At 40.1% G+C, this 57671-nt stretch carries 51 protein-coding genes and 1 tRNA gene (1 of these 52 only partly in view); 28 read left to right on the plus strand and 24 right to left on the minus strand.

The genetic code is table 11. The features are described 5' to 3' along the window. The 6 genes from mrdA to leuS form a co-directional block, all read right to left on the minus strand. Window positions 1-345 carry the beginning of a penicillin-binding protein 2 gene (mrdA, locus tag KO530_RS00785; protein WP_216046480.1) on the minus strand. It extends 1569 nt beyond the left edge of the window, so the window shows 345 of its 1914 coding nt (coding positions 1-345); its start codon is at window positions 343-345; its stop codon lies beyond the left edge, outside the window. Window positions 346-347: 2 nt separating this feature from the next. Further along, window positions 348-818 carry a 23S rRNA (pseudouridine(1915)-N(3))-methyltransferase RlmH gene (rlmH, locus tag KO530_RS00790; RefSeq protein WP_216046481.1) on the minus strand — a complete coding sequence of 157 codons (471 nt, stop codon included), beginning with the start codon at window positions 816-818 and terminating at the stop codon, window positions 348-350. Window positions 819-849: 31 nt separating this feature from the next. Further along, complete coding sequence (gene rsfS / locus KO530_RS00795) at window positions 850-1167, minus strand: ribosome silencing factor (protein WP_216046482.1); 318 nt, start codon at window positions 1165-1167, stop codon at window positions 850-852. Between the two features lie 119 nt (window positions 1168-1286). Continuing rightward, entirely contained in the window at window positions 1287-2309 is a 1023-nt protein-coding gene (gene holA / locus KO530_RS00800; RefSeq protein WP_216046483.1) for a DNA polymerase III subunit delta, read from the minus strand. Further along, entirely contained in the window at window positions 2309-2824 is a 516-nt protein-coding gene (gene lptE / locus KO530_RS00805; protein ID WP_216046484.1) for an LPS assembly lipoprotein LptE, read from the minus strand. Before lptE ends, holA begins: the two co-directional genes overlap by 1 nt. Window positions 2825-2828: 4 nt before the next feature. Next, window positions 2829-5432 (minus strand): leucine--tRNA ligase, encoded by a 2604-nt coding sequence (leuS, locus tag KO530_RS00810; RefSeq protein WP_216046485.1) that lies wholly within the window; start codon window positions 5430-5432, stop codon window positions 2829-2831. A gap of 244 nt (window positions 5433-5676) precedes the next feature. On the opposite strand from leuS, the gene KO530_RS00815 reads away from it, so the two are divergent. The 3 genes from KO530_RS00815 to KO530_RS00825 all read left to right on the plus strand — a co-directional run bounded on the left by KO530_RS00815 (window position 5677) and on the right by KO530_RS00825 (window position 9562). Beyond that, a complete protein-coding gene (locus KO530_RS00815) occupies window positions 5677-8064 on the plus strand; it encodes a Lon protease family protein (RefSeq protein WP_216046486.1) in 2388 nt (795 codons plus the stop codon). Window positions 8065-8091: 27 nt separating this feature from the next. Beyond that, on the plus strand, window positions 8092-8574 hold the full coding sequence (locus KO530_RS00820; RefSeq protein WP_216046487.1) for an FKBP-type peptidyl-prolyl cis-trans isomerase: 483 nt from the start codon (window positions 8092-8094) through the stop codon (window positions 8572-8574). A 199-nt stretch (window positions 8575-8773) separates the two neighbouring features. Beyond that, complete coding sequence (locus KO530_RS00825) at window positions 8774-9562, plus strand: peptidoglycan-binding protein (protein WP_216046488.1); 789 nt, start codon at window positions 8774-8776, stop codon at window positions 9560-9562. Window positions 9563-9613: 51 nt separating this feature from the next. On the opposite strand, the gene KO530_RS00830 is transcribed toward KO530_RS00825, so the two are convergent. The 5 genes from KO530_RS00830 to yhbY all read right to left on the minus strand — a co-directional run bounded on the left by KO530_RS00830 (window position 9614) and on the right by yhbY (window position 13548). Next, complete coding sequence (locus KO530_RS00830; protein ID WP_216046489.1) at window positions 9614-11335, minus strand: tetratricopeptide repeat-containing diguanylate cyclase; 1722 nt, start codon at window positions 11333-11335, stop codon at window positions 9614-9616. A 2-nt stretch (window positions 11336-11337) separates the two neighbouring features. Then, window positions 11338-11559, minus strand: coding sequence for a hypothetical protein (locus tag KO530_RS00835; RefSeq protein ID WP_216046490.1), 222 nt, complete (start codon window positions 11557-11559; stop codon window positions 11338-11340). A gap of 114 nt (window positions 11560-11673) precedes the next feature. Next, window positions 11674-12480 carry an SAM-dependent methyltransferase gene (locus KO530_RS00840; protein WP_252728699.1) on the minus strand — a complete coding sequence of 269 codons (807 nt, stop codon included), beginning with the start codon at window positions 12478-12480 and terminating at the stop codon, window positions 11674-11676. Then, a complete protein-coding gene (locus tag KO530_RS00845; RefSeq protein ID WP_354667853.1) occupies window positions 12467-13027 on the minus strand; it encodes a GNAT family N-acetyltransferase in 561 nt (186 codons plus the stop codon). The genes KO530_RS00840 and KO530_RS00845 overlap by 14 nt, the downstream gene beginning before the upstream one ends. 224 nt (window positions 13028-13251) lie before the next feature. Then, on the minus strand, window positions 13252-13548 hold the full coding sequence (gene yhbY / locus KO530_RS00850) for a ribosome assembly RNA-binding protein YhbY (RefSeq protein ID WP_216046493.1): 297 nt from the start codon (window positions 13546-13548) through the stop codon (window positions 13252-13254). A gap of 94 nt (window positions 13549-13642) precedes the next feature. Between yhbY and KO530_RS00855 the strand changes: the two genes are divergently transcribed. The 7 genes from KO530_RS00855 (at window position 13643) to KO530_RS00885 (ending at window position 19895) form a co-directional block, all read left to right on the plus strand. Next, window positions 13643-14272, plus strand: a complete 630-nt coding sequence (locus tag KO530_RS00855) for an SAM-dependent methyltransferase (RefSeq protein WP_216046494.1) — start codon at window positions 13643-13645, stop codon at window positions 14270-14272. A gap of 104 nt (window positions 14273-14376) precedes the next feature. After that, window positions 14377-16320, plus strand: coding sequence for an ATP-dependent zinc metalloprotease FtsH (ftsH, locus tag KO530_RS00860; RefSeq protein ID WP_216046495.1), 1944 nt, complete (start codon window positions 14377-14379; stop codon window positions 16318-16320). 94 nt (window positions 16321-16414) lie between these two features. Continuing rightward, window positions 16415-17242 carry a dihydropteroate synthase gene (folP, locus tag KO530_RS00865; protein ID WP_216046496.1) on the plus strand — a complete coding sequence of 276 codons (828 nt, stop codon included), beginning with the start codon at window positions 16415-16417 and terminating at the stop codon, window positions 17240-17242. Between the two features lie 4 nt (window positions 17243-17246). Beyond that, complete coding sequence (glmM, locus tag KO530_RS00870; RefSeq protein WP_216046497.1) at window positions 17247-18587, plus strand: phosphoglucosamine mutase; 1341 nt, start codon at window positions 17247-17249, stop codon at window positions 18585-18587. Window positions 18588-18705: 118 nt separating this feature from the next. After that, the gene (gene tpiA / locus KO530_RS00875) at window positions 18706-19431 is read left to right on the plus strand and encodes a triose-phosphate isomerase (protein WP_216046751.1); all 726 of its coding nucleotides are present in this window, start codon (window positions 18706-18708) and stop codon (window positions 19429-19431) included. A gap of 9 nt (window positions 19432-19440) precedes the next feature. Next, window positions 19441-19788, plus strand: coding sequence for a preprotein translocase subunit SecG (gene secG, locus KO530_RS00880; RefSeq protein ID WP_216046498.1), 348 nt, complete (start codon window positions 19441-19443; stop codon window positions 19786-19788). 22 nt (window positions 19789-19810) lie between these two features. Then, window positions 19811-19895: transfer RNA gene (locus tag KO530_RS00885), tRNA-Leu, on the plus strand. A 133-nt stretch (window positions 19896-20028) separates the two neighbouring features. On the opposite strand, the gene KO530_RS00890 is transcribed toward KO530_RS00885, so the two are convergent. Beyond that, window positions 20029-21300: an O-acetylhomoserine aminocarboxypropyltransferase/cysteine synthase family protein gene (locus KO530_RS00890; RefSeq protein WP_216046499.1), complete on the minus strand. Its 1272-nt coding sequence runs from the start codon at window positions 21298-21300 to the stop codon at window positions 20029-20031. A 171-nt stretch (window positions 21301-21471) separates the two neighbouring features. Continuing rightward, a complete protein-coding gene (locus KO530_RS00895; RefSeq protein ID WP_216046500.1) occupies window positions 21472-22206 on the minus strand; it encodes a transporter in 735 nt (244 codons plus the stop codon). A gap of 310 nt (window positions 22207-22516) precedes the next feature. Here KO530_RS00895 and pnp point away from each other — a divergent pair, with 310 nt between their 5' ends. The 7 genes from pnp (at window position 22517) to KO530_RS00930 (ending at window position 31708) form a co-directional block, all read left to right on the plus strand. After that, window positions 22517-24628, plus strand: a complete 2112-nt coding sequence (gene pnp, locus KO530_RS00900) for a polyribonucleotide nucleotidyltransferase (protein WP_216046501.1) — start codon at window positions 22517-22519, stop codon at window positions 24626-24628. An 85-nt stretch (window positions 24629-24713) separates the two neighbouring features. Then, the gene (locus KO530_RS00905) at window positions 24714-25022 is read left to right on the plus strand and encodes a DUF1244 domain-containing protein (protein ID WP_216046502.1); all 309 of its coding nucleotides are present in this window, start codon (window positions 24714-24716) and stop codon (window positions 25020-25022) included. A 126-nt stretch (window positions 25023-25148) separates the two neighbouring features. Then, the gene (locus KO530_RS00910; protein WP_216046503.1) at window positions 25149-26486 is read left to right on the plus strand and encodes a M14 family zinc carboxypeptidase; all 1338 of its coding nucleotides are present in this window, start codon (window positions 25149-25151) and stop codon (window positions 26484-26486) included. 165 nt (window positions 26487-26651) lie between these two features. Then, on the plus strand, window positions 26652-28706 hold the full coding sequence (locus KO530_RS00915; RefSeq protein WP_216046504.1) for an alpha/beta hydrolase family protein: 2055 nt from the start codon (window positions 26652-26654) through the stop codon (window positions 28704-28706). Between the two features lie 5 nt (window positions 28707-28711). Then, entirely contained in the window at window positions 28712-29770 is a 1059-nt protein-coding gene (locus KO530_RS00920; RefSeq protein ID WP_216046505.1) for a CNNM domain-containing protein, read from the plus strand. Window positions 29771-29780: 10 nt separating this feature from the next. Next, window positions 29781-30470, plus strand: a complete 690-nt coding sequence (gene lolD, locus KO530_RS00925) for a lipoprotein-releasing ABC transporter ATP-binding protein LolD (protein ID WP_216046506.1) — start codon at window positions 29781-29783, stop codon at window positions 30468-30470. Continuing rightward, entirely contained in the window at window positions 30467-31708 is a 1242-nt protein-coding gene (locus KO530_RS00930; protein WP_216046507.1) for a lipoprotein-releasing ABC transporter permease subunit, read from the plus strand. Before lolD ends, KO530_RS00930 begins: the two co-directional genes overlap by 4 nt. 52 nt (window positions 31709-31760) lie before the next feature. Here KO530_RS00930 and KO530_RS00935 read toward each other — a convergent pair whose 3' ends face one another. Beyond that, complete coding sequence (locus KO530_RS00935; protein ID WP_216046508.1) at window positions 31761-33122, minus strand: dicarboxylate/amino acid:cation symporter; 1362 nt, start codon at window positions 33120-33122, stop codon at window positions 31761-31763. A gap of 122 nt (window positions 33123-33244) precedes the next feature. On the opposite strand from KO530_RS00935, the gene KO530_RS00940 reads away from it, so the two are divergent. Continuing rightward, window positions 33245-35419, plus strand: coding sequence for an Ig-like domain-containing protein (locus KO530_RS00940; RefSeq protein ID WP_216046509.1), 2175 nt, complete (start codon window positions 33245-33247; stop codon window positions 35417-35419). A 62-nt stretch (window positions 35420-35481) separates the two neighbouring features. On the opposite strand, the gene astB is transcribed toward KO530_RS00940, so the two are convergent. Further along, window positions 35482-36822 carry an N-succinylarginine dihydrolase gene (gene astB, locus KO530_RS00945; RefSeq protein ID WP_216046510.1) on the minus strand — a complete coding sequence of 447 codons (1341 nt, stop codon included), beginning with the start codon at window positions 36820-36822 and terminating at the stop codon, window positions 35482-35484. A gap of 334 nt (window positions 36823-37156) precedes the next feature. On the opposite strand from astB, the gene topA reads away from it, so the two are divergent. The 3 genes from topA to KO530_RS00960 all read left to right on the plus strand — a co-directional run bounded on the left by topA (window position 37157) and on the right by KO530_RS00960 (window position 40943). Beyond that, window positions 37157-39793, plus strand: coding sequence for a type I DNA topoisomerase (gene topA, locus KO530_RS00950; RefSeq protein WP_216046511.1), 2637 nt, complete (start codon window positions 37157-37159; stop codon window positions 39791-39793). Window positions 39794-39869: 76 nt separating this feature from the next. Further along, complete coding sequence (locus KO530_RS00955) at window positions 39870-40433, plus strand: DUF2058 domain-containing protein (RefSeq protein ID WP_216046512.1); 564 nt, start codon at window positions 39870-39872, stop codon at window positions 40431-40433. Between the two features lie 54 nt (window positions 40434-40487). Then, a complete protein-coding gene (locus KO530_RS00960; protein ID WP_216046513.1) occupies window positions 40488-40943 on the plus strand; it encodes a YaiI/YqxD family protein in 456 nt (151 codons plus the stop codon). Here KO530_RS00960 and KO530_RS00965 read toward each other — a convergent pair. The 5 genes from KO530_RS00965 to KO530_RS00985 all read right to left on the minus strand — a co-directional run bounded on the left by KO530_RS00965 (window position 40940) and on the right by KO530_RS00985 (window position 46607). Further along, entirely contained in the window at window positions 40940-42178 is a 1239-nt protein-coding gene (locus KO530_RS00965) for a DEAD/DEAH box helicase (protein ID WP_216046514.1), read from the minus strand. The two genes, KO530_RS00960 and KO530_RS00965, sit on opposite strands and share 4 nt — an antisense overlap. 175 nt (window positions 42179-42353) lie before the next feature. Beyond that, complete coding sequence (locus KO530_RS00970; protein WP_216046515.1) at window positions 42354-43544, minus strand: aromatic amino acid transaminase; 1191 nt, start codon at window positions 43542-43544, stop codon at window positions 42354-42356. An 82-nt stretch (window positions 43545-43626) separates the two neighbouring features. Beyond that, window positions 43627-44394, minus strand: a complete 768-nt coding sequence (locus tag KO530_RS00975) for an NRDE family protein (RefSeq protein WP_216046516.1) — start codon at window positions 44392-44394, stop codon at window positions 43627-43629. A 3-nt stretch (window positions 44395-44397) separates the two neighbouring features. After that, window positions 44398-45363 carry an FHA domain-containing protein gene (locus KO530_RS00980; protein WP_216046517.1) on the minus strand — a complete coding sequence of 322 codons (966 nt, stop codon included), beginning with the start codon at window positions 45361-45363 and terminating at the stop codon, window positions 44398-44400. Next, window positions 45354-46607 (minus strand): S1 family peptidase, encoded by a 1254-nt coding sequence (locus tag KO530_RS00985; protein ID WP_354667854.1) that lies wholly within the window; start codon window positions 46605-46607, stop codon window positions 45354-45356. Before KO530_RS00985 ends, KO530_RS00980 begins: the two co-directional genes overlap by 10 nt. Window positions 46608-46881: 274 nt before the next feature. On the opposite strand from KO530_RS00985, the gene KO530_RS00990 reads away from it, so the two are divergent. Together KO530_RS00990 and KO530_RS00995 are read left to right on the plus strand one after the other, a co-directional pair. Then, window positions 46882-47508 (plus strand): 1-acyl-sn-glycerol-3-phosphate acyltransferase, encoded by a 627-nt coding sequence (locus KO530_RS00990; RefSeq protein WP_216046519.1) that lies wholly within the window; start codon window positions 46882-46884, stop codon window positions 47506-47508. Then, window positions 47498-48739: a cystathionine gamma-synthase family protein gene (locus KO530_RS00995; RefSeq protein ID WP_216046520.1), complete on the plus strand. Its 1242-nt coding sequence runs from the start codon at window positions 47498-47500 to the stop codon at window positions 48737-48739. The genes KO530_RS00990 and KO530_RS00995 overlap by 11 nt, the downstream gene beginning before the upstream one ends. A 245-nt stretch (window positions 48740-48984) precedes the next feature. On the opposite strand, the gene KO530_RS01000 is transcribed toward KO530_RS00995, so the two are convergent. After that, window positions 48985-49527, minus strand: coding sequence for a glutathione peroxidase (locus KO530_RS01000; protein ID WP_216046521.1), 543 nt, complete (start codon window positions 49525-49527; stop codon window positions 48985-48987). A gap of 154 nt (window positions 49528-49681) precedes the next feature. Here KO530_RS01000 and KO530_RS01005 point away from each other — a divergent pair, with 154 nt between their 5' ends. Beyond that, on the plus strand, window positions 49682-52186 hold the full coding sequence (locus KO530_RS01005; RefSeq protein WP_216046522.1) for a S9 family peptidase: 2505 nt from the start codon (window positions 49682-49684) through the stop codon (window positions 52184-52186). 22 nt (window positions 52187-52208) lie between these two features. Here the strand turns inward: KO530_RS01005 and rrtA are convergent, their stop codons facing one another. Beyond that, entirely contained in the window at window positions 52209-52856 is a 648-nt protein-coding gene (gene rrtA / locus KO530_RS01010) for a rhombosortase (RefSeq protein ID WP_216046523.1), read from the minus strand. A gap of 111 nt (window positions 52857-52967) precedes the next feature. On the opposite strand from rrtA, the gene ggt reads away from it, so the two are divergent. The 4 genes from ggt to KO530_RS01030 all read left to right on the plus strand — a co-directional run bounded on the left by ggt (window position 52968) and on the right by KO530_RS01030 (window position 56429). Next, window positions 52968-54707 carry a gamma-glutamyltransferase gene (gene ggt / locus KO530_RS01015; protein WP_252728723.1) on the plus strand — a complete coding sequence of 580 codons (1740 nt, stop codon included), beginning with the start codon at window positions 52968-52970 and terminating at the stop codon, window positions 54705-54707. Between the two features lie 104 nt (window positions 54708-54811). Further along, the gene (locus KO530_RS01020; protein WP_216046525.1) at window positions 54812-55429 is read left to right on the plus strand and encodes a hypothetical protein; all 618 of its coding nucleotides are present in this window, start codon (window positions 54812-54814) and stop codon (window positions 55427-55429) included. A gap of 270 nt (window positions 55430-55699) precedes the next feature. Continuing rightward, window positions 55700-55984 carry a pyrimidine/purine nucleoside phosphorylase gene (locus KO530_RS01025; RefSeq protein WP_216046526.1) on the plus strand — a complete coding sequence of 95 codons (285 nt, stop codon included), beginning with the start codon at window positions 55700-55702 and terminating at the stop codon, window positions 55982-55984. Between the two features lie 85 nt (window positions 55985-56069). Beyond that, window positions 56070-56429: a Fis family transcriptional regulator gene (locus KO530_RS01030; RefSeq protein ID WP_216046527.1), complete on the plus strand. Its 360-nt coding sequence runs from the start codon at window positions 56070-56072 to the stop codon at window positions 56427-56429. Between the two features lie 26 nt (window positions 56430-56455). Here KO530_RS01030 and KO530_RS01035 read toward each other — a convergent pair whose 3' ends face one another. Both KO530_RS01035 and KO530_RS01040 read right to left on the minus strand, forming a co-directional pair. Continuing rightward, window positions 56456-57094, minus strand: coding sequence for an NUDIX hydrolase (locus KO530_RS01035; RefSeq protein ID WP_216046528.1), 639 nt, complete (start codon window positions 57092-57094; stop codon window positions 56456-56458). Between the two features lie 13 nt (window positions 57095-57107). Continuing rightward, on the minus strand, window positions 57108-57470 hold the full coding sequence (locus KO530_RS01040) for a hypothetical protein (RefSeq protein WP_252728701.1): 363 nt from the start codon (window positions 57468-57470) through the stop codon (window positions 57108-57110). Window positions 57471-57671 lie beyond the last annotated feature (201 nt).

Here is a 57671-nt window from a genome sequence, read left to right on the forward strand (position 1 = left end):
ATCTTCACTTAAATTAAGTAAACTAGTTAGTTCGGTAAGGGTTGCATCGAGATCTTCTATCTCTTCGGGAATTACCTCTAATGAAAAAACAGGTCGATTTTCAGCTAGTAGAATCCCGTTTCTGTCGTAAATAAGACCTCTATTGGGAGCAACCGGCAGCACTTTTATTCTGTTGCCATTGGAGCGTGTTTGATAGTCGGAAAATTTTGATACTTGCAGATAATATAAATTGCTTATTATTAACACCATCGCCACGCAAACCAATAGCATTGCAATGAAGCTGCGTCTTGCAAAAAGGTTGGCTTCGGCCGAATGGTCTTTAATAGTTACGCGATTAACAGCCAAAACTATTCTCGGTGATAAGGGTGATTGGCATTCACCGACCAAGCACGATATAAACTCTCAGCAACAATTATACGAACCAAAGGGTGCGGCAAGGTGAGGGCAGATAGCGACCACTTTTGTTCACTGGCTTGGATACACTCTGGCGCGAGTCCTTCAGGACCACCGATCAATAAGCTCACGTCTCTGCCATCCATTTGCCAAGCGGCAAGGTTTTGCGCCAAATCAGTTGTGGTCAAGGCTTTTCCTGTTACTTCAAGGGTGACAACTTTGTTACCTTTGGGTATTGAATTTAAGGTAAGTTCCCCTTCTTTTTGCAAAATCCGTTTAATATCTGCATTTTTGCCTCGTTTCCCTGCAGGAATTTCGGTTAAGGTTAACGATAAATCGCCGTTAAAACGGCGCTCATATTCTCGATAACCTGTTTCCACCCACGAGGGCATTTTGGTGCCTACTGCTATCAGTTGAATGCGCATTAGAACTAATTTCCTAGATTGAGTTTAGTCGCTATGCCCAAAGCTTTTCTAACTGGTAGAAATCACGAGTCTGATCTTGCATTACATGCACTACAATTTCACCAAGATCTACTAACACCCATTCGCCTTCGGCTTGACCTTCGACGCTGAGAGGCGGGTGGCCCGCTTTCTTAGTTTCGTAAACTACATTTTGTGCAATTGACGCCACATGACGTTTCGAATTCCCCGAGCAAACCAACATAGTGTCGGTTACTGTAGACTTGCCTTTTACATCAATATCAACGATGTCTCTGGCCTTAAGGTCTTCGATTTTATCGATTACAAATTTTTTGAATTCGTCGCTTTCCAATTGTGTTCCTCTTAAAACGTTTTCTCAACGTGAATTGTATCAGAAATAATAACAAACTAGCATAGCTATCTATTACTTCAATTATAAAGGGGTTGCAGCGTTACGCGTAACGATTGCAGTTATTCTAATGGTATAGAAGTTAAGTCAAACGGAATAAATAATAAACACAAATGACACAGCTCAACATAGGGACGCATTACTTGCGATTGTTTTATTCGTTGATCCAATATTTGCAGTTTTTGCTGGATATTGTCTAAGGTTGCTAAGGAAATCCGTTGCAAGGCACTCATATAGAACCCTTGTCTATTTTTCCATATCCGATGTTGGTTCCAATTGATGGCTTTACCTGCTTGTTTATCCGCTAGTAAGGAGCTTAAAACTTGCCATTCTCGGGTCAAAGCCCAACACACTATAGTCGGTTCTACTCCTTCAGCTTCTAATCGATACAACATTTTGACCATTCTATCAGCGTCACCTGAAAGCATGACATCGACTAATTGGAATACGTTGAATCGAGACTGATCAACCACGGATTCAATGATTTGTTGTTCAGTGACCACGCCGTTAGGATACAACAACAGTAATTTGTCGATTTCCTGTTTGGCCGCTAATAAATTTCCTTCACAATAATCACTTAGCAGTTTGATTGACTCAGGTCCGGTTTTTAAGCCTGTCTCATTCATATAACCTGCAACCCATTGCTGCAGTTGCTTGCCTTCTAGGGCAAAACAGGGAACATAAATACCTTGTTTGTCTAATGCTTTAAACCACTTAGCATTTTGTACATCACGTCCAATCTTTTGCCCGTGTATGAGTACGATAGTATCGGCATGAGAATTCGCAGCGAGTTCACAAAGCACTTTGCTGCCTTCCGTTCCCGGTTTGCCTGTAGGTAGTTCTAATTCGATAAACTGTTTTGAGCTGAACAGCGATAATGTCTGGGTTGCTTCGATTAGGCTGGACCACTGAAATTGATTGTCTACTGTGAGTTGCTGGCGCTCGTCAAATCCTTGTTGTAATGCTTGTTTGCGTATTGCTTCAATACTCAGCATTTTTTGCAGTGGTTCATCACCAAAAACCATATAAAAACTATGGTCATTTTGTTTAACATGTTGGGCCAAGCGATTTGGATAGACCTGCATTAAAGTTCTCGGCTATCCAAACTAGGTAACATTCTGACAATGCGATCTGCGGCTTGATTACGCATCTCTTTAAGCACTAAGTCTAATTCCCGAGATTTAGCCAAAATAGCATCGGGATCATCTTGGTATTCCCGAGTAATATCAAATTCTACAATTTGCGGTTCTTTATCAGGAAAAATGACTTGCAGTTTAATGGTCAATACCAACTCATATTCCGCGACTTGGCCACTACTAAAAAGTGAAAGTAACCTTCTATCAAGGCTGTCTGGATACAAATAAATAGCAATAGTGCTGTCTTTTTGTTGCACAGGAATGTTAGCCACATAGGCTATCTGATAGAAATCGAAGTGTTCTTTCACCGCGCGTTTTAAAGGTGAATATTCCTTAGGGCCAGACAGGTAGACCTGCTGAATACCGTTTGGCAAAGGCTGTGAACCTCGCAGTTTGAAGCCGCAACCTTGTATACCAAAGATCAAAAGAAATAATAAAAAAGCACGGGTTGAAAGAGTTTTCATCTTATTAGTTTGCCACTATGTTAACTAATTTACCTGGTACATAAATTACTTTTCTAAGTGTTTTACCATCAGTAAATTGGGTTACGTTTGGTTGCTCAATAGCGAGTTCTTTAACTTCTGCTTCTGGCATGTCGGCCGCCACCATCATTTTAGCTCGAACCTTACCGTTGACTTGTACAATGATAAGTTTTTCGTCTTCAACAAGGGCTGACTGATCCGCCTGTGGCCATGCTTCAAAAGAAATTTCACTTGTGTGTCCAAATTGTTCCCATAATTCGTGGCATATATGCGGTGTTATAGGATTCAACATAAGTACCATTGCTTGTAAACCTTCATCTAACAACGCACGATCTTGGGCTGAATCTTGAGGCGCTTTTTGTAGGTGATTTAGCAGTTCCATAATCGCCGCTATCGCTGTATTGAAGGTTTGACGACGACCTAGGTCATCGCTAACTTTATCAATGGTTTTGTTAATATGGCGACGTAGTGCTTTTTGATCAGTGCTAAGGGTTGAAACAGATAAACTTTCAACGGGTCCTAAGGCTAAATGATCTTGCACCAATTTCCAAAAACGTCTTAAAAAGCGGTTAGAACCATCTACTCCAGAATCAATCCATTCAAGCGTCTGCTCTGGTGGCGCAGCAAACATAGTAAACAAACGAATAGTATCTGCACCGTAAACATCAATGACCTGTTGAGGGTCGATGCCGTTGTTTTTCGACTTTGACATTTTGGTCATGCCGCCAAATTCAACTTCTTTACCGTCACTGGCTAATGTTGCACTAACAATTCGGCCTTTTTCATCTTTTTGAGTATCCACATTTGCCGGTGAATACCACTGCTTTTTGCCTTTTTCATCTTCGCGATAAAAAGAGTCGGCTAAAACCATACCTTGGCAAAGCAACCGTTTGTATGGTTCGCTAGACTCTACTAAGCCTTCATCCCGCAATAACTTATGGAAAAAGCGCGAATACAATAGATGCAATATGGCATGTTCTATACCGCCTACATATTGATCTACTGGCAACCAATAGTTTGCTTGTGCTGGATCTAACATGGCTTGATCATTTTGTGCACTTGTATAGCGTGCATAATACCAAGATGACTCCATAAAGGTGTCGAAGGTATCTGTTTCACGTAGCGCAGGTTGGCCTTGGTATTCGGTTTTAGCCCATTCTGGATCCGCCTTAATAGGTGAAACAACACCATTCATCACGACATCTTCGGGTAAGACAACTGGCAAATCTTGTTCTGGAACGGGGACAGATTCGCCATTCTCCAGATTCAGCATAGGAATCGGGGAACCCCAATAACGTTGGCGCGAAACACCCCAGTCACGAAGACGGTAGTTAACCTTACGCTGACCTTTACCTTGAGTTTCTAATTCTTGACTAATTTTTTCAAATGCTTGTTCTGAGGTTAATCCGTCAAAATGTCCAGAATTAACTAATTTACCTTTTTCAGTGAATGCCGCTTCACTTAAGTCACAGGTAAGACCGCTGTTATCAAGTGGTTCAATTACTTGGGTAATATTCAGTTTATATTTTGTGGCAAACTCATAATCTCGTTGATCATGTCCTGGTACCGCCATAACCGCACCTGAGCCGTAATCCATTAACACAAAGTTAGCGGCCCAGACCGGGACTTTGATACCGGAAATAGGGTGTACTGCATACAAACCTGTTGCACAGCCCTTTTTCTCCATAGTGGCCATATCCGCTTCTGCTACTTTGGTGTTTTTACACTCTTCAATAAATGCGGCCAATTCTGGATTACTATTTGCTGCTGCTAGGGCAATAGGGTGAGTCGCCGCAATACCAACATAAGTCACACCCAATAGCGTGTCAGGACGGGTGGTATAAACTTCAAATTCGCTGATATTATCGATTGCTTGGGCAAGCTCAAACTTAATTTCTACCCCTTCAGAACGCCCAATCCAATTTTTTTGCATAGTGCGAACTTGCTCTGGCCAGTCTTCCAACTGTTCCAAATCTTGCAGAAGCTCTTCTGCATAGTCGGTTATCTTAATAAACCATTGAGGAATTTCTTTTTGTTCAACCAAGGCTCCTGAGCGCCAACCGCGACCATCAATCACCTGCTCGTTAGCTAATACGGTATGATCAACCGGGTCCCAGTTTACGGTAGCATTTTTCTTGTAAACTAAGCCTTTTTCATATAATCGAGTGAAAAACCATTGTTCCCAACGGTAGTAATCTTGTTTACAGGTTGCTAATTCACGGTTCCAATCATAGCCAAATCCAAGAGATTTGAGCTGCTGCTTCATGTAATCAATATTTGAATAGGTCCATTTCGCAGGAGCAGTATTATTATTAATCGCTGCGTTTTCTGCTGGCAGTCCAAATGCATCCCAACCCATGGGCTGCAATACGTTCTTGCCTTGCATACGATGAAAACGGCTGATTACATCGCCAATGGTATAATTTCTAACATGGCCCATATGTAAACGACCACTTGGATAGGGAAACATCGACAAACAATAAAATTTTTCCTTACTAGCATCTTCTTCAGCTCGGAATATGTCATTTTGTTCCCAATGGGATTGTACCTTTGATTCAATTTCTTGCGGGTCGTATTGTTTGTCAGCCATTAACACGGAATTCCAAAAATAGTATATTTATCTGTTAAAAGAAGCGAAAAGGACTTCTTAATGTTATTCCTTCAAGAATACCTTAGCTAGCCGTATGCAAACAACCGGAAATGCAGTTTAGAGCAATTAAAAACGGTTAGTATGATTATTAATTAGCCGAAACTGAAATTACTAAGGGGTTTGACAGTTGACACAATTCAACATAAAGGTTTCACTGTGGCCAAATTAACTTCAAAATAGACATATGCTGCAACCTACATCACTTAGTGTTGAACAATTAACCGCAATCCCTAGTCGTCGTTTGATTAATCAAGCGCTGCGCGACGATAATGCGTTGTTGGCTACATTTATCGGACAACAAAGAGCCAGAGAAGCACTGTCTTTTGGTTTGGGCATACAAGCCAAAGGTTATAACCTCTATGTTATGGGGGAGCATGCCACGGGCCGGTTTACCCTAGTTCAAGAATATATTGCCAAATCAGTAGACAAAGTCCCTACACCAGACGAGTGGTGCTACATCAATAACTTTGAAGAAGAAAGGGAACCTTTCGTTCTGCGCTTAAAACCCGGCGAGAGTAAGCTGCTACATAAAGATATGGAGGGCTTAATTGACGAGCTCTTAGATACCTTTCCTGCCGCCTACGATAACCCTGGATACCAACGTAAAAAAGCGGCCATTGCTAGAGAGTTCGATCAACGTTATGACAGGGCTATTGATAAGGTAGAACAGTATGCACAATCTAAAAACGTTGCCTTGTTTGAAGAAAATGGCACCATAAGTTTTTCACCAATTGTAGATGACAAACCGATCACAGATGCGGATTTCACTAAATTAGATGATCAGCAACGTCAGCATTATTATCAACTAATTGACAAATTAGAGGATTATTTAAGTGAAGCTTTGTTGGAGTTGCCTAAGTGGAAACGTCAATCATCTGAACAGTTACGTAAACTCAAGCGTGATACCGCTGAGCAAGGCATCAAACCGCTATTAAAAGACTTAGAGCACAAGTATGCCAACGAATTAGCCATTCTAAAATTTTTAAGGCAATTGAAATCCCATTTAGTCGATACCATCGTTGAATTACTTGCTGGCGATATTAAAGATGATAAGCAAGATGAATACGATAAACGTGATGTTTTAGAAGAACAATACCTACCTAATATTTTGGTATCTCATCATTTAAACGATGGGGCTCCGGTAGTTTACGAACCAAATCCCACCCATCAAAGTCTATTTGGTAAAATTGAATACACAAATGTGCAAGGTTCGATGTACACCAGCTATCGAATGATTCGAAGTGGCGCATTGCATAAGGCAAATGGCGGCTATCTTTTGTTAGATGCAGATAAAATGATTGACCAACCGTTTGTCTGGGATTCCTTAAAACTCGCATTAAAATTTGGACAGCTCAAAATGGAGTTGCCGCAACTTGACGTGGGAATGGTTAATTCTATGACGTTGAATCCGCAACAAATTCCGCTGAACGTGAAAGTGGTGTTATTGGGGTCCAGAGATTTATATTATTTACTACAAGATTATGACGAAGAATTCGATGAATTATTTCGTGTATTAGTCGACTTCGATCATGAAATACCGCTCAATAAACGTACCCTTTATGATTTTGTCGGCCGGGTACGCAATCATGTGATATCACTTGGTTTGAATAGTATTTCTGATTCGGCGATGTACCGTTTGGTCGAGTACAGTTTACGACTTGCCGAACATCAGCAGAACCTGTCTGCACGTTTTTCAGATGTGATCGAGTTAATTAATGAAGCTCATTATTTTTGCAGTTTAGAAAACTCAAGTGAAATTCAAACTAGTCATATCGAAACCGCTTTAAAGGCAAAAGTTGAAAGGACAGGGCGGGTAAGTCAGGCATTATTGGAAGATATTAAGCAAGGTCAGATATTGATTGCGACCGAAGGAACTGCTATTGGCCAAGTTAATGGCCTGACGGTTCTGGAAATTGGTGACAGTGTCTTTGGCACACCTGCAAGAATCACCTCAACCGTGTACGCGGGGGCAAATGGCGTGGTTGATATAGAACGGGAGGTCGAGTTAGGCCAACCCATTCATTCCAAAGGGGTTATGTTACTTACCGGCTATTTGGGTAACAAGTATGCGCAGTATTTCCCTTTAACACTGTCTGCTAATATAGCCCTTGAGCAATCGTATGGGCATATTGATGGAGATAGCGCGTCATTAGGTGAATTAGTCGCGCTGATCTCAGCGTTAACAGAAGTGCCGGCACGACAAGACCTAGCCATTACGGGTTCAATAAATCAATATGGTGAAGTGCAAGCTATTGGCGGTGTAAATGAAAAAATTGAAGGTTTTTTCAAGCTCTGTCAACATCGCGGATTGAATGGCACTCAAGGTGTGATTATCCCGCATTCTAATCATATTAATTTAATGCTTAATAGCGAAGTAATCGAAGCCGTAAGATCAGGTGTATTTCACATTTACACCGTTGCCACAGTAGACCAAGCTTTGTCTTTGTTGACCGGTAAAGAAGCCGGTGAGCTAAATTCTAGAGGACGCTATCCGAAAGGCACTATGAATTACTTGGCGGTAAATCGCTTGTATAACATAGCTTCAATAGTCAACGGTGCAGACGGAGATTAACAACACAATGAAATGTAAGAGAAAAATATGACAATCAGTAAAGATAAAGTGGTTCAGTTTCATTATCGAATTAATGATCTTGAAGGTAACGAGTTAGAAACGAGTTTTGCTAGTGATCCTGCGGCATATTTGCATGGTCATAACAATGTGATGGTTGGCATCGAAGAATCCCTAGAAGGTAAAAGCGTTGGAGATGAGTTCAGCGTTGAACTTCCAGCCCAAGAAACCTTTGGTGAAGTGATTAAAAATGCAGAACAGCGGGTTTCCGTTAAGCATTTGCAAGGGGCTAAAAAATGGAAACCGGGAATGACAGCTGTTTTGCAAACTGAAAACGGTGCTAGGGAAGTGACCATTGTTAAGATGGGTAAATTTATGGCTACTGTGGATATTAATCACCCGTTAGCTGGGCAAACCCTTAAATTCGATTTAAAAGTGGAAGATGTACGTGATGCCACTGATGAAGAATTGTCTCATGGACACGCTCACGGAGTTGGCGGCCACCATCACTAACAGAAGTTATTCATTTCAACGACCATCAAGTATATTTAGCGTGAATTAAAAATTTACGCTAAATATTTAACGATTTCGCGAATTTACGCTATCTTAATTAAGTCCTATCCTTTTTAACAACACATTACTTCACATGGATAGGTAATTAATGCATCGCAGTTAGAATGCACTTTGTTTTCATTACATAAGGACATCTAACATGATTCCAGTGGATGGCGATTTCATCTTGGCGGTTGCACCGCGATTCTCAGGTGACAAAGCAGAAGCACAAATGCGAATAGTTGGTCAGCTTTCAGCTATATTCGCGCCAACCTTAGCCAGTTATCAAATTAATACCAGACTGCGGATTGCTCATTTCATGGGACAAGTTACCCATGAGTGTGCAGGTTTTCGAACCACCGAAGAGTTCGCATCAGGTGCAGCCTATGAAGGCAGGAGTGATTTGGGGAATGATCAAATTGGTGACGGTAAACGCTACAAAGGTCGTGGTCTGTTGCAATTAACAGGCAGAGCCAATTATCGACAGTATGGTAAAAAACTCAACTTGCCCTTGGAGGATGATCCTCAAATTGCTGCTGATCCGGCCATTTCCCTTAAAATTGCCTGTGAATATTGGCGTTCCAGAAAAATTAATGCTGCCGCTGATCTCGACGACCTAATCAGGGTTACAAAGCTTGTAAATGGTGGCACTAACGGTCTAGATGATAGGCGTAAATACCTGCAAAAAGCCAAACGAGCTTTAGCTAGTATTGAAGGTATCCGGATAGCGCTGAATGATGGCGATAACGCAGTGGTTCTTCGTCGCGGATCCTTTGGTGATAAGGTGGGGGAATTACAAAAGATGCTAGCTGACAAAGGTTATGTGCTGTCAATTGATAATGACTTCGGTGCGGGCACGGAAGGAGCCGTTATCATGTTCCAAAAGGACAATGGTTTGAAAGAAGATGGTATTGTGGGAAAATCCACTTGGCAGAAACTAGGTGCTTAACATGTTAGCACCTAGTTAGGCGTATTTAGATTTGCGGTAGAGGCGGGGTTATCATTGGTTAAATTGATAAACCCGATTACGACCGTTTTCTTTAGATTCGTACAAAGCAGTATCTGCACCAGCAAATAGTTTTTCTAAACTGTATCCACAAGTCGAAGCATCAGCAACACCAAAACTAGCGGTGATTTTAAATTGATGGTCGGTTTCGTGGGTATCGATGCTGGCAATGGCAGCACGGCAGATTTCAGCAACTTTACAAGCTTCATCAACGTTACAACCTGGCAATACAATGCCAAATTCCTCGCCACCCATGCGGCCAATAAGATCAATTGATCTGCATACTAATTTTGCTTCTTTTACTGATTTTTTAAGTGCCCAATCTCCGGTTTGATGACCGTAAGTATCATTCACTTTTTTAAAGTGATCCAAATCAAACAACACAAAGCTAACAGGTTGTTTCTGATTTTCTGCATCGTCAATTATTCTTTTCGCTCGATGATTGAAATGGTGACGATTACTGATCCCCGTTAGCTCATCAGTCTCTGCCAACTTTCGCAGTTTTATTTGGATTTTTCTGCTGCGATATAACCAAACAAATAGCAAAATAAGTAGAGAGACAGCCAAAGTAAGGGCAAGTCGATTATTACGTGATTGTTCGGCGGCTAATTCTGCTTGTGTGCGTAATAGTGCATTTTGTTTATCTAAAATAACGATTGTATTGTCTTGCTCCAACTTTTCGTATTTAGCTTGTTGAAACGCAAGACCTCGAGCTTTAGTGTCATCTATATAGGCTTTTTCAGCTTCATTAAATCGTTTTAAATATTCAACGGTTTGTTGGTAGTCGCCCTGAGCTTCGGCAGCTTTATATAACACCCCCAATGACCTTACTAAGCCTTTGGTTAAACCAAAATTTTGAATACTGTCATAGGCTTTTAAACCATATGTTTTAGCTAAATCAGGCTGATCTAAAAGTAAATAATTATTTGCCATCAAACTATAAAATACACCAATTAGTGGTGGATATTTACTCTCTACAGTCTGTTTCTCGGCGTCTTGCAATAATTTGAGGGATTCTTTGATGCGACTTTCGTTGGTTAATGATTCTGCCACCGTCATAATAATGATATTTGCGACTAAAAATTCATTGTTACTTTTACAAAAATCAATACTTTCTTGCGCATACTGATAATCAGTAAGCACTTTTGCCAGTTCAAATTCTGATTCAACTTTTATTTGCCGTGCAAAACATTGAGTTCGATTAGTTGTATTTCTTGCTAAAAGTTGGTTGGCTACTTTTAATCCCAATTCATATTGCTGGGCTTGATTATAAAAAATTGCAACAATGCCAAAGCTACTGTTTAAGGCCTCTTCATCCTGTACTTTTTCACGTTGGTCGAACAAACGGTTAATTGCCTTCGCCCCATAGTAAAAATCACGTTTAACTGCGTAATTATTAACTAAAGAGCTTAGCGCTCGCAATTTTAACGTTTCCGAAGCATTACTACTTTCTATATTTTTATACAGCTCGATGGCTTCATCCACTTTTCCGTTGAAAGTAAGTTGATAACCTTTAAGCAAGTGATAGAAATGCTTTTGCTGGGTTTCAAATGGTTCATCAGTTTCTTCCAACTCTGCCATTAGCGCTTCAAAAGCATTAAAATCAGAACTTCTTATTTTATCTGCTTTATGCAACAGCGTCGTTACATCTGCAAGCGACGTAAGTGGAGTCGATAAGCTCAATAAAAAAACAACAGAAATTACAACAAAACGCATTTTCAACTCTCTTTTGGTGCGTCTTCCTGCTCTTCAGACTCCTCTTCTTTTTGCTCATCATCTTTTGCTGGCATCAACGCACACCAAAATTTTCCTTGTTTTTGACGCATTTCTTCTATGTCTTTTTTAGCTTTTAAGGCTAGAGGATGTTGTCCCTGTTCAGACAATTCTCTTTTAAAGTCGGGGTTAACAGCTAGTTGTTCTAATAATTGTAACGCTGACATATTGGCACCTTATTTTGATTAAAAAAATATCGGATGAATAAACAATTTAAACGGCCCGTATTATTAAACACTTGGCATACATGTGGAAGGGACTATCTGCTATTTTTCAGGTTTTTATTGTACTTTCGAGAGGTTTTTCATTTTTCGATGCATTTCAGCGTCAATTTTTTTGGGTATAGACGGTGGAATCACTAAAGTAGAAAAATGTTCAACACTGATCAGGCTTAGTTGATTTAACGGAAACCATTCAATTCTTGGAGTTTCGGTAGGTAGAGTAGGTGACTCATAAATCGCTATTTTATGCGTCGGTGGATAATATTCAGTTAATAATTCTTGTAAAAGATGACGGTAGGCAGCGTCTGTTTCATATTTTGACATACTGAGATCACCTACAAAGCCTAGCTGCCATAGAATTAAATAAGCCGATTCATCCACTTTACGTTCATATAGCATAAATTGGCTGGCCTCTAGATGTACCGCCCCCCATCGACCTGGATCTATTGCCATATCTGCATACAAACAATCTTCAGCAGAAATACCTGGCTCCATGTGGCCGTGATACCCTTTTAATTTAGCGAGTTCGATTATTTTATGAGGAGCCCAAGCAAAAACACCAGGATGGCCATAAAAGGCAGCAACCACATTTTTGCCTAATTCAACTTCAGCCATAACAGTGTCGACCATTTCCTGATAGCTCTTTCGTCTATCTTTACCATCAGCGTAAAATATTTGCAGACTTTGACATTTAGGGTTCATTTTACGAACCCATGCTTCGGTTAAGGGATCGGTGACACTCATAAAAACCACATCAGCTTGTTGTATAAATTGCTGCGACAAAGGAGCAATATGCGACCCTAAAATCATTCCTAGACCCACACACACGATACTGCCTGCTTTTTCACTATGGCTATTTGATGACAAGATTTGTATCCTCATTAGATTTTAAAAAATCATCTTTGCTAATAGAACAACGCATTTTGTTGGCTTGGTTATTGTCAGCCTCTATTTTGAAATTAAGTCTATGTGCAATTTTTTGAATAGCGATATTGTCCGCATTAAAATAGGCGTGGGCAGACATCAGACCTAAGTGTCTAAAACCGTAAAATAACATCGCGGTAACCGATTCAGTTGCGATATTTTTACCATAAAACTCAGGACTTAATAGAATCCCGAATTCTGCATCATTGTGTTTTCGCTGGCTCTTATCGGCCATAAAACCTTGGATACCTATGGATTGTCCCGATACGATACATTCAATACGCCAAAATTCATTTGCACATTGTTGTTGCTTTTTTAATATGCCTAGAAATAGAGATTTGGCTTGCTGGCGGGTTAATTTGGGCATGATTTTACCCATGACAATGTCGTTGCAATAGAGCTCGCAGAACAGGTCTAGATCTTCATTTATGAGTGTTTTAAATCGAAATCTTTTCGATTGATACTGTGTTTTTAGAATTTCCATATCCATTTATTAGCAAAGCAGTTACATACATTGTTACAGAATTTGTATATGCAAAAACATTCTATTTTACGTACAGTAATTAGTGGCAATTCCAATACCCCAAAATTCAAGCAGTAAACTGTGAAATGAGAAGGGGAACTGGAGCAAGGAGGCTAACAAGGGATCTAAATTATAAATCCCAGCACAGTGTACCTAGCAAAAAGGTAATAGATGAAACGTAGAAAAACCAGTTAAACTTTTGGAATACTGATTTTTTTCTCTTCACTTTGACGATACATTATTAATGTGTGTCCAATTACCTGCAACTGAATCGCCGATGTTTCACGAATGATTGCATCCATAATAAGTTGTTTTTCTTCTCGATCATCAGAAGGTACTTTAACTTTAATGAGTTCATGGAAGCTTAAGGCATTTTCGATTTCAGCTAATACGCCTTCGGTAAGGCCATTATTACCCAATTGTACTATGGGTTTTAAAGGATGGGCCAAGCCTTTTAAATATTGTTTCTGTTTATTAGATAACTTCATTTAGATTATTTCTTACAATTTTATTGATAATTTACGGTTGAAAATAGCTATTCTAACGCCATCTTGCTTTTATACCTAATAAGAAACGACATGCATGGCAAAAAAGACGTATTCAGTAAGCAGTAAATTATGGATAAAAGAGCATTTTGATGATCTAAGTGTTCAAAAGCAACAAAATCAAGGAGACTGTTTCGAAGATGTTTTTAAGTTAGAGCAAATCCAACAGAAGTTTAATTTCATCAAATTAGGCATGAGAGTTGTCGACCTAGGTGCCGCGCCTGGAGGATGGTCACAATATGTTGCAAGTTTAGTTGGTGATTCAGGTAAAGTGTTTAGCTGTGATATTTTGGATATGAAACCAATTGAAAAAGTTGATTTCATCCAAGGTGATTTTCGTGACGAAGCGGTACTTAATACACTTTTGAACAAAATAGGCGGTAAACCCGTAGATATAGTGTTATCCGATTTAACAACTAACGGGAATGGCTCTGCTACGGCGGTGCAAGCAAGTAATACCTATTTATCGGAACTTGCATTTGATTTATGTAGGCAAATATTAAAACCAAACGGTGTTTTTATAGTCAAAGCATATAAAGGTGAAGGTTTTGATGAGTTTTATAGTGAGTTGAAAGACGCATTTAGCGTAGTGAATACCAGTGAACTGATTTACGCACTAGCAAAATCAAACGAGGTTTATCTGGTAGCGGCAGGATATAAACTGTAGTACTCTTGAAGTACTGCTAACCGGGCAAAGACTTGATTGATTGTTAAGTAATCGAATTAAGCGTGAGCCTACAGACAGAATTTTACTTTTAGAGGTTAAAAGCGTTGAGCGATATGGCAAAAAATTTAATCCTATGGTTGGTCATCGCCGTTGTGTTGATGTCCGTGTTTAATAGTTTTACGCCAGGCGAAACAGGCAAGGCGAAAATTGATTACACTACGTTTGTACGTAATGTAGATCAAAAAACTGTGCGACAAGCAACCATAGACAGACAAACAGGCGAGATCACTGGTACTACAACCAGCGGAGACGCGTTTTCAACTTATATTCCATACACAGACCCTGATTTAATGAACGATTTGATTAGCAATGGTGTTGTAGTTGAAGGCAAGCCGCCTGAAACGCCTTCATTCCTATCTCAGATTTTTATTTCTTGGTTCCCAATGTTATTGCTAATAGGTGTGTGGATATTCTTCATGCGTCAGATGCAAGGCGGCGGTGGTCGTGGAGCAATGTCTTTTGGCAAAAGCAAAGCGCGTTTGTTAGGTGAAGACCAAATCAAAACAACTTTCGCTGATGTAGCTGGTTGTGATGAAGCAAAAGAGGATGTATCTGAGTTAGTCGATTTCTTAAGAGATCCTACTAAATTCCAGAAATTGGGCGGTAAAATACCTAAAGGTGTGTTGATGGTTGGCCCTCCTGGAACCGGTAAGACACTACTAGCTAAGGCCATTGCAGGTGAAGCTAAAGTACCGTTCTTTACTATTTCAGGTTCAGATTTTGTTGAAATGTTTGTTGGTGTTGGTGCTTCTCGGGTACGTGACATGTTTGAACAGGCTAAAAAATCAGCGCCGTGCATAATCTTTATTGATGAGATAGATGCTGTTGGTCGCCAACGTGGTGCCGGCTTAGGCGGAGGTCACGATGAACGTGAACAAACATTGAACCAAATGTTGGTTGAAATGGATGGATTTGAAGGTCACGAAGGAATTATCGTCATCGCGGCAACTAACCGCCCAGATGTACTTGACCCTGCGTTATTGCGCCCAGGTCGTTTTGACCGTCAAGTAGTGGTTGGATTACCAGACATTCGCGGACGTGAACAGATTCTTAAAGTACATATGCGTAAAGTTCCTATTGGTGACAATGTTGAAGCCTCACTTATTGCAAGAGGGACGCCTGGTTTCTCAGGGGCTGATTTAGCTAACCTCGTTAATGAAGCTGCATTGTTTGCGGCACGTTCTGATAAACGTGTTGTGTCCATGGAAGAGTTCGATAAGGCGAAAGATAAAATCATGATGGGCGCTGAGCGTAAATCTATGGTGATGTCTGAAGAAGAAAAAACCAATACTGCTTATCATGAGGCTGGTCATGCGATTGTTGGTCGCGTGGTTCCAGAACACGACCCGGTTTATAAGGTCTCTATTATTCCCCGTGGTCGGGCTTTAGGTGTGACAATGTATTTACCTGAACAAGATAAATACAGTCACAGTAAGCAGCATTTAGAAAGTATGATTTCTAGTTTATTTGGTGGTCGTATTGCCGAAGCACTGACCCTTGGAGAAGAAGGTGTCACTACTGGTGCTTCAAATGATATTGAGCGAGCCACTGATATTGCCCGTAAGATGGTGACCCAGTGGGGACTATCTAACAAGATGGGACCAATGCTTTATTCTGAAGAAGAAGGCGAAGTGTTCCTTGGACGTAGCATGTCTAAAGCTAAGCATATGTCCGATGATACAGCTCGTGCGATTGACGCTGAAATCAAATCAATCATCGATCGTAATTATGAACGTGCAGAGAATATCTTGAACGAAAATATGGATATTTTGCATGCTATGAAAGATGCTTTGATGAAATATGAAACCATCGATGCTAAGCAAATTGATGACTTAATGGCTCGTCGTCCTGTAAGACCACCTGCTGATTGGGATAGTCGTGACCCAGGTTCCGATGACAAACCCACTGGTGGTGCTACAGTTAGCGTGGATGAGGATAAAAGTACTCCTCCTCCAACCGTTGGTAAGCCAGGCGATATAACTAGTTAAATCGTTACTTATTAAAATTAGGTCGACTCAGACAAGTGCTGACTCGACCTTTTTTGTATTTACTATCCCATTTTTGTAGTGTGTAAATTACGTTATGCAGTTTAAAGATAAACACATTGATTTAACTATTCCTCGAGTGATGGGGATTTTGAACGTTACTCCAGATTCATTTTCCGATGGCGGTAAATATGTGGGTCTTGACAATGCGCTAACTCAAGCAGAAATAATGATCTCAGCAGGCGCTGATTTTATAGATGTTGGAGGAGAATCGACTCGACCCGGTGCTCAAGATGTCAGTGTTCAACAAGAACTTGATCGAACCATTCCAGTGATTGAGGCTATCCATGCTAATTTTGATGTCGTAGTTTCGATTGACACCAGTAAACCTCAAGTTATGAAGCATGCCGTTGATGCTGGGGCAGGGCTGATCAACGATATCCGCGCATTATCCGAAGAAGGGGCAATAAAAGCCGCCGCTAAAACGGGTGCCGCAATCTGTTTAATGCATATGCAAGGCCAACCTAAAAATATGCAACAGGCACCAACTTATGATGATGTGGTTAACGACGTTATAGCATTTTTACAATCAAAAATTGAACAGTGCTTGCGAGCAGGAATCCCCAAATCGTTATTAATGATTGATCCCGGATTTGGTTTTGGTAAAACATTACCGCATAATTATCAAATACTTGATAGACTTGAAGAAATGAAAGAATTGGATTTACCAATGTTGATTGGCGTTTCACGTAAGTCGATGATTGGAAATCTATTAGATAGAGAAGTTGACGAAAGATTAGCTGGCAGTATAGCAGCTGCGACAATAGCGTTAACTAAAGGTGCATCGATTTTGCGAGTGCACGATGTCAAACAAACAGTTGATGCTGTAAAAGTAGTATTAGCGTTGAGTGCGTATAAGGATTAATGTAATGGGCTCAAGAAAATATTTTGGTACAGATGGTATTCGCGGCAAAGTTGGCGAAAGTGTGATCAATCCTGAGTTTGTAATGAAGCTAGGTTGGGCGGCTGGAAAGGTGCTAGCAGGCCAAGGCACAAACAAAGTACTGATCGGTAAAGATACACGGATATCTGGATATATGCTTGAGTCTTGTTTGGAAGCCGGTTTATCCGCTGCGGGCATTAATATTGGGCTACTCGGCCCGATGCCAACTCCAGCTATAGCCTATTTAACCAAAACTTTTCGTTCTGAAGCGGGAATTGTAATCAGTGCTTCTCACAACCCATTTTACGATAACGGAATAAAATTTTTTTCCGCTAATGGTTATAAATTAGATGACGAAATAGAACTCGCTATTGAAAAGGAAATGGAAAAACCTATGGTATGCGTTGCCTCTGATAAATTAGGTAAGGCTTATCGGATTGAAGATGCTGCAGGTCGATACATCGAGTTTTGTAAAGGTAACTTCCCCTCTGATCTGAATCTCAAAAGTTTAAAAATAGTGGTCGATTGCGCCCATGGTGCGACCTACCATATAGCTCCGAATGTACTGGAGGAGCTAGGCGCTGAAGTTATTGAAATTGGTACTACTCCCGATGGTTTAAACATCAATAAAGGGGTGGGAGCAACCTCAATGAAAGCGATTCAGGAAAGCGTGTTAGAACACAACGCAGATTTAGGTTTTGCCTTAGATGGTGATGGTGACCGCATTATGATGGTGGATCACAAAGGTAACATTATTGACGGCGACCAACTCATTTATATCATTGCCCGAGATTCATTAAAATCGGGACGTTTGAATGGAGGAGTGGTTGGCACGTTAATGAGTAATTTAGGGTTAGAGATTGCCTTAAACAAACTAGGTGTAGCTTTTGTAAGAAGTAATGTTGGTGATCGCTACGTAATGGAATTGTTGCAAGAACGTGGTTGGGCAATTGGTGGTGAGAACTCAGGGCATGTACTCAATTTAAATGTTACTTCTACAGGTGACGGAATATTAGCCGGTTTGCAAGTTATTACTGCAATGTTGCGTTCTCAAATGAGTCTCCATGAATTATGCTCAGGTATGGATATGTACCCTCAAACATTGGTGAATGTTAGATTTGAGGAAGGCGAGAATCCGTTAGAAAACGCTAAAGTTAAAGAAGCTGTAATCGAAGCTGAAACAAATTTGGGTAAAACCGGCCGAGTGTTGTTAAGAAAAAGTGGTACTGAACCACTTATTCGCGTAATGGTAGAGGCCGAAAAACAAGAAGATTCGACTAATTGGGCTGAATTTATTGCAGATGCAGTGCGTAAATTAACCAAATAGCTATTTAGCATCATAAATTAACGCTAGCCTACTTGTATATTTTACTAGGGTTAGTTAATATCTCGCCCGCTTTTTCGCTGGGCTAAGGAAGATTAAAGTGCAGAACAAACGTCGCCCTATGGTTGCAGGCAACTGGAAAATGAATGGCAGTATCGAACTTGCCAAGCAGATGATGGACACTCTTAATGGTGCCAGTTTGCAGGAAGTCGATGTTTTGGTTTGTCCTCCGTTTCCGTTTCTAAGCGCTTTTGAACACTTTGACGGAACAATTGGTGGACAGAATCTAAGCGAATTTAATTCTGGCGCGCACACTGGTGAAGTGTCAGGTTCAATGCTTAAATCGCTAAATTGTGACTTTGTGCTGGTCGGTCATTCTGAACGAAGAACTGATAATGGTGAAAGTGATGCCCTAGTTGCGAAAAAAGTGAGTGTGGCTTTAGAACATGGTTTAACTCCAGTATTGTGTGTAGGTGAACCAGAAGCTGTGCGTGAAAGTGGTGAGTTTTTTAATCATATTCAAGGGCAGATAGATGCTGTAATTGATGTGATTGGAATTGCTAACTTTGACAATATTGTTGTTGCTTATGAACCGGTTTGGGCTATAGGCACTGGTAAAACGGCGAGCCCTTTACAAGCTCAAGAAGTGCACGCTTTTATTCGTGAGTATTTGAGTAAGCTAGATACTAGTGTTGCCGGTGGTTTGCGTATTTTGTATGGTGGCAGTGTTAAAGCGGCCAATGCCAATGAATTGTTTTCACAACCCGATGTTGATGGCGGGTTGATAGGTGGGGCCAGTTTGGAACCACAGGAATTTTTAAATATTTGCTTAGCGGCAAAAGGTTAGAGACATAACATGACGTATTTTTACGAAATTTTGATAGTTGTTTACTTAGTAGTTGCTTTGATGTTGATAGGTATGGTCCTAATACAACAAGGTAAAGGTGCAGATATGGGCGCATCTTTTGGTGGCGGTGGTTCAAATACCGTCTTTGGCTCTACTGGCTCTGGTAATTTTATGACTAGAACTACAGCGATTCTAGCCACTTTGTTTTTCGTGATTAGTCTGATTTTAGGAAATCAAACTGCTGATAAAAGCCAATCTGTTGATGAATTTGAGAACCTAGGGGTAATTGAACAGCCAGTAGATTCTGATATTCCAAATCAAGAAAATAATAAAGAATCAAACGAGATCCCTAACTAAGTATTTGATTAAATAAAACATCGCGGATGTGGTGGAATTGGTAGACACGCAGCCTTGAGGGGGCTGTGGCTTAGGCCGTGGGAGTTCGAGTCTCCCCATCCGCACCAAATATAAAAAAGGCCACAGCAATTACTGTGGCCTTTTTTTGTGCTTAAACTTAACATTTTAGCTTGCATTAAAAAGCGCTATTTTAGTTTAACCAAAATAACGCTGTAAGGATCTAAGAGTATTTGCAGGTTTCTATACTTTATCTAGAGCTTGGCTAACATCGGTAATGATGTCATCGATGTGCTCAATACCCACCGAAATTCTGACTAAATCAGTGCTAACGCCCGCAGCAGCCAGTTCTTCTTCGTTTAGCTGGCGATGGGTCGTTGATGCTGGATGGCAAGCCAATGATTTTGCATCTCCAATATTCACTAGGCGTAGGATCATGTTTAATGCATCGATAAATTTGGTGCCTGCTTCAAGGCCGCCAGTGATGCCAAAACTCAAGACACCAGATGCTTTGCCTGAAGTGATATTTTTACAGTTCTCATGGTAAGGACTATCAGGTAGGGCTGCATAGTTCACCCATTCGACTTTATCGTGTTTGAGTAAATAAGCCGCTAACTTTTCTGCATTTTCACAATGGCGATCCATCCGTAAACCAAGGGTTTCTAATCCTTGTAGTATTTGAAATGAATTTAAAGGAGATATTGCTGCACCGGTATTTCTAAGTGGACCCACACGGCAACGACCTATGTATGCTGCCGGACCTAGGGCTTCGGTATACACCACACCGTGATAAGATGGATCAGGTTCATTTAGGATTGCAAAACGCTGTTTGTTTTTAACCCAATCAAATTTACCGGAATCAACGATAACTCCGCCTACTGACGTTCCGTGTCCACCAATGTATTTGGTGAGTGAATGCACAACAATATGAGCGCCTAATTCAAAGGGTCTGCATAAGTAGGGGGTGGCAACTGTATTATCAACAATTAATGGTACACCATGCTTGTCGGCAATCTCTGCCAAGCGTTTAATATCAACCACGTTACCTGCTGGGTTGCCGATGGATTCACAAAAAATCGCTTTAGTTTTATCATCAATGGATTTTTCAAAGTTATCAAAATCATCATATGAAACCATGCGAGTTTCGATACCTTGACGAGGCAAAGCGTGGGCAAATAGATTATAAGTACCGCCATACAATTGACTTGTGCTTACAATGTTGTCGCCGGCTTCACAGATGCATTGAATCGCGTAGGTAATGGCTGCCATACCTGAAGATACACAGACCGCAGCAATACCACCTTCCATTGCTGCGACGCGCTTCTCAAGGACGTCAGTTGTTGGATTCATTATTCGTGTGTAGATATTTCCTGCAACTTTAAGGTCAAATAAATCTGCGCCATGTTGTGTATCATCAAACGTATAAGAGGTGGTCTGATATATTGGAACCGCAGCGGCTTTAGTGGTTTCTTCTGATTTATACCCTTCATGTAATGCTATTGACTCTAATTTCATTATTTTTCTCTGTAAGGTTGAGGTGATCTACTTATTTAAGTATTTGGAAAACTTATGATAGTTAAGGAAGTATTACCAGTAAAATCGATTTAGTTATTAATCATTCAAAACCGTTAGAAGGTAATTAATAACCCTGCCAAATGAAATCTGCAGTGATCGATAGATGATTAATTAAAAGGATTTTCCGATAAATATTCTAAAAACGTTATCTCTGGCGGCACTGGAAACGCCGGCTAAATAACTAACTGAATATGAAATGCCTTCTACCTTGCCAGAAATCGAGGGACCAATTTGGTGGCTATATTGATTTGTACTACCAAAATCACCAATTTTACCTAGCTGATTGAAGGAACTGAGCCCTAATGAGAGATTTTTGTCGGTTTTAAAGGTTATGCCAGTGCGCGATTCTAAATAGGTTCCAGTGGCAGGGTTGTCACCACCTATATCCCAACTAAACGAAAGTACTTGGGTAAGAGCCCATTTAGGAGCAAATGACCACCTATTCGTCCATTTGAACGATAAGCCTTCACTTCGATGGGCTTTGCGAGTTTTTATATCAAATCGAACGGCACTGTCCCATATTCCATCCTCTTTGTGCTGAAATTGCCATAACAAATCAGCTGAAATAGAGTCAAGTTCATAGCTTCCTGTAGTATCTCGTACCTGACCAACTAAGCGTAATCGCACAGAATCACTAATCGATTTTTGAACGTTCATTCTTGCTACCATTTGTTCTCTTTCACCATCTTCACTTGGTGTGTAAGCAGCACGAAATTGGAAGGATTGATCGTTGGGTTTTACTATTGGACCAGTCACACCGCTGGTGTTATTCGCATTTGCATTAAAACTAATACAAAGTACAAACAGAATTTTAAATGATAACTTTGTTCGCTTGATTGATGGCATTATTACATTTTTGTTACGTTTTTATGACTAACTGAGAGTGTAATCTAAATAACTATTAGTGCAAAAACTAATTTGCGGTTTCGACCTAGATTTACTTATTACTTTAGACCAAGGTTTAAAATATATCACTCAACTATTGCTTAGTGATCCTCTGCTTATTGTTATTTGAACGAAGTTAATCAGTAAAAATGCCGAAAAACGTAAATTAACCTAGATTAAATATAAATTTCACTGTCGATTTGCCCTTCATATAGCTATACTATGCGCCGCATTTGAAAGCGATATAAGAAAATATTAAAAAGGATAAATAGTGACTCCTATTACTAAAACATTTCAGTATGGACAACATACTGTAACGCTAGAAACGGGTGTAATTGCTCGTCAAGCAACCGCTGCGGTTATGGCCAGCATGGACGATACTTCTGTATTAGTCAGTGTTGTTGGTAAAAAAGATGCCAAAGCTGGGCAAGACTTCTTCCCATTAACGGTTAACTACCAAGAAAAAGCATACGCTGCTGGTAAAATACCAGGTGGCTTTTTTAAACGTGAAGGTCGTCCCTCTGAAAGTGAGACACTTATTGCACGTTTGATCGACCGTCCAATCCGTCCTCTATTTCCAGACGGCTTCATGAACGAAGTTCAAATTATCATTACCGTTGTTTCTGCTAATCCAGAAATTCCTACCGATATCATCTCTCTAATTGGTACTTCTGCGGCTCTTGCGATTTCAGGCATTCCATTTAACGGACCTGTTGGCGCTGCACGTGTTGGTTACAAAGAAGGTGAGTACATTCTAAATACCCTAACTTCAGAACTTGAAACAAGCGAATTAGATTTGGTTGTAGCTGGTACTGAAAGTGCAGTACTTATGGTTGAATCAGAAGCTAGTATTCTTTCTGAAGAAGTGATGCTTGGTGCTGTAATGTACGGACACGAGCAAAGCCAAGCTGTAGTGAATGCTGTACGTGAATTTGCTGCAGAAGTTGCGACGCCTAAGTGGGAATGGTCAGCTGTTGAAGAAAACACTGAACTTAAGAGCAAAATCAAAGAATTAGCTGAAGCAGGCATGACAGAAGCGTATCAGATTTCAGACAAAATGGTGCGTAAAGACGCTGTTGTTGCTGTCACTGAAAAAGCGGTAGCCGCTATTTTAGAAGCTGATCCTGAGCAAGACCCGAAAGAAGTGTCGGAAATGCTGCACGATCTTGAAAGTGATGTTGTACGTTCTCGTATACTAGCTGGTGAGCCGCGTATTGATGGTCGCGAACCAGATATGATCAGAGCGTTACATGTCAATACTGGCATTCTTCCTAGAACTCATGGTTCTGCTCTTTTCACACGTGGTGAAACTCAAGCATTAGTTGCTGCTACCCTTGGTACAGAACGTGATGCACAGATGATTGATGAACTAGGTGGCATGGCTAGCAGTCGCTTCATGTTGCATTATAACTTCCCTCCATACTGTGTAGGCGAAACTGGTTTTGTTGGTTCTCCTAAGCGTCGTGAAATTGGTCATGGTCGTTTGGCAAAACGTGGTATTCAAGCGGTTATGCCGTCTGAAGCAGAGTTTCCATATGTAGTCCGTGTTGTGTCAGAAATTACAGAATCAAACGGTTCTTCTTCTATGGCTTCAGTATGTGGTACATCTTTGGCACTTATGGATGCGGGTGTTCCGATTAAAGCTTCTGTAGCAGGTATTGCTATGGGCTTAGTGAAAAGTGACGAAAACTTCGTTGTTTTATCTGACATTCTAGGGGATGAAGATCACCTAGGTGATATGGACTTTAAAGTTGCTGGTACTACTGATGGTATTACTGCACTTCAAATGGACATTAAAATCGAAGGTATTACCCAAGAAATCATGCAAAAAGCCCTTAAGCAAGCTAAAGAAGCTCGCTTACATATCTTGGGTGTTATGGATGAAGCGCTTGGTGGTCACCGCGATGAAATGTCTGAATTCGCCCCGCGTATCTATACTCTTAAAATCGACCAGGATAAAATCCGCGATGTTATTGGTAAAGGCGGCGCAATGATCCGTGCGATCACTGAAGAGTCAGATACTAATATTGAAATTGAAGACGACGGTACTATTAAGATATTTGCTACTGAATTAGCTAAAGCAGAAATTGCGATTGCTAAAATTGAGCAAGTAACTGCTGAAGTAGAAGCGGGCAAAACTTACCACGGTAAAGTGACTCGTATTGTTGATTTCGGTGCATTCGTTGAAGTGTTACCAGGTAAAGAAGGTCTTGTACATATTTCACAAATCGCTCACGAGCGTGTGAATAAAGTTTCTGATTATCTTTCTGAAGGCCAAATGGTCGATGTGAAAGTAATGGAAATTGACCGTCAGAACCGTGTGCGCTTAAGCATCAAAGAGCTGTTAGAAAAACCAGCTGCTGAAGCACCATCAGAAGACTAATCTTCAAATTTATATGACATAAAAAAGGAGCGCTAAGCTCCTTTTTTGATTTTTACTAAATTGATTATCAATCGCAGGATTTATAATGGATAAACAAACAGAAATTGAAATACAAGCGGCTACTTTTAGACGTTTGTTGAAACATTTAGATGATAATAAAGATGTACAAAACATCGATCTGATGATTTTGGCGGACTTTTGCCGTAATTGTTTGGGCAAATGGTACAAGGCTGCAGCACAAGAAAAAGGGATAGAGATCGATTACGAACAAGCCCGTGAAAAAATATACGGTATTCCTTACGCACAGTGGAAGGAAAAATACCAAGCCAAAGCAACGCCAGAACAATTAGCGGCTTTTGATGCCAGACAAGCACAAAAAGGCGGCTGTAACTAAGTTACTGATGACGGTAACTTAGTTAATTGCGAATATGCTTATTAGCAACTAAAGTTATTTAAATTATCTAGTCAACCGTTCTAATCTATACATAGACATAACAAGTAACGACAGTTCGGAGTAAGCATGTTCCCCGAGAATAACGTATTAGAACAGCTTTATAGCAGCGCCAGAATTGCTCAATTAGACAAACCCCACGTATTTCCCCAAGATTTATTGGAATACCTTGCCGACCCCTTTTTTGCTGATACTGATTTTATGAGCAAGCAAGTTGTGGGGCATTCATATTTAGGCCAACCCATACAAAAGGTTACTGTTGGCAAAGGCAACATAGCGATTTTATTTTGGTCACAAATGCACGGTGATGAGCCAACGGCAACCGCGGCTTTGTTGGATTTAATTCAGTTTTTCCAGCAAAACAAAACACGTGCTTGGTTGAACGAGATTCTAGACAAAGTTACCTTGCATATAGTGCCAATGTTGAATCCAGATGGTGCACAGCAGCAAACTAGAGAAAATGCACAGGGCATCGACATAAACCGAGATGCTGCAGCGTTACAAACCCCCGAAGGTAAAGTATTAAAATCATTGTTCGACAATATTAAGCCACTTTTTGCTTTCAACCTCCACGATCAGTCGAAATATTATCGTATTGAGGACACTTTGAAGCCGGTAGAAATGGCGTTTCTCGCGCCCGCAGGCGACGCTCAGGAAAGTATCCCTGAACATAGGTGTAATGCCATGAAATTAATCGCTGCGATGCTTTCAGATATGTCTGATGAATTATTTGCAAAGGTTGCAAAGTATCAAGATAGTTATTCACCGCGGGCTTTTGGTGATCTCGCTTGCAGCCAAGGAGTTGCTTGCGTGTTAATCGAATCTGGGGCAACTTTTAACGATTCAAATAGACAAAATGCTAGACGCTTAAATTTTTTATGTTTATTGCATAGTATTCATCATATTGCCGAGCAGTCATACAACAAAGTGCTAGAGTTCGATTACAATTCTTTACCATTTAATATTGAAAACGGGTTGAGCGATCTAATCATACGGGGCTTGAACGTCGATACCGTAAATGCCAGTTTCAGTGTCGATGTGGCGATTAAACAGCAACACCAAAAGCTAGCACTTATTAGTGAATTAGGTGACTTACAACAATTAGGTGCTTATGAAGTATTAAATGCCCATAACTTTAGCTATGCACCTGGCAATACTTTTGAAGTAAACCAACCTATTGATTTAAACAAAGATAAATATATATCGTTGTTACGTAATGGATTTTGTCGGTTCAGTGGTGATATATCTTTAATTAATCAATTAACTGACTGGCCGATTATTAAAGTACCTGGGGAGTCGGAACCTGCTGGGTTTTGGCGTAAAAACATGCCTCCAACTTGGTTAATGTTATTTAATGACCAAGTCAAAGCTGCGTTATTAGAAGGGAAATTGATCGTTTTGGAGTAGATGTCGGAATTCATCTTATCAATACATAATTAAGCAAATCCTATAGAAACGTCTTGATTATCATTCATTACCGTTAAAATTTCTTAAGCTAAATGTCGTATTTACAAGGCATTTTTTAGAAAATGCGATAAGCTATTTGTTCGCCCAAAAAGGTTAGGGATAAAAATGAAAAAAGTTATAGTCACTTTTATGTTGATTGGTGGGTTAATCTCTCCAACAATTAATGCGAAAACCGAGATAGAGGTGCTCAAGTCTCAGGATATATTTGATATTGAGTATGCGGCAGACTTAAGCATAAGCCAAGATGGCAAAACGGTATATTTTGTCCGTCATTTTATGGATATTCAAAGCGACAGGAAGCTTGGCAATATTTGGTCTGTAGATACTAAAACTGGCGTTATGCTTCCGGTCACTACTGGCGAACAGTTAGATTTCAACCCGGTTTTATCGGCCGATGGCAGTAAACTCGCGTATATCTCGACTCAAACTGGTAAACCTCAGATTTATGTGACTTGGTTAGAAAGCGGTAAAACAGCAAAACTGACTAATTTGGTTTCTTCTCCTAGCGGTTTGAGTTGGTCTCCTGACGGAAAATACATCGCCTTTAGTATGTTCGTAAATGGCAAACCTAAATCACCGGTTAGCCTTTCTGGTAAACCACCTGGGGCAAAATGGGCAGAGCAGGCCATTTATATTGATGATGTTTATTACCGATTTGATGGTGGGGGCTACAGCGTTCCGGGGACAACCGAATTATTTATCTTATCCGCCGACGGTGGTACGCCCAGACAGTTAACCAATGATGAGTTTGATAATGGTGGTGACTTAAGCTGGAGTAAAGATAGTCAATTCATATATTTTTCCGCCAATCGATCAGAGAATCGCGAATTTGAGCCACTAAATAGTGAAATTTATGCTTTATCAATTACCGATAGTTCGATAAAGCAGGTGACTGATCGTGATGGTCCTGACACTAGTCCTAAGGTGTCACCGAATGGGAAATACATTGCATATATTGGTTTCGATGACCAACGTAAAAATTATGACAATGCTAAAGTGTATGTTAAACAACTTTCAGATGGTGAAACTATTTTCCAATCAGAAGGACTGGATCGCAGTATAGACGCTATCGCCTGGGATCAGAAAAGTCGAAATCTGTATATCCAATATGATGACAAAGGCAAAACAATTTTAGCCATGCAATCCCTAAAATCTGCAGATAAACGTAGCATTTTGTCTGATAAATTAGGAGGCCAATCGTATGGCCGACCTTACACAGGTGCAGAGTTTGCAGTTAGTGAAAATGGCAAAGTAGCGATTTCATACTCCAATCCTTTGCGGCCTGCTGATGTAGGCATTGTAGATAATAAACAAACCAAGCAATTAACCCACCTCAATGATGATGCGTTAGGCCATAAAACCTTGGCCCAGATTGAAGAGATTTGGTTTAAATCGAGTGCAGATGATCAAGTTATTCAAGGTTGGATAGCTTATCCTCCTGGTTTCGATAAGAGCAAAAAATACCCATTAATCTTGGAGATCCATGGTGGTCCTGTGACTGCTTATGGACCGCATTTTTCAATGGAAATACAATTGTTTGCCGCGGCAGGAAACGTTGTTTTGTATCTCAATCCTCGTGGTAGTTCTAGTTACGGAAAAGAATTTGCTCATAGCATAGATAAAAATTATCCGAGTCAAGATTACGATGATTTGATGTCTGGAGTTGATAGCCTGATTGAAAAAGGCTTTATCGATACTGAGCAGCTATTTATTACTGGTGGTTCTGGTGGTGGCACTCTGACAGCATGGTCAATTGGACACACTCAACGTTTTGCTGCTGCCGTAGTAGCTAAGCCCGTGATTAATTGGTACAGCTTTGTGTTAACTGCTGATTTCTATCCATTCTTTTATCAATATTGGTTTAGTGGAAAACCTTGGGATAATCTAAACGAATACATGAAATATTCACCTATCAGTTATGTTGGCAATGTGACTACACCAACTATGTTATTAACTGGCGAGTCGGATCATAGAACCCCCATATCTGAATCAGAGCAGTTTTATCAGGCACTAAAAATTCAAGGTGTGGAAAGTGCGATGGTTCGAATTCCAAATGCCTCCCATAGTATTTACCGTAAACCGAGTAATTTGATGGCTAAGGTAGAATACATTTTGTGGTGGTTTGAGCAACATAAACCGAAAAAAGAGGGCGATAGTTAATTTTTATGGTGCTACTAATAATATACGTAGTTGTTGCACTGGGATTTTCCTTTTTATGCTCGGTAGCTGAAGCGGTGATTTTAAGTATCTCTTCAGCATACATATCTGTATCCATGAATAAAGGCGAAAAATCAGGGAAGATTTTACATGATTTAACCGCCGATATTAATAAACCGCTAGCGGCGATATTAACTCTCAATACCATTGCCCATACTATGGGGGCCGCTGGAGCCGGAGCCCAAGCCGCAGTGGTTTTTGGCGATGCGTACCTAGGTGCGGCGTCGGCAATATTAACCTTGTTGATATTAGTGTTCTCAGAAATCATTCCTAAGACTTTAGGGGCGACTTATTGGCGTCAACTTGCGCCAATTACAGCTTATTTTCTGAAATATCTGGTTTGGATTTTGTACCCCTTTGTAAAAATGGCGAATGCGTTAACCAGTCGCTTCACCGAAGAAAGTCCTTTGAAAGGACTGAGTCGTGGAGAACTCCACGCAATGACCGAATTATCTAAACACGAAGGACTATTGGATCACCAAGAAGCCAATATACTGCAGAGTTTACTGAGTTTAGATGACTTAAAAGTCCGGGATGCGATGACCCACAGGACTGTGGTATTTAAAGTGTCTGAAAATATGACTGTTGAAACCTTCTATCATAAACATGCAACTGAAGTGTATTCGAGAATTCCTGTGTATGAAGACGAAGAGCCTGAAAAAATCAGTGGCTTCGTGCTCAAATCAGACTTGATATTAGCGCAAGCTCGGGGCAATGGGTCTAAATTGCTTTCAGAATATCGAAAAGACATGGTTGCTCTGCTGAGTAGCACAAATCTTGCGGAAACCTTCCCACATTTCCTGCAATCACGTTCGCACATACTATTAGTGGTAGATGAGTATGGTGGTATGGATGGTATTTTGACCTTAGAAGATTTGCTCGAGAGTCTTTTAGGTTTCGAAATTGTCGATGAGAAAGATAAGCACGTTAGTATGAAAAAAGTTGCAAGGCTCATGTGGAAACGGCGTGAACGGGAATTGTTTAACCAACAGCAAGAACAAAAATAAAGTAGAGATTATGTCACAGTTGTTAATCTGTAAAAATGTCAGTAAGACCTATCAAGAAAATGACTCTTCAGTGCAAGTTTTAGATAAGGTTAATTTTCAGGTGGGTAAAGCAGAGCAAGTAGCCATACTTGGCAGCTCAGGGTCGGGGAAGAGCACCTTATTGCATATTTTGGGTGCCTTGGATACGCCATCTTCAGGTAACGTTTTGTTTAAAGGGCAAGACATCTTTAAATTTAATGAAAAACAGCAAGCTGATTTTCGCAATAAATGCTTAGGCTTTGTATATCAATTTCACCATTTACTCCCCGAATTTACAGCACTAGAAAATGTGGCTATGCCGCTATTAATTGGTAAAATCAAGAGTGACCTAGCTAAGCACAAGGCAGAAGATATTCTAAAACGGGTAGGGTTAGGCCACAGACTAGACCATAAACCGTCACAAATGTCTGGCGGAGAACGACAGCGTTCTGCCATTGCGCGGGCGCTTGTAACTCAGCCAGATCTCGTTTTAGCGGATGAGCCTACAGGTAATTTGGATCACAAAACAGGGCAAAGTATCTATCATTTACTAAACGAATTGCGCGAGCAAATAGCGACCAGCTTTATAGTGGTAACCCATGATACCGAGTTGGCCTCTAAATTAGATAGGACCCTCAATATTACTGATGGAAAACTCGTAGAGCAGGGCGCTGCTGTATGAGTTTAGTGGCACAATTAGCTTGGCGATTCCGTTCAGGTAAACGCCAAAATGGTTTTATTTCATTCATTTCCGCATCATCTACCTTGGGTATCGCTTTAGGGTGTATGGTGCTGATATTGTTGCTATCGGTGATGAATGGCTTTGAACGAGAGCTGAAAAATCAACTTTTAAGCTATATCCCTCACGGTGAGATATATGCATATGAAGGCACTGGTCTGGAAAAATGGCAAGAACAACTCAACCGCTTGTCTTCCGATCCAAGAATAACCTCGATTGAACCTTATATTAAGGCCTCAGGCTTATTGCAAAAAGGCAATAAAATGAAAGCGGTGCCTGAGTTGGTAGGGATTGATTTGCATTACGCGCAAAACAACAGACTAGTACAGCAAGTGGGCAAAAATCATTGGGCAAATTTTAAAGCCGACCCTAACAGTGTGTTATTAGGGCGCTCAATTATGCAACAACTTGCAGTGAATGTGGGTGACAAAGTGCAATTGGTGCTACCGCAAATTTCCGATGACTTGTCGTTTTCAGCTCCGAAAACAGTGTGGTTGAATGTGGCTGGAGAAATTGCCATTGGTGGCGAGTTAGACTCCCAAATAGGTTTTATGCACATAAAGTTAGCGGCAGATACTCTCGGCACTGTTACTGGGGCGCAAGGATTACGTTTTCGTTTCGACGATCCTTTCATCGCCAATAGTGCCATACGGGAGTTTGGTTTTTCGTTCACACAGCACGTGTTTATGTCTGATTGGATGCGAACTCAAGGACATTTGTATCAAGATATTCAATTGGTTAGAGCGGTCGTCTATGTGGCGCTCACTTTAGTCATTGGTGTCGCATGCTTTAATATTATTTCAACCTTGGTTATGGCTGTTAGTGAAAAGCGAGCGGAGATAGCTATGCTCAAAACGATGGGCGCAAGGGATAAATTAATTATTCAAGTTTTTGTATTGCAAGGTGCGGTAAACGGTATCATTGGAACTTTGGTTGGGGTGATATGTGGCGTGTTATTGGCAGAATACTTAACCCCGATAGCGATTTTTATTGAAAACGTCAGTGGCGTTAAATTTCTTTCAGGGGATGTTTATTTTATCGATTTTTTACCTTCACAGTTGCGCTGGAGTGAAGTCTTTTTCACCGCGTTAATCGCTATTTGTTTGAGTTTGTTGGCAACTATTTATCCGGCCATCAAAGCAACTAAAATAAATCCTGCAGAGGCACTAGGGCAACACTAAGCAGTTATTCAAGTAGAATACATTGCTGCTTAGTGTTTTTTCATCTGGAATATTAATCCTTCGACTCTGGTGCGGTGGATTTAAAATCATGGAGGTCCACATTTTCAAAATCTACACCTGCATCCATATCGTAATACATAGCTTCGTCTAGTTCATTTTCGCTCTTCGCGACAACACAAGAAACCATACAATCTCCAGTGATGTTGACTGCCGTTCTCGTCATGTCCAACAAGCGGTCTACACCGAGTATCAAGGCTACGCCTTCAACAGGTAAGCCAACTTGTACTAGCACCATAGATAACATTAATGTGCCAACACCAGGCACGCCAGCTGTGCCAACGGAGGCTAGCGTAGCGGTTAATACCACCATTAACATATCAGCAGTTGAAAGGTCGATACCATAAACCTGTGCAATGAATACGGTTGCTACCCCTTGCATGATTGCGGTCCCATCCATGTTGATAGTTGAACCTAACGGAACTACAAAAGATGCAACTGATTTACTCACCCCTAATTTTTTAGTTGCTGTTTCCATGGTAACGGGCAAAGTTGCGCTGCTGCTTGCAGTACTGAAAGCAAATAATATGGCTTCACGCATTTTTAAGAATAAGAACTTGGGATTCAGTCCGGTCAACAGTTTAAGAATAATTGAATAGTTAACCAGACTATGAAATATCAATACTGCAAATACCAATACAAAGTAGATGGCCAAAGAAGCAATTCGTCCTTCATCGATGGTTGTGAATAGTTTTGCCAAAAGCGCAAACACACCATAGGGGGCTAAGTTCATCAATATGGTAACTAGCTTCATAATTACAGCATTTAAATCTTCAAATAATGCTGCTACTCGTTTACCAGCATCGCCTACCATGGCCATGGCTAAGCCAAATAAAACCGCAAAGGTTATGACTTGCAACATTTTTCCTTCAGTAAATGCTTGAAAAGGATTCGATGGGAAGATATCGATAATCACCATAGCCAAAGAGGGCGGCTCTTTTGCTGCGAATACCGCATCAGTAGGAATAGGCACACCTGCACCGGGTTGTACAATGAGCGCTGCAACCATCGCGATGGTAATAGCAACCGCTGTGGTGCCGATGTACAGCAAAATAGATTTACCGCCCAGACGTCCTAACTTGCTTGGTTCAGATAAGTTAGAAACCCCACAGACTAAAGATACAAAGACTAAGGGGACGATTAGCATTTTTAAACTGTTAATAAAAATCTGGCCAACTACATTAAATATACCATTGACTAAAACGTCATACGTAGAAACTGTTAACCCGAATACACTAAATGCTAAATCTCCGCTATCATCAAATGACCATTTTAAAATAACACCGGTAATTATCCCGGCAATCATGCCGATAAAGATTTTAGCGGTGAGACCAAGTTTTTTTGGAGATTGCTGCATTTTTTGTCCTAAAGTTATTATTGATTTTTGGATAGCGTAGCAAGTTTAGGTCTTCAGCAAAACTATAAAATGACTTAGAACAGGTACTTGAATTGAAAAACATTATTTGTGGGAAAAATTGCATGACTTCACGTTTGAAGATGTTGTTCGCAGCTCTATTGATTTTTACTCTGTCAGCATGTGGCGGAGGAGGCTCAGTAGAGCGTGATTCTTCTGGTACAAGCACTGGCGGAACCGACACTACAGTAACTTACGATGTTACATTAACTATTGCTGATCAAAATGGAAATACAGTGAACGAACTGACTTCCACTTCACCATTAATAGTGACTGCGACAGTAACTAGTTCCGGTGGTAGTGTAGAAGATCAATTAGTGACATTCACCTTTAGCCAAGACGGCCTAGCGACCTTTGATAACGATACGGGCACTGCGTTGACCAATGCTGACGGTGTTGCCACTATAGGTTTGCTGGTTGGTGCAAGCTCTGGTGATGGTTTGGTTACTGGCGCGCTTTCAGACGGGACAGAAGGGCAAGTGGGCTTTAGTTCTTCTGGTACTTCGCAATCAGGTGTGACACCGGCTTCTCTTGAGTTATACGCTAGCTCAATTCAACTGGCATCCAGTGGTTCTGATGAAATAGAACTAATTGCCGTAGTGAAAAATGCACAAAATATTTTGTTATCCGGTGTAGATGTTTCTTTTTCTGCTAACAATGGTGCGGAATTGCAAATTGTACAAGGCACCTCAACAGAAGATGGCACCGCCAGAGCAACGCTGACTAGCCGCAATAATCCAGAAAACAGAACGATTACCGCAACTGTTTCTTCGGGTACCTTTAATCAAACAGTCGATATTGAGGTTGTCGGCACCGAAGTGAATGTAGACGGCCCTATTTCAGTGGTGCTAGGCGATACCATAGATGTCACTATTAAAGTGGCTGATTCCGATGGCAACGGGGTGGCGAATCAAAGTGTTCAACTAAGTGCGTCACAAGGGGATATCGCAACCTCAGCAACAACTGACACAGAAGGGCAAGTAAGTATTCAATATGTGGCCACCACTTCTGGTGAAAATGAAATTACCGCCAGTGCGTTAAATGCCGAAGGAAGTTTAACCTTTACTGTGCAAGAAGATAGCTTTAGCTTCACCACAGTGCCAACCGAAGATGTTCCACTTAATACCAACTCAACGTTGGAAGTTACTTGGTTAAAAGACAATATTGCATATGTTGGTGGTGAAGTCACTTTGAGTTCTTCGCGTGGAGAATTTGTTTCTTCTTCAGCGATAACCGATAGCAACGGGGTTGCTTCTTTTGAGATACATTCAAGCAATGCTGGATTAGCTTCTATTACGGCGCTAGGGACTGATGGAAACGAGGATACCGTGAGTGCCAGAACGCAATTTGAATTTATTGCTACTGAGCCGGCGACTATCATTGTTGATGCTTCACCTGATTTAATCGGACCAGATGGACAAACATCCACCATTACCGCTGTCGTACGTGATATCACCGGAAATCTTGTTAAAGGCAAGGTCATAAACTTCAGAGTGGACGATGTTAGTGGTGGTTTTGTGTCGCCAAACTCGGCAACAACCGACAGTAACGGAATCGCTTCCACTGTTTATACTTCTAATGCGGTGAGCAGTGAAGATGCAGTCATTGTTTATGCAGACGTTGCTGATGATGAATCTGTGACTGATTTTACCACCCTAACTGTGGGTGATAGAGCCTTTGATATTTCATTAGGAACAGGGAACTTATTGGTATCGCCAGATGATTCAAGTTATTTAAAAGAGTTTTCTGTGTTTGTCAGTGACTCTGTTGGTCGAGCCGTGGAAAATGTTTCTTTAACCGCATCTTTAACACCGGTTAAATTCACAGAAGATGGCGTTTATCGAAAAGGGTTTTGGGTTTACGGTACTGATGTGTGGGTGATGAATGTAACTGCAACTTGCGCCAACGAAGATATCAATGGCAATGGGATTCTTGACAGTGGTGAAGATACCAATGGAGATGAAGAATTAACTCCAGGTATTGTTGGGACTATTGGTTTTACCGATGGTAACAATGAAACTGATTCAAACGGTCAAGCAAAATTAGAAGTTCGTTACCCAAGGGCTTATGGCGCTTGGGCAGATGTTGAAGTCGCAGTATTTGGCCAATCTTCTGGCAGTGAAGCTATTGAAAGTCAATATTTCACTTTTTCAGTTGCCGCTGACGATTTGGATGATGAAGCCTCACCACCGCCTAGCAGTCCGTTTGGAACCGGTTCTTCATGTGATGACGCTCTTTAACCTCTGAAGCATAAAAAAAACCTCGTAATTACGAGGTTTTTTTATGTCTAAATTGTGTTTATTTACTGTCGTTGAAACGGATAAATCGATCCTAAGTTCAAAATTTGGGTCAATTCATCTAAAGCACTGCGGGTTTCATCGAGTAAAGCCGCGTCGCGCAAATCGTCAACACTTAATTGATCGCGGTAGTGTTTATTAACCCATTTGTTTAGACGTGCAAAAACCGCGTCTGACATCAAAGTGTGTTGATTAACTGCTTCTAGCTCAGAACCGGTCATTGCTACTCTTAGTCTTAAACAAGCAGGACCACCGCCATTTCGCATACTTTGTTTTACGTCAAAATAGTGCACTTTTTTAATCGGCGTATTTAGGGTTATCAACTCCTCTAAATAATTAGCAACCGTGGAATTTTCTTGACACTCAGTAGGGGCGATGATGGCCATTTCACCGTTTGCCAGAGTAATGATTTGGGTGTTAAATAAATAGGTTTTTATGGCATCTTGAACGGGGACCGTTTTGGTATCCACTTGGATGAAATGCAATTTTTGGTCACCAAATTTGCGTTGAATTTCATCTAACACATTTTGCGTGTCAAGAAACGCCTGTTGATGATAAAACAGTACATTTTGATTACCCACTGAAATCACATCATTGTGAAATACACCTTGATCAATCAGGTCAGGGTTTTGTTGTACAAACACGGTAGTGTCATCACTCAAACCATGCAAACGGGCTACCGCTTGACTGGCCTCTAAGGTTTGTCTAGCTGGAAATTTCTTAGGTGCAGGCTTGCTGCTGTCAAATGCATACCGACCGTATACGAACATCTCAACACCAGCATGACCATAATCGGTGCAAAGCCGGGTGTGGTTGGCTGCACCTTCATCGCCAAAGTGTTCATTGTCTGGCAAGTGGGTGTGATGCTGGAAGTATTTGTCATTGGAAAAGGTTGCTTGCAATATCCTGCCAGTGACTTCAGGTTCCAAAGAGCGATGAAACTTGTTGGTCAAATTTGCTGGGGTAAAGTGAATTTTGCCATCACTCGTATCGGCACTAGGAGACACGGTGGCGGCATTGGCGGTCCACATGCTACTAGCAGAGCAACAAGCCCTGAAAACCTCAGGAGCACGTTTTGAGGCTTGCTCAAGCACACTTGAATCGTTGCCTGTAAAGCCTAGACGTCTGAGAGTATCAATATCAGGTCTTGCTTGTGGGGCTAATATTCCTTGCACCATTCCCATATCATGCAAGGCTTTCATTTTTTGTAATCCTTGTAATGCTGCTTGTTTAGGACTACTAAACGCTTTTGCATTACTTAGGGATGCAACATTACCAATCGAAAGACCTGCATAATTGTGGGTTGGACCCACTAAACCATCAAAATTGACTTCAACTTGTTTCACTCGCTCACCTCATTGCAATAAAAATGCACTCAAGCTTGCCCACTATTCGTTCGTCTTCGTTAATAAATTTATAAAAAACTAGGCGAAATGGGCTTGCTCTGTTTACTATTGGTGGCGATTATACGTCTTTTAATGTACTTGCCAATGCGCCTGTATAAATTCTGAGCATATTTGGTGCAGCTAAAAGTTCAAAAAGTAGATAAGTATTAAGAAGAACTTGTTTTCTATTCACTTTGCCGATATATGTTAAAAAAGCAAAATGCGACAGGAAGTTTAACGAAACTCCCTAAAAATGGCGTAAAACCCATATAAAACAAAGGTTAATGAATAATTTATGGCAAAATCATTGGTTATTGTCGAGTCGCCAGCTAAGGCGAAAACAATAAATAAATATCTCGGCAAAAATTTTATTGTTAAATCTAGTGTTGGACACGTTAGAGATTTACCAACAAAGGCATTAGGTCAAGCTCCGGCTAAAAAACCAGCTAAAGAGCTAAAAGAGTGGAGCGAGAAAAAACGCGAAACTTACCTTCGCGAATTCGAATACCAAAAGCTGGTTGATCGAATGGGAATTGATCCAAAACACGATTGGAAAGCCCATTACGATATTCTCGCGGGCAAAGAAAAAGTAGTAAATGAATTAAAAAAGCTGGCTAAAGATGCAGACACCATTTATCTCGCAACGGATTTGGATAGAGAAGGGGAAGCCATTGCATGGCACCTGCAGGAGTTGCTAGGTAGTGAAGGAAAAACCTATCAACGAGTGGTTTTTAACGAAATTACTAAAAACGCCATTCAAGAGGCTTTTGCCGATCCTGGCCAACTCAATATTGCACGAGTAAATGCGCAACAAGCACGTCGTTTCCTAGACCGTGTTGTGGGTTTCATGGTGTCACCACTGCTGTGGAAAAAAGTGGCTCGTGGACTTTCTGCTGGCCGCGTTCAGTCTGTTGCTGTGCGATTAGTGGTTGAACGTGAGCGCGAGATTAAAGCCTTTGTTCCAGAAGAGTTTTGGGATATTCATGCTGACTTAAATGCCAAGCAAACCGATTTGCGTATGTTAGTGTCTAAACACTTAGGTAGTGCTTTTAAACCGATCAATAAATCGCAAGCTGACACCGCTTTAGAGGCATTAAAAAATGCTTCCTATGAAGTCATTAGCCGCGAATCAAAGCCAACTCAAAGTAAACCGTCTGCTCCCTTTATTACCTCTACTTTGCAACAAGCAGCAAGTACTCGTTTAGGCTTTGGTGTTAAGAAAACCATGATGATGGCACAGCGTCTGTATGAAGCTGGGCATATTACCTATATGCGTACGGATTCGACCAATTTAAGTAAAGACGCAGTGGATGCTTGTCGCGGTTATATTGAAGAATCATTTGGTGCTAACTATCTACCCAATAACCCTATTTCATATGGCAGTAAAGAAGGTGCGCAAGAGGCTCACGAAGCGATACGTCCTTCCAATGTGATTGTGAAATCTGAGTCATTAACTGAAGTAGAGCGTGATGCTCAACGATTGTACGAATTAATTTGGCGTCAATTTGTGGCATGTCAAATGGTGCCGGCGAAATACGATGCTAGTACTATCAAGGTGAAGGCCGGTGAGTACGAATTAGTTGCCAAAGGTCGGGTATTGAAATTTGATGGTTGGACGCGGGTTCAAACTCAAGTTAAAGGTAAAGGCGATAACGATCTTAATTTACCCGATGTAAAAGAAGGTCAGAAACTTGATCTCAAAGCATTGGATCCTAAACAACATTTTACCAAACCAATTGCACGGTTTAATGAAGCGTCATTGGTTAAAGAATTGGAAAAACGAGGAATTGGTCGTCCATCAACTTACGCCAGTATTATCTCCACTATTCAAGACCGTGGTTACGTTAAACTAGACAACAAACGTTTCTATGCAGAAAAAATGGGAGAGATCGTTAACGACCGTTTAGTGGATAATTTCTCTGATTTAATCAGTTTTGATTTCACTGCCAACATGGAGCAACAACTCGATGATGTTGCCAATGGAATTCGTGACTGGAAAGATGTCTTAAATGAATTTTATGAAGACTTCTATCAACGTTTGCTGAAAGCTGAATTACCGCCTGAAGAAGGTGGTATGCGCCTTAATCAAGCTATTGAAACCGATGTTGAATGCCATCTTTGCGGTCGCCCTATGAATGTAAGAACTGCATCAACAGGGGTGTTCCTTGGGTGTTCAGGATATAACTTACCACCAAAAGAGCGCTGCACTGGTACTAAAAATCTGACCCCAGGTGACGAAGTCATTAAAGTGGATGATGAAGATGAACTGGAAACAGAAGTATTAAGATCTAAGCGTCGATGTGATATTTGCGGTACCGCCATGGATAGTTATTTGGTTGACGAGACCCGCAAGTTACACGTTTGTGGTAATGCACCGACCTGTCCGGGTACTTATGTTGAAAAAGGGACCTTTAAAATTAAGGGATATGATGGACCTATTATCGAATGTGATAAGTGTGGTTCGAACATGGAACTTAAAAATGGTCGTTTTGGTAAATATTTCGGTTGTACAAACGAAGAGTGTAAAAACACCCGTAAATTACTAAGAAATGGTGAAGCTGCTCCACCTAAAGAAGATCCGGTTGATTTGCCTGAATTGGAATGTGAAAAATCGGACGCGCATTTTGTGCTTCGTGATGGTGCTGCGGGTATTTTTATGGCAGCCCATAATTTCCCCAAATCTCGTGAAACAAGAGCGCCGATGGTGCATGAGTTAGCCAGGTTTAGGGATCGCATTTCACCCAAGTTTTATTATTTGGCTGATGCACCTGCAAAAGATCCTGATGGCAATCCAACAATGGTTCGATTTAGTCGTAAAACTAAACAACAATATGTAACGTCTGAAAATGCAGAAGGCAAAGCAACTGGTTGGTCAGCTTGGTATCAAGATGGTAAATGGGTTGTTGAAGATAAGCGTAAAAAAGGCAAATAGCCTTGTTTACAATTTACCTTTAGCGGCAGTGAAAACTGCCGTTTTTATTTCTAGAATATTCAAAGAGTATTTTATTATGGCACTGTCATTACAAGAACAATTATTGAAAGCCGGTTTAACCGATAAAAACAAAGTTAAGCAAGCTAAAAAAGAAAAACACAAGCAAGTTAAACAGCAACAAAAACATAAAGTTGTGAATAAAAATGAGTCGCAAATTGCGGCTCAAAAAGCGCTTCGTGAAAAGCAAGAAAAAGACCGAAAACTGAACCAAGAAGCGAAAGCTTTAGCCGAATCTAAGGCGGTATTGGCGCAGATTAAACAGCTTGTAGAGCTGAATAAGCAACCCAAAGACAACGGTGATATTCCGTGTAATTTTAGCCATGATAATTTGATCAAACGTCTGTATGTGAATCAACAGACCCGTAATCGAATTAGCCAAGGTAAGCTAGCGATAGTGGTGCTCGATGGTGCATACGAAATTGTACCTATGCCAGTTGCAGATAAAATAGCCTTGCGTGACAAAGACGCGGTAGTTTATCGTGCGGATGCTGCAGAGCAAGCCGAAGCTAAATCTACCAGTACCGCTGAAGAAGACGAATGGTATGCAGACTATGAGATCCCTGATGATTTAGTGTGGTAAACGGCTAATAATTTGCTGAGTTTGTATTTCAACATTTTGTAGGAGCATGATAATTTGAAAATTTGGGTTGACGCTGATGCGTGTCCGAATGTTATCAAAGACATTTTATTTAAAGCAGCGCAACGAACTGGCATTGAAATGACGTTGGTTGCGAATCAATTTATTCGTGTACCAGCAAGTAAAAACATCACTTCTGTGCAAGTCTCTTCAGGATTTGATGTAGCTGATGATGAGATTGTTGCTCGTTGTGAAGCCGGTGATTTAGTCATTACCAGCGATATTCCTTTAGCGGCAGAAGTGATTGAAAAGGGGTGTAACGCTTTGAGTCCTCGAGGTGAATTGATGGACAAGGAAAATGTGCGTTCCCGACTAAATATTCGTGACTTTATGGACACCATGCGCGCCAGCGGTGTTAACACTGGCGGGCCTCCGGCGCTAAATCAAACAGACCGACAAAACTTTGCCAATCACTTAGATCGGATGCTAACGCAATTCCATCGCCCCAATTAATCTGCTTTGGGTCTAGCTTGCCTTGCTGGTCTTGGCTTACGAGGTTTTTTAGGTCTAGGTGCTTTTTTAGGCTGAGGGTTGGCAGACGTTTCCGTTAACTTCTCTGTTGGCTCAAAGCCTTTGACTTCAACTCTATTAATTTTTTCGCCGATTACACGTTCGATATCTTTTAATAACTTCACATCTTCTACAGTAACTAGCGATATGGCATGCCCAGTGGCACCGGCGCGTCCTGTGCGTCCTATTCTGTGCACATAATCTTCTGCTACGTGGGGTAAATCATAGTTAATTACGAAGGGGAGTTGGTGAATGTCTAAACCTCTAGCTGCTATATCGGTAGCGACAAGTACTTGGATGGTTGACGATTTAAACTCCGCTAACGCTTTCGTACGAGCGCCCTGACTCTTATTGCCATGTATCGCTGATGATATGATGCCTTTAGCAGTTAATTGCTTAGCTAAGCGATTAGCGCCGTGTTTAGTCCTACTAAACACCAATACTTGATCCATATTTTGATGTTTAATAATGTGAGACAGTAAAGCAGACTTTTTGCTCTTATCAACAGGGTGGATACATTGTTCAACTTTATCCGCCGTTTTATTTGCCGGAGCCACTGAAATTTGCACTGGATTATTGACAATGCTCTTAGCCAATTCGCGAATTTGGGTAGAAAAGGTAGCAGAGAATAAAAGGTTTTGGCGTTTTTGTGGCAGCAATTTTATGACACGTTTAATATCGTGAATGAATCCCATATCGAGCATTCTGTCAGCTTCATCAAGCACCAAAATCTGTAAATTATCGAACTTCACCGCTTTTTGATTATATAAATCTAATAAACGTCCAGGTGTCGCCACTAAAATATCTACACCCTTACGTAATGCCATCATTTGTGGATTAATACTAACGCCACCAAAAACAACAGTGTGTCTGACGTTTAAGTTTTTGCTATAGGCCTTAACGTTATCCGCAATTTGAGCGGCCAATTCCCGTGTAGGGGTCAAAACTAACGCGTTTACTTGATTCGCTTTAGGACGGGGTTGATGGCTTAATTTTTCTAAAATTGGGAGTACAAAGCCGGCTGTTTTGCCTGTGCCTGTTTGTGCCGCGGCCATGACATCTTTATTGTCTAAAATTGCAGGTATGGCTTGTGCTTGAATTGGCGTAGGCTCATTGTAGCCTTTTTCAATAAGGGCATTGGCAATGTTTTGGCCTAAACCAAGGGTATTAAAATTCATTAAAGTTTCTCTATTAAGTAAAATACAGGTGATATGTTCATTGCTTAATATCTAAGTATTAAACGCAAGAAAATACAAATAATTTGAGCCGAAGTGCTATTTGCTAATTAAATGACAACACGTTGGCTAACAAGATAAGAAATGCGCTCAGTGAAGAGCGCATTTTGAAGAGTGTTTATAAAACATCTACCAAAGCGGTAGCTAACGCATCGACATTTTTTAAGCTTATACCAGCTACGTTGACTCGACTTGAATCAACAAAGTATACACTATGCTTGTCTCTGATTGCTTTAACTTGTTCAGGACTGATACATAAATAAGAAAACATACCTTTTTGCTGAGTCACAAAACTAAAGTCTTTGGTTGCGCCTTTTTCGGCTAATTTAGTGACTAATAGTTGACGTAAGGACTGCATGCGAACACGCATATCTTCCACTTCAGACTGCCACTCGGTTTTTAGAATAGGATCATTTAGCACTATATCTACTAACGCACCGCCGTATGAAGGAGGCATTGAATAAATCGCTCTAGCGATTGATTGAATTTGAGTTTGCATGCTTTGTCTAACCGCATTACTGTTAGTCACAGCCACTGCAAGACCAACACGCTCACGATACAAACCAAAGTTTTTAGAACAAGACGCTGCAATAATTACTTCTGGCAAGTTTTCAGTTAATAAACGCACACCGTAGGCATCAGCTTCTAGTCCGTCGCCAAAACCTTGGTAAGCCACATCAATAAAAGGCACAAAACCTTGTTGTTGGGCTAATTCTAACACTGATTGCCATTGATCTTTGCTTAAGTCTGCGCCCGTTGGGTTATGGCAGCAACCGTGCAATAACACTACGTCGCCTTTTTTAACTTGCTTAAGACAATCTGCCATTTCATCAAATTTAATGCTTGCAGTTGCTTTATCGAAATACGGATAGGTTTCGATTTTTAATCCAGCACTACCGATTAGGGGGATGTGATTGGCCCAAGTTGGGTCACTTACCCAAACGGTTGTTTCTGAGTTACAACGTTTAATTAATTCCGAAAGAACTCTCAATGCGCCACATCCGCCTGGAGCTTGCACAGCAGCAACACGATCTTCAATTAGGGCAGGGTGACCTTTACCTAAAAGTAGTTGCAACATACCGTTAATGTAACCTTGAACACCTTGTGGAGTGATATAAGTTTTGGTTGTCTCTTGTGCTAATAGAATTTTTTGAGCTTTCGCAATAGAACTGAGAATTGGAGTATTACCGTTTTCATCTTTATATACACCTACACCTAAATCTATCTTGTTAGGATTCGGATCTTCACGATATGCAGCAGATAAACCTAGAATAGGATCAGCGGGTAATTTTGGTAACACTTCTAACACAGCAATTCCTCAATAAATAACAGGCAAAAAAAGAAGCCGCTATTATGCCAGTAATTAGAGAGATTTCGAGTAATATATGAGCTTATTGAATGTAAAAGTTAAACTCACGTTGTTTGCGGTTAATACCTTGAGGGTCAAATGTATGCTCTAACCAAGTTACATGCTTGTTTTTATTCACTAATAACAAGGTTGAAGAGCGAGTTCCATAATCCTGAGATTGAATAAAAATTGACGATAATTTTCGCTCCCAATCTATAGGAACGCCAGTTTTAGGCAACATTTCATCTTTTGCTTGGGTTTGATCAAGCAGTATTTCAAATAATTTGTCCGTATCTAACGATACAGCTTGTTGGCAATGCTCGCGCAGTTTAGTGACACCTTGATTTATTTTAGGCCAAGGACTGTTCAAGTCAGCGTTTGACAGACCATATACACCCGGCCCCAATTTACTGACGTTATCGGTATGATTGTTGTAAACAGATAGGTCATTCCATTCGCCAAACATCAAATTGTAGCCATTATATTGTTGTTTGCTGTCACGCAATTTAGTCAAATAATCCTGTTGAGAATCTTGGTTAATCAAAAATTCACTAACCAAGTGGCCTCTTGAAATCGCATTGTTCAGAATTTTTTGCGGATCTCTGACATTGGTTAATGCGCAAAGTCGACCATTTTTATTCATCCCCATCCATGTACCACCTGCTTCTAAATCTCGACCCGCGAGCAAACTCGGATGATCCTGCCAAAAATCAGATTGTACAGTGGGCCGTTGATGAAATTCATCACGGTTAGCCGCTATAATTAACGGGTACTCTGGGTGTTGCTCAACTGCGATGAAAAGAATACACATTGCTTACTCTTTTCCCTTTTCAACTTCTTGTTTCAATCCTTCAATTAGTTTGTCGGACCGCTCAACAAACTTCTCGGTGGTTTCTGGTGCTGTAATCCTGAAAATTGGAGACAGAACTTGCGAAGTGTATCGGGGCGCTGCGACGAAGTTTTGGGTATTGAACAAATGCGGAGCCAACACGTACATTGCCAGTAAAGCTGTACCAGTAATGCTGATGCTATTTCGCATTCTCTTCGACTGGTGGAAGGCAATAAATAACGTAAACCACAGAAACGCAAAGAATAGCGCACCTTTTATCAATAAAATAAACCAGTAAATAAACTGCACCGAACTTAAATTAAACTGCAAGATGGCTTGCAAATAACTGAGTAGTTCATGACTAATTAAAAACAGCCAAAGTAAATTAAATTGGCTCACAATATGGGCGTCTTTCTTCGCTAAAATTGATAGCAATGCAAAGGAAAAAGGCCATATACAGGCTGCAGCAGCGGCGCTTAAACTCACTTTCACTACCTGTGAAACATTAACCTCAACGATGCTGTTGAAATAGAAATTAGCAGACACAAGCGCAATGAACACAATGGCTAAACCTGCGCATAATCTGCGCATGGATAACCATTCCATTTTTTCTTCTAATTTACTTAGAACAATGGCCGGCGAAACTTTTTGCGTATTTTTAAAGATGCGCAAACGAGAACGACCTATGGTGACTATGTCATCAAAGCCAATTAATGCATTAGCACCTGGAGAACCGTTAATTTTCACACCATTTAATGAATCAACATCAGTTAACACCAGAGCTTCGGTATCATCCTCTGCTTGAATAAGGATATGTTCTGGACACACGTAAGGGTCGTCAATGCGGACATCATTATCGTATGCTCTGCCAATCGAAATTTTCTCTTTTTCAAAAGTTTGATAACTTAACACCTTGCCGTTTTTCGACAGTACTTCAACAACTATTGCCATGACATGGAATCCATAAATTGGTTAGAAAATTGTTTCATTGAATCTGCACTCACCCCTGCTAGGGTAAAGTGACTGATTAAACTTCCATCTGAGTAGTCATTGCTGGCGGAGATAAATAAAACATCATATAAATCGTCAAAATCTTTATAAGCTCGAGCACACAAAATACTTTTCTGAGAAACTTGGTGTTGATTTGACACTATATCTTGCTGACAACGATAGTTGGTCACATCATTTTTACCAGCCTGATTTCCTGGTCGCGTAAAGGCAATTTTTTGGGTTAAAAAATTATGAAATTGAAAGGTGTTGAGTTGTTCACTAGTGAGCCATTCAAACTCTATTTCGATTTCTCCGGTTTGTAATCTACCGTTTAAGAATATCGCTTCTCCGATTCGGCACCGACTTGAAACCGATAAAAACTTAACATCTTTTTCACTGGCGTTTGAACCACCCCAACAGGATATGAAGTCTGAGATTTTTTCGGGGACACTCGCTTTGCCTAGAGGCGAGTGAGACCAAGGTGTCGACAATATTTCAGCTATCATCTTCCCTTGGTTTTTTTGTAGTTGTTTTTGAATATGTGATTTGTAATCTTCGACGTCTATTTGTTCTTGTGAGTTAAATAATGCTTTCACTTTTGGTAACGGAATTAAAAATCCTATTTGATTGCCCGCTGTAGCAACATTGACGCCAACGATTTGACCGAGCCCATTTACCGCTGGCCCGCCACTCATTCCTGGATTGATTGAACCGGTAAAGTGAATACGTTGATAAAAACTATTCTTTTTTAAACCATTGTAGGTACCTGGAACCACTATCATGCCTAAATCGTGGGGGTTACCCAATGAATATATATTTGAACCTTGTAGAGGTAGGTCTTGAGCTAACTTAAACGGCAAACCACTTGTTTGTTCAGGGGCGATTTGCAGCAACGACAAGTCATTGATTACATCGAAATTTTTAAGTTTCAAACTGCCAGTATTGCCATTTGAATCTAAATATTGAATTCGATATTTATCGGGGAAATAAACAAAATCAGAAATGACATGATAGTTTGAAATAATATCGCCTTCCTCGCTGACTCTAAATCCAGAACCGATGGACGATTTATTACCAGACTCCTTATCAATCATCTGAATTTGATAGAGTGAATTGCGGTATTGGCTAAACAGGTTTTGAGCCGTTTGCTGACTAAAAGTATGTTGGCTATATAACAAGGATATAAAAATAATAATTCTTAGCACTAAAAATCCCATTAAAATACTGATGATGGAAACAAGGAATTGTTTGGATCCCGATTAAAAATTGCTGCAATGATTAATCTCGGGTGTTTGTTCTTGCTAAAATAAACGGAGTTACTATTCTCCCTCACTTACTTTACTTGACCCTGTAGGTCGCAAAAAGTTGCGCACTAGCATTTATTAAAGAGGTCAAAGTGGGGTAACAACTTTATTCCTTTGGTTTGAGTGTATAATAGGAGAATATGAACGCAATTAATATTCTAAATAATTTTATTACATGCCTAAAACATTAAAAAAGCTAAAATTATCTGCAAATCTTCCTCGCTTAGGTAATCGATTCAGTCAATATTTAGGGGATACCGTCTTGCATGTTTTGGGGTGGAAATTTGAAGGTGAATTTCCTGCCTATAGTAAAATGGTCATTGCCGTAGCGCCTCATACCTCTAATTGGGACTTCGTAATTGGCATGGCCGCTGTTTTTGCGTTAAAGCTTAAAATCACCTTTTTTGGTAAACATAGTATTTTTATTCCACCGTTTAAATCGTTGTTAATCCGTTGGGGAGGGATTCCAATAGAACGTTCACAATCCCATGGGGTAGTGAATCAAATGATTGATAAAATTAAACAAAAAGATAAAATGCTGTTAGCGGTTGCCCCTGAAGGCACCCGCAGTAAAATTTATCCTTGGAAAAGTGGTTTTTTACATATTGCTAAACAAGCGAATATTCCGGTGTTTTTAATTGGCTTAGATTATCGTCATAAATCCATCGTTTTAGGACCGGTTTTTCATCCTAAAGAAGATAACTCTTTAGAAATGCAAAAAGTTTATGGGTTTTATGCTAAAGTGCACGCAAAATTTCCTTCCCAGGTAGCCTTTCCCGCGGAGAGTTCGATTGAAAAATAAAGGTTTTACAACACGGCTTGTGCATGCAGACCGCATTTTAAACAAGCCCCAAGATGGTTCTGTTCATTCTCCTACTAGTAATTCTGTACTTTTTGAGTTTGAAGACGTCAATGATTTAGTTGCCGTTTTTCAAGGAAAGAAACTAGGACATGTATATTCGAGATCTTCTTCTTCTTCTAACGCAGCCTTACAAAATATGTTGGCTGATATAGAAGGAGGCGTAGCAGCAGTTACTTTTGCCACTGGAATGGCGGCAATTTCCTCTATGCTTTTGGCGCTATTGCAGAAAGACGATCATATTATTGTCAGCCAATTTTTGTTCGGCAATACCAGTAGTTTAATGGTGACATTGCAAAGTTTAGGCATTCAAGTTAGCTATGTTGATACCACGAATATCAATTTGATAACTCAAGAGCTTAAAGAAAATACCAGAATGGTATTTACCGAAACTATAGCTAACCCAGTGACTCAGGTTGCCGATTTACAAGCTATTGGTGAGTTCTGTGAAACAAATAAACTGCTCTTTATCATCGATAATACTATGACACCAGGGTATATATTTGATGCTAAAGCAGTGAAAGCATCATTAACGGTTACTTCATTGACTAAATATATTGCTGGTCACGGCAATGTATTAGGTGGTGCTGTGGTTGATACCGGCTTTTACGATTGGTCAGCGTATCCAAATATTTTTGATTTGTACCGAGTGGGAGATCCTGCCACCTGGGGAATGACGCAAATTCGTAAAAAAGGGTTGCGTGATTTGGGCGCGACATTATCGCCTCATTCAGCGCAACAAATTTCTGTGGGCTTAGAAACCTTAGCATTACGACTGCAAAGAACCTGTCAAAACGCGCTAAGACTTGCTACTTATTTACATGGGCACAGTAAAGTCGCCAATGTTTATTACCCCGGATTAGCTGACCATCCACAACACTATATCGCCAGAGAATTGTTTAATGGTAATTATGGTGGTGTATTTAGTATGGATTTGTCACCTGGATTGGATATTCATAAATTTCTTAATTCATTGAAGACTGTAGTGATAGCGACGCACTTAGGTGACACTCGTACCTTATGTTTGCCGGTAGCCTCTACAATATTTTATGAAAATGGCGCTGAACAACGAGCTCAAATGGGGATTAATGAGAATATGATTAGATTTTCGGTCGGTATCGAAGATATTGACGATATTGTTGCAGACTTTGAACAAGCATTTACTAAGATCTAATTATTTAATCGAAATAAATCTTTAAAATTCAATTGCTTGGATGAAAATATTTAAATTTCACAAAATATTATGAACTAATTATTTTTATCATTGACTAATAATTAGTTGTAAAGATGTTTTATTGCTAAAACAGTAAAACATTTCATTGTGTGTTCCAAGTGATGTGTGTTTATTGCCCCGTTTATCGGGGCTTTTTTTTTGTCTAATATTTTAAATATCAGTGAAGGCTAGCAAGACTAAAACAGTTAGAGTGCTATCGCTTCTTTTATATCTTTTCGAAATTCTTTATCAGATGGTTTGGTTGAGGATTTATACCCTTTTACGACGTTGCCATTTTTATCCACTAAGTATTTATAGAAATTCCATCCAGGCTCCATACCACTTTGTTTGGATAGTTTACGGAATAACGGATCGGCGTTTGCGCCTTTTACCCGTGTGACTTCAAACATTGGAAATTCCACACCATAGGTAAGTTCGCACAATTCAGCGGTTTTACTCTCGTCACTAAATTCTTGTTTAAAATCATGTGAGGGAAAGCCTAACACCACAAGCCCCTGATCTCTATATTCACTGTATAAGGATTCAAGTCCTTCAAATTGAGGAGTGTAACCGCACTTACTAGCGGTGTTCACTATAAGCAGTGTTTTTCCTTGGTATTCACTGCACATGTTTACAGTTTCCTGAGAGTTTAATTTACGTTTCATAAATTTTAGAACATCTGGGCATTCGTTTGCAGAGGCAAACATAGGGGTAACAACTAAACTACATAGTAATACTAATTTTTTCATGAAAACTCCGTTGCTTTGACAGAACAAAAATTTGGCAGCTAAACGTTACTATCTTTATTAAGCAATTTTAGATCACTTGTTTACCTAAATACTTTCATGCGTTTTAATAGTGCTTTACGTTCTACTGACTATAACAAAAAGCAGAGAGTCAAAAATGCAAAAAAGCTTTAAACTGCTCATTATTTCTACTATCACCTCAAGTTTACTCGCTTGTTCTGGAATTCAAACTTCTGAAGCCCCCGCTGAATCTAATCTGGTTAATACAGATAGGGAAGTTGCTTCAATTTATCAGCCAATTAAACAACAAGCCTCTTATCTGAGTGATAATAACGAGGAGTTAACCCTACAAAAAATAATGGCTGATCCAGATTGGATTGGTAGACAACCTCAATCTCCATATTGGTCACTAGATGGAAATAGTTATTTCTATTCACAGAAACGTGAAGGATCTGTGGTCAAAGATTTATTTCAACAGCCGGTATCATCGAAAACGGCCAATTTAGTTCCAATTGCAAATTACCATCAGGTTTCCTATAAAAATAAGGTTTTTAACCAAAGCAGAAACAAAGTTGCATGGGTGTTTAAACAAAATGTATTTATGCAAGACCTTAACTCAGGTGAGATTTCGCAGCTTACCCGCAGTGACCAATATTTAACTAATTTACAGTTTTTAAAAGATGGTAGGTTGAGTTATCGAGTTTATAACAAAATTTATGCCATCGATGTTGCCTCAGGTATAACTGAACAATTGGTGAGTTGGGAATTCAAAGAAGCACCGCAAGCCAACGAACCCGCTAAAGATTATATCGCTCAGCAGCAATTGAATTTGATTGAAGTTTTGCGTGATCGTAGGCAGCGCACACAAGACAAGTTCGAGTTTAATGCGCAAATTTCTGAACAGAATCAATCAACCACCCCTGAACCTTTTTATTTCCCTGTTGATAATAAAACCGCCGATGCAAGTCTTTCTCCTAATGGTAGATATCTTATTTTAGCCATCGAAAAAGATACGCCAAGTCGAGATGAAGGCGATATTATGCCCAATTACATTAAAGAAGATGGCCGTATTAAAGCTGAGAAAGTTAGGCACCGGGTGGCGGATGCTAAGCCCAAAAGCCAATATTTGTGGTTGTTAGATTTACAAACGGGCACACAAAAAGAACTGTCCTATAAGAGCTTGCCCGGATATAACGAAGACGTTTTAGAGCAGGTTAAACGAGAAAATGCAGAAGCTAAAGGACTAACCTATCAAAGTAATCGACTGCCCAGAGATATAGGTTTATTGGTAGATTGGGGATGGAATCAAAGCGCTATTGCTTGGCAAGCGGATGGTGAAAATGTTGCGATCATGTTGGAAGCTTGGGATAACAAGGATCGTTGGTTAACCACAGTAGATTTTGCGAAGCAAACGTTAGTGACCCAGGATCGATTGCACGATGATGCTTGGATTAATTATAACTTCAATAGTTTTGGATGGTTGAATCACTCATCAAAATTGTACTTTTTATCGGAAAAAAGTGGGTATGCGCATCTCTATTTAAAAGATTTAAATAGTAATGCAAAACAACTCACTAGTGGTGAGTACGAAGTTGATGAGTTAACTTTAACCGCAAATGACCAATATATTTATTTCAAAGCAAATAAAAAACATCCTGGCATTTACGAAATTTATCGGGTTGATTTAAACAGTGGTGATATTGAAGAGTTAACTAACTTAAATGGTGTCACTGACTATTTACTTAATGACGCTCAAAACAAGTTATTGTTAACTCACTCTAAGTTAACCATGCCGCCAGAGCTATTCGTGAAAACACTAGGTTCTGAGGAGCCAGCGCAACAGGTAACATTCACGACTAGTGAGGCATTTAAGCAAATCAACTGGACGATTCCCGAGATTGTTCCGATTAAATCTTCTCATGTTGAACAATCCATTTATGCTCGTTTATATGCGCCTAAAGATGCAGGTGAAGGAGAGAAAAAACGCGCTGTAATATTTAATCATGGAGCAGGGTATCTACAAAACTCTCACCTAGGTTGGTCAACTTACTTCCGTGAATTCATGTTCCATAATCTGCTGGTGCAAAAAGGTTATGTTGTTTTAGACATGGACTATCGTGCATCCGCAGGTTACGGCAGAGATTGGCGCACGGCTATTTATCGACACATGGGTAAACCTGAAATAGAAGATTTGGTTGATGGTGTTGATTGGATGGTGAACAACGTTAATGTCGATCGAAATAGAATAGGGACCTATGGCGGATCTTACGGTGGTTTTATGACCTTTATGGCACTGTTTACTGAGCCCGACCTCTTTCAAGCTGGCGCTGCCTTGCGTCCTGTTTCGGATTGGGCACATTATAACCATCCATACACAAGCAATATTCTAAATACTCCCGACGTTGATCCTATTGCCTATGAACGCAGTTCACCTATTTATTTTGCCGAAGGTCTGACTAAACCACTGCTTATCAATGCACCTATGGTTGACTCAAATGTGTTTTTTGTTGATACAGTGCGTTTGGTACAGCGATTGATTGAATTAGAAAAACAAAACTTTGAAACGGCTATTTATCCAGTTGAATCTCATGGTTTCATTGAACCGAGTTCTTGGTTAGACGAGTATCGTAGAATCTTTAAATTGTTTGAAGAAAACTTATAAACTTATTAATTGTCTATTTGCCTCAGGTATTCTGAGGCAAATATTTATTTTTTAACCAGTAAACTAAGATACATCCTAAACCACCCACTGCACCGTATAAATGAGCATCAACAGCTACATTTGCAGCAATCAATTCAGTGATCATTTGGTCTGCGCCGAATAGTTGTTCGTAAATAATTTTTGCCCAAACTCCTAACATTAAAATCCAGCCAAATTTTACTTTTTGACGGATGTCTAAATATGCGCCGTAAACAAAGATGCCATGTAATGCACCTGAAAGGCCTGCGTACCAATCTAGATTAGGTGAATAAAAGAATATGCCAAAGGTGACAAACAAACTTAGCAGCAAGGTGCTTAATAGATAATTTTTAAGGGTGTAATATTGTCCGTGAATAGCCCAAAGTAAGCCTATGCCTGCAATATTAAGCAATAAGTGGTTGCTATTGGTGTGCACAAAATTAGCACTGAGAAATTGCCACCAATCGCCGTTTAGCACCATTTCTCGCTGCAATGCTAAATATGCCGAAGTGGTAGGTTCAAATAGCCACAATAAACAGCACAAGAGCGCGATAAAAATAGGCCCAGTTATTTGTTGAAATTTTATGGGTAAATTTAACAAGTTGCCAACATAATATTTATAAATAATGCTGAACACCTTAACTAAATCCATGATTTCGTACAAGAATGCTTTAATAACTACATTTTGTGTTGCATCCTAATCTGTGGCTCGTTATCTTTCCATCATCCCAAAAGCCGTTTATTGAGATTGTCTGTGAAATCATTGTTTAAAGTAATATGCGTACTCTGTTTAATATCGTTTAACCAAGTTAACGCTAAGCAAACGACTAGGGAAGATCGCGAGCCAGAAGCCGCCACTGGTGTTAGTCAGAAAAAAGCACGGATTGCTGAAGAATATATGGTGGTGTCCGCAAACCCATATGCTTCATGGGCAGGTAAAAATATTATTAGTAATGGTGGAAGTGCTATCGATGCCGCCATTGCTGTTCAAGCGATGCTAACCCTTGTTGAGCCGCAATCATCAGGTATTGGTGGCGGAAATTTCATTTTATACTGGGATAATAAAGCCAAAAAGCTGCATACATTTGATGGTCGCGAAACGGCGCCTTCAGAAGCTAATGCTTATTTGTTCATGCATGAAGGAAAACCCTTAAAATGGCGAGATGCCGTAGTTGGTGGGCGTTCTGTAGGCGTACCAGGTGCGCTAAAAGCATTAGAGAAAGCACACAAACAGTTTGGCAAATTACCTTGGAATTCACTGTTTACTGATGCGATTAATACAGCAGAGAAAGGTTTCACGGTTTCGGCTCGTTTAGAGAAGCTTCTTTCATTGCGTTTTCATCCTGGCTTAGAAGCCTTTTTAAATCCTAAAACCTATTTTTATCCAAATGGTATAGAACTCAAAGAAGGGACAAATAAAACCAACGTTAAACTGTCTAAAGTGTTCGAAAAAATATCAGAACAAGGAGCCGATTATCTGTATAAAGGTGAATTGGCGGATAAAATCGCGAAAACCGTTCAGTATTCAACAATTAACCCCGGTAAATTAAGTGTTCAAGATCTTGAAAATTACCAAGCCAAAGAACGGGACCCTATTTGTGGATTCTATCGTAAATATAAAATTTGCGGCATGGCTCCTCCTAGTTCCGGTGGCATAAGCGTATTACAAATACTTAAAATGCTTGAAGACTATGACTTGTCAAAAATGGATCCAGACTCATTAGAATCTATTCATTTATTCACACAAGCATCCAAATTAGCCTATGCCGATCGGGATAAATACATTGCGGACAGTGATTTTGTGCAATTGCCCTTTGCCGCATTGATTAATCAAACTTATTTGTCGCAACGTGCTGAATTAATCAAAGCAGATAAAGATATGGGCAAGGCTGAAGCCGGTGAACCTTATATCAATGCTTCTTTGATTGGCATGGATACATCCTTTGAATTACCTAATACTAGTCACGTTTCCATTGTTGACAAAGAAGGTAACGCTCTTGCCATGACCACCAGTATTGAATTTGGCTTTGGCTCAGGGTTAATGGTTGAAGGGTTTTTACTGAATAATCAACTAACTGATTTTTCATTGAATCCTAGTCCTAATAATCGTCCAGCCCTTAACCGAGTCGAACCTAATAAACGTCCTCGTAGTGCCATGAGTCCTACTATGGTATTTGACCAAAACGGTCAACTAATGTTGGTAATAGGCTCTCCCGGCGGCAGTCGAATTGTCAGTTATGTGGCGCAAACTATTGTAGGTGTAGTCGATTGGGGATTGGATATTCAGCAGGCTATTAATTTACCTAAAATCACCAATCGAAATGATTATACTGCGCTAGAAAAAGGCACTTCTTTAGAGAAGTGGGAAGCTAAATTGAGTGCTATGGGCCATAACGTTAAGATCATTGATTTAAATAGCGGGCTTCACGGAATTCAATTTAAAAACGGAAAAATTATAGGTGGTGCGGATCCGAGAAGGGAAGGTGTCGCGGTTGGAGATTAAAGCATTGTTTAAACCTATGCTTAATGTAAAGGCATCCACGGTAGCAATAGCTAATGATAGTTTAAAAAATTTGAGGCGCAGAAGTCTTAACCATAGGAATGATAATGAAGTCTAGTTTAAAAATGTTCGGTGCGATGGTCGCCACAGTAATATTGAGTGGTTGCATGAGTATGCCTATATCGACCATGTACAAAATGTCACAATTTTCCCCTTTTGATATGGAGCCTCAGGATATACGAATTGCACTGCGCACCGATAAAAGTATCGAGGTGAAAAATGGCGCAGCTAAAATTTTCATGAGTTACAGTTCTGATGGAAACGATAGCTTGCCTGCTTTTTACGAAGAACATAATTTTAGTGTGGAAATACTGCAATATCGACATTCAGAAATGCCTGAAATTTTGTTAGACGACATTGAAGATAATGAGCGAGTTACTATTCTTAAGTTATCGGATAGCGATGCCCAAGCAATGAAAGATTTACTGGCTAAAGCCAAGCAATATAAAGCGTTAGATGCTAAAGGACGAGGAGAATTTGCCATCAGCACTGAGAATAATTGTTTTGGTAATTTAAATAACTTTGCATCCTTGGAAGTAGATGTGTTTCTGCAAGCCGTCAAAGAAGATGGTTATATGTTGTTTTTAGAAGATGTAGATGTCATTGAACAAGCCAAAGATAACGATATTGATTTGCACCAAACGAACCTTTGCGAGGCGGGGTAGTAGATCACTATCGTTCGCTTATTTGTATCAGGTTATGCCCCAAGCTAAACAAATATTGTTTAGCTTCGCTGTTTATAAACATTCAACCTTGAAAAATTGAGCGTCGCTGTGCGCTTTCTTTAGCCTCGATTACCACTGATATATTCTACTCGTTGATAAAAAATCCTATTGTTCTAGAGCTAGGTAATCTAATTTAGCTGTTTTTGATTGTGTGTTTTTTTATGAAAACTGCTAAGTTATTCGCCATTAATAATTAGATAAAGGCTTAACATGTTTAAAGTAAATGAATATTTTGAAGGGAAAGTAACTTCTATGGCGTTTCAAACCGCTACATTACCCGCTACGGTTGGGGTGATGGCGCCAGGAGAGTATGAGTTTGGTACTAGCGAATTTGAAACCATGACAGTGGTGAGTGGTGCGTTAACTGTGTTGTTGCCAGGACAAACAGAATGGCAAACTTTTACAACTAATCAGGTCTTTACCATTGAAGCAAATGTGAAATTTCAAGTAAAAGTAACAGTAGATACTGCTTATCTTTGTACATACGGTAAATAGTGGTTTTTATTTGCTAAAGTTTAGTTAAAACTGACGGGCACTTTATTTAAAAAAGTGTCCAATTTTCAATTAATTTAAGTGTCAAATGTCCTCTGCAAAATCAACAGTAAAAAAGTTAGATGAAAATACCGTTAAGGCACTGACTAAAGTGTGCGAAGAAGCGAAACGAACTGTTCAAGGATTTGACTGGTTAACTCACACAGCCGATTACAGTAACTTCCCGTCTAGTTTAGTCATTACTTGCGTGTTTTTAACGGAACAACAGGTTATCGATGCAAAAGCACAGCAACAAGATGCCTATTTACGAAAATTAATCCATAAACAATTATTAAAAGTGGGGATTTTATTGAAGAATCCCAAACATAATGTATTTTTTGATAGCGAAGAAGCGTGCGCAATGAGCCATCAAGGAAATTGGGATAAACGTCTCAGGTTATTCCATTAATTTAAAAATCTATCTGCTTTAAACGATTATTCAATGGTGGTGAGTTTGTTCTGGTCAGCATGATAGGCGAATGCATCCTGTAAATCGCGCATTATTGTTCTGCCAGTAGAGAGTGGGGGAATTTGTTGCAAAGTAAAAAAGTCAGCTCCACAGGTTTCCATCCCAGCTGTTTGATTTATTGGCTCAATGGGCTCGCATAAAAATAGCATTTTATAAAAATCGCGGATGTCAGGATCATAGTCTCCTGAGGCTTTGTGCCGTAACGATATCAAACGAGTGTGACTGACATAGACGTTTGCTTCTTCTTCGATCTCTTTCTTGATATTTTGCACTGCGGTCAAGCCAACATCAGCGTAACCACCTGGCAGAGTCCATTTCTTATCACTTTTTTCTTGCACTAAAAGGATTTTGCCGTCTTTTATCACTGCACCGCGCACTTCAACTTGTGGTGTCACATACCGACGATGAAAAGGGGTAACTAAGTCTGAAATTTGTTTAACGGGTACAGACGCCAAATCACTCATCATTTGTTGCGCAATATGAGAAATCTCTGTAAATCTTTCGCGGTCAAATTCTTCAGGAGAAAATGCTAAACCTGATTCGGCAATCGCGTGGAGTCGCTTAACGTGAGAAAGCCAAATGGAAGCGTGGTCTTTATCAGACATTTTCATGAAACTGTTATAGGTACTTATCTGGTTGAATCTTATCGACCAACCATTTGCCATCTACCCGCAACATTTCAACAACACGAATATCTTCAACTCGTTCATCGTACAAGGTACCAGTGAAAAATAGAGTGACAACCGCTGACTCTGCAAATTCGTTACGTCCAATACTGTTACCAGTATCAGGTTGTATATCCACTTCATCATAAACAAGGTCGAATACGTGTCTTTGAACATTGCGGTTGGTGCGATAAGACTTAAGCAATTTCGCCATACGTTTAGAACTCATGGCAATGGCTTTATTCAGGTTTTTATCGTTATACACATGTTGGAAAAACTCTACAGCAGCGTAATCCGGAGTGTTGGTATCCATCATGCCATATTTACCGGCTCCTTTTTTGCTTTGCGTATCACAAGCTTGAAGGAATAAAAGCAAAACACTTATTGTTAAAAAACGTAAATACTGGTGATTAATCATGATGAATAAATAGAGTTAAATTGAACACAGGTATAGTCTGCGTTTTCTATGTTTAAAAGTAAAGAGCAGGCCTAAAGCCTGCTCTTTTTATTCTACTAA

Origin of the sequence: Aliiglaciecola lipolytica, from assembly GCF_018860635.1 — a bacterium.
GTDB classification, from domain to species: domain Bacteria; phylum Pseudomonadota; class Gammaproteobacteria; order Enterobacterales; family Alteromonadaceae; genus Aliiglaciecola; species Aliiglaciecola lipolytica_A.

Coding starts and splice junctions, on each gene's coding strand:
- rlmH (WP_216046481.1), bottom strand. CDS start 818: ATGCGCATTCAACTGATAGCAGTAGGCACCAAAATGCCCTCGTGGGTG.
- holA (WP_216046483.1), bottom strand. CDS start 2,309: ATGCAGGTCTATCCAAATCGCTTGGCCCAACATGTTAAACAAAATGAC.
- lptE (WP_216046484.1), bottom strand. CDS start 2,824: ATGAAAACTCTTTCAACCCGTGCTTTTTTATTATTTCTTTTGATCTTT.
- leuS (WP_216046485.1), bottom strand. CDS start 5,432: ATGGCTGACAAACAATACGACCCGCAAGAAATTGAATCAAAGGTACAA.
- KO530_RS00815 (WP_216046486.1), top strand. CDS start 5,677: ATGCTGCAACCTACATCACTTAGTGTTGAACAATTAACCGCAATCCCT.
- KO530_RS00820 (WP_216046487.1), top strand. CDS start 8,092: ATGACAATCAGTAAAGATAAAGTGGTTCAGTTTCATTATCGAATTAAT.
- KO530_RS00825 (WP_216046488.1), top strand. CDS start 8,774: ATGATTCCAGTGGATGGCGATTTCATCTTGGCGGTTGCACCGCGATTC.
- KO530_RS00830 (WP_216046489.1), bottom strand. CDS start 11,335: ATGCGTTTTGTTGTAATTTCTGTTGTTTTTTTATTGAGCTTATCGACT.
- KO530_RS00835 (WP_216046490.1), bottom strand. CDS start 11,559: ATGTCAGCGTTACAATTATTAGAACAACTAGCTGTTAACCCCGACTTT.
- KO530_RS00845 (WP_354667853.1), bottom strand. CDS start 13,027: ATGGATATGGAAATTCTAAAAACACAGTATCAATCGAAAAGATTTCGA.
- yhbY (WP_216046493.1), bottom strand. CDS start 13,548: ATGAAGTTATCTAATAAACAGAAACAATATTTAAAAGGCTTGGCCCAT.
- KO530_RS00855 (WP_216046494.1), top strand. CDS start 13,643: ATGGCAAAAAAGACGTATTCAGTAAGCAGTAAATTATGGATAAAAGAG.
- folP (WP_216046496.1), top strand. CDS start 16,415: ATGCAGTTTAAAGATAAACACATTGATTTAACTATTCCTCGAGTGATG.
- glmM (WP_216046497.1), top strand. CDS start 17,247: ATGGGCTCAAGAAAATATTTTGGTACAGATGGTATTCGCGGCAAAGTT.
- tpiA (WP_216046751.1), top strand. CDS start 18,706: ATGGTTGCAGGCAACTGGAAAATGAATGGCAGTATCGAACTTGCCAAG.
- secG (WP_216046498.1), top strand. CDS start 19,441: ATGACGTATTTTTACGAAATTTTGATAGTTGTTTACTTAGTAGTTGCT.
- KO530_RS00890 (WP_216046499.1), bottom strand. CDS start 21,300: ATGAAATTAGAGTCAATAGCATTACATGAAGGGTATAAATCAGAAGAA.
- KO530_RS00895 (WP_216046500.1), bottom strand. CDS start 22,206: ATGCCATCAATCAAGCGAACAAAGTTATCATTTAAAATTCTGTTTGTA.
- KO530_RS00905 (WP_216046502.1), top strand. CDS start 24,714: ATGGATAAACAAACAGAAATTGAAATACAAGCGGCTACTTTTAGACGT.
- KO530_RS00910 (WP_216046503.1), top strand. CDS start 25,149: ATGTTCCCCGAGAATAACGTATTAGAACAGCTTTATAGCAGCGCCAGA.
- KO530_RS00915 (WP_216046504.1), top strand. CDS start 26,652: ATGAAAAAAGTTATAGTCACTTTTATGTTGATTGGTGGGTTAATCTCT.
- KO530_RS00920 (WP_216046505.1), top strand. CDS start 28,712: ATGGTGCTACTAATAATATACGTAGTTGTTGCACTGGGATTTTCCTTT.
- lolD (WP_216046506.1), top strand. CDS start 29,781: ATGTCACAGTTGTTAATCTGTAAAAATGTCAGTAAGACCTATCAAGAA.
- KO530_RS00930 (WP_216046507.1), top strand. CDS start 30,467: ATGAGTTTAGTGGCACAATTAGCTTGGCGATTCCGTTCAGGTAAACGC.
- KO530_RS00935 (WP_216046508.1), bottom strand. CDS start 33,122: ATGCAGCAATCTCCAAAAAAACTTGGTCTCACCGCTAAAATCTTTATC.
- KO530_RS00940 (WP_216046509.1), top strand. CDS start 33,245: ATGACTTCACGTTTGAAGATGTTGTTCGCAGCTCTATTGATTTTTACT.
- topA (WP_216046511.1), top strand. CDS start 37,157: ATGGCAAAATCATTGGTTATTGTCGAGTCGCCAGCTAAGGCGAAAACA.
- KO530_RS00955 (WP_216046512.1), top strand. CDS start 39,870: ATGGCACTGTCATTACAAGAACAATTATTGAAAGCCGGTTTAACCGAT.
- KO530_RS00965 (WP_216046514.1), bottom strand. CDS start 42,178: ATGAATTTTAATACCCTTGGTTTAGGCCAAAACATTGCCAATGCCCTT.
- KO530_RS00975 (WP_216046516.1), bottom strand. CDS start 44,394: ATGTGTATTCTTTTCATCGCAGTTGAGCAACACCCAGAGTACCCGTTA.
- KO530_RS00980 (WP_216046517.1), bottom strand. CDS start 45,363: ATGGCAATAGTTGTTGAAGTACTGTCGAAAAACGGCAAGGTGTTAAGT.
- KO530_RS00990 (WP_216046519.1), top strand. CDS start 46,882: ATGCCTAAAACATTAAAAAAGCTAAAATTATCTGCAAATCTTCCTCGC.
- KO530_RS01000 (WP_216046521.1), bottom strand. CDS start 49,527: ATGAAAAAATTAGTATTACTATGTAGTTTAGTTGTTACCCCTATGTTT.
- KO530_RS01005 (WP_216046522.1), top strand. CDS start 49,682: ATGCAAAAAAGCTTTAAACTGCTCATTATTTCTACTATCACCTCAAGT.
- rrtA (WP_216046523.1), bottom strand. CDS start 52,856: ATGGATTTAGTTAAGGTGTTCAGCATTATTTATAAATATTATGTTGGC.
- KO530_RS01020 (WP_216046525.1), top strand. CDS start 54,812: ATGAAGTCTAGTTTAAAAATGTTCGGTGCGATGGTCGCCACAGTAATA.
- KO530_RS01025 (WP_216046526.1), top strand. CDS start 55,700: ATGTTTAAAGTAAATGAATATTTTGAAGGGAAAGTAACTTCTATGGCG.
- KO530_RS01030 (WP_216046527.1), top strand. CDS start 56,070: ATGTCCTCTGCAAAATCAACAGTAAAAAAGTTAGATGAAAATACCGTT.
- KO530_RS01035 (WP_216046528.1), bottom strand. CDS start 57,094: ATGTCTGATAAAGACCACGCTTCCATTTGGCTTTCTCACGTTAAGCGA.
- KO530_RS01040 (WP_252728701.1), bottom strand. CDS start 57,470: ATGATGGATACCAACACTCCGGATTACGCTGCTGTAGAGTTTTTCCAA.